The organism is Cytobacillus massiliigabonensis, from assembly GCF_900199725.1.
GTDB lineage: Bacteria > Bacillota > Bacilli > Bacillales > Cytobacillaceae > Cytobacillus > Cytobacillus massiliigabonensis.
On record NZ_LT904900.1, the window covers coordinates 1 to 46,977 of the forward strand.

At 48.6% G+C, this 46,977-nt stretch carries 67 protein-coding genes; 63 read left to right on the top strand and 4 right to left on the bottom strand.

Features of this window, described 5'->3' with window-relative positions; translation table 11 throughout:
- The first annotated feature begins 693 nt into the window (after nt 1-693).
- The 23 genes from C1726_RS00025 to dcm all read left to right on the top strand — a co-directional run bounded on the left by C1726_RS00025 (nt 694) and on the right by dcm (nt 17,981).
- The gene (locus C1726_RS00025) at nt 694-1,434 is read left to right on the top strand and encodes a single-stranded DNA-binding protein (RefSeq protein WP_102271269.1); all 741 of its coding nucleotides are present in this window, start codon (nt 694-696) and stop codon (nt 1,432-1,434) included.
- Between the two features lie 35 nt (nt 1,435-1,469).
- Nucleotides 1,470-1,862, top strand: a complete 393-nt coding sequence (locus tag C1726_RS26910; protein WP_407642003.1) for a group I intron-associated PD-(D/E)XK endonuclease — start codon at nt 1,470-1,472, stop codon at nt 1,860-1,862.
- Nucleotides 1,862-3,301 carry a hypothetical protein gene (locus C1726_RS00035; RefSeq protein WP_102271271.1) on the top strand — a complete coding sequence of 480 codons (1,440 nt, stop codon included), beginning with the start codon at nt 1,862-1,864 and terminating at the stop codon, nt 3,299-3,301. The genes C1726_RS26910 and C1726_RS00035 overlap by 1 nt, the downstream gene beginning before the upstream one ends.
- Nucleotides 3,302-3,480: 179 nt before the next feature.
- Entirely contained in the window at nt 3,481-3,900 is a 420-nt protein-coding gene (locus C1726_RS00040) for a hypothetical protein (RefSeq protein WP_102271272.1), read from the top strand.
- 19 nt (nt 3,901-3,919) lie between these two features.
- Nucleotides 3,920-6,151, top strand: coding sequence for a DNA polymerase (locus tag C1726_RS00045; RefSeq protein ID WP_102271273.1), 2,232 nt, complete (start codon nt 3,920-3,922; stop codon nt 6,149-6,151).
- Nucleotides 6,148-6,918 (top strand): DNA-methyltransferase, encoded by a 771-nt coding sequence (locus C1726_RS00050; RefSeq protein WP_102271274.1) that lies wholly within the window; start codon nt 6,148-6,150, stop codon nt 6,916-6,918. Before C1726_RS00045 ends, C1726_RS00050 begins: the two co-directional genes overlap by 4 nt.
- Nucleotides 6,915-7,112 (top strand): hypothetical protein, encoded by a 198-nt coding sequence (locus C1726_RS00055; RefSeq protein ID WP_102271275.1) that lies wholly within the window; start codon nt 6,915-6,917, stop codon nt 7,110-7,112. Before C1726_RS00050 ends, C1726_RS00055 begins: the two co-directional genes overlap by 4 nt.
- A gap of 3 nt (nt 7,113-7,115) precedes the next feature.
- On the top strand, nt 7,116-7,394 hold the full coding sequence (locus tag C1726_RS00060) for a thioredoxin family protein (protein ID WP_102271276.1): 279 nt from the start codon (nt 7,116-7,118) through the stop codon (nt 7,392-7,394).
- On the top strand, nt 7,394-7,633 hold the full coding sequence (locus C1726_RS00065) for a hypothetical protein (RefSeq protein ID WP_102271277.1): 240 nt from the start codon (nt 7,394-7,396) through the stop codon (nt 7,631-7,633). Before C1726_RS00060 ends, C1726_RS00065 begins: the two co-directional genes overlap by 1 nt.
- On the top strand, nt 7,634-8,263 hold the full coding sequence (locus C1726_RS00070; RefSeq protein WP_102271278.1) for a beta clamp domain-containing protein: 630 nt from the start codon (nt 7,634-7,636) through the stop codon (nt 8,261-8,263).
- Nucleotides 8,264-9,244, top strand: a complete 981-nt coding sequence (locus tag C1726_RS00075; protein ID WP_102271279.1) for a hypothetical protein — start codon at nt 8,264-8,266, stop codon at nt 9,242-9,244. It abuts the gene before it with no gap.
- Complete coding sequence (locus C1726_RS00080) at nt 9,244-9,438, top strand: hypothetical protein (RefSeq protein WP_102271280.1); 195 nt, start codon at nt 9,244-9,246, stop codon at nt 9,436-9,438. Before C1726_RS00075 ends, C1726_RS00080 begins: the two co-directional genes overlap by 1 nt.
- Nucleotides 9,435-9,932 carry a crossover junction endodeoxyribonuclease RuvC gene (locus C1726_RS00085; protein ID WP_235822676.1) on the top strand — a complete coding sequence of 166 codons (498 nt, stop codon included), beginning with the start codon at nt 9,435-9,437 and terminating at the stop codon, nt 9,930-9,932. Before C1726_RS00080 ends, C1726_RS00085 begins: the two co-directional genes overlap by 4 nt.
- Before the next feature lie 2 nt (nt 9,933-9,934).
- A complete protein-coding gene (locus C1726_RS25995) occupies nt 9,935-10,090 on the top strand; it encodes a hypothetical protein (RefSeq protein WP_180968050.1) in 156 nt (51 codons plus the stop codon).
- 187 nt (nt 10,091-10,277) lie between these two features.
- Nucleotides 10,278-12,572: a ribonucleoside-triphosphate reductase, adenosylcobalamin-dependent gene (nrdJ, locus tag C1726_RS00090; RefSeq protein WP_180968051.1), complete on the top strand. Its 2,295-nt coding sequence runs from the start codon at nt 10,278-10,280 to the stop codon at nt 12,570-12,572.
- Between the two features lie 54 nt (nt 12,573-12,626).
- Complete coding sequence (locus C1726_RS00095; RefSeq protein ID WP_102271281.1) at nt 12,627-12,950, top strand: hypothetical protein; 324 nt, start codon at nt 12,627-12,629, stop codon at nt 12,948-12,950.
- A gap of 1 nt (nt 12,951) precedes the next feature.
- A complete protein-coding gene (locus C1726_RS00100; RefSeq protein WP_102271282.1) occupies nt 12,952-13,671 on the top strand; it encodes a PhoH family protein in 720 nt (239 codons plus the stop codon).
- A gap of 110 nt (nt 13,672-13,781) precedes the next feature.
- Nucleotides 13,782-14,393, top strand: a complete 612-nt coding sequence (locus C1726_RS00105; protein WP_102271329.1) for a dUTP diphosphatase — start codon at nt 13,782-13,784, stop codon at nt 14,391-14,393.
- On the top strand, nt 14,393-15,184 hold the full coding sequence (gene thyX / locus C1726_RS00110) for an FAD-dependent thymidylate synthase (protein WP_235822677.1): 792 nt from the start codon (nt 14,393-14,395) through the stop codon (nt 15,182-15,184). Before C1726_RS00105 ends, thyX begins: the two co-directional genes overlap by 1 nt.
- A gap of 48 nt (nt 15,185-15,232) precedes the next feature.
- A complete protein-coding gene (locus C1726_RS00115; protein ID WP_102271283.1) occupies nt 15,233-15,715 on the top strand; it encodes a 3D domain-containing protein in 483 nt (160 codons plus the stop codon).
- On the top strand, nt 15,716-16,414 hold the full coding sequence (locus tag C1726_RS00120) for a hypothetical protein (RefSeq protein ID WP_102271284.1): 699 nt from the start codon (nt 15,716-15,718) through the stop codon (nt 16,412-16,414).
- A complete protein-coding gene (locus tag C1726_RS00125; protein WP_102271285.1) occupies nt 16,414-17,013 on the top strand; it encodes a deoxynucleotide monophosphate kinase family protein in 600 nt (199 codons plus the stop codon). The genes C1726_RS00120 and C1726_RS00125 overlap by 1 nt, the downstream gene beginning before the upstream one ends.
- Nucleotides 17,010-17,981: a DNA (cytosine-5-)-methyltransferase gene (gene dcm, locus C1726_RS00130; protein ID WP_102271286.1), complete on the top strand. Its 972-nt coding sequence runs from the start codon at nt 17,010-17,012 to the stop codon at nt 17,979-17,981. Before C1726_RS00125 ends, dcm begins: the two co-directional genes overlap by 4 nt.
- A gap of 4 nt (nt 17,982-17,985) precedes the next feature.
- On the opposite strand, the gene C1726_RS00135 is transcribed toward dcm, so the two are convergent.
- From C1726_RS00135 to C1726_RS00145, 3 genes are all read right to left on the bottom strand, one after another.
- Nucleotides 17,986-18,348, bottom strand: coding sequence for a hypothetical protein (locus C1726_RS00135; RefSeq protein WP_102271287.1), 363 nt, complete (start codon nt 18,346-18,348; stop codon nt 17,986-17,988).
- Between the two features lie 83 nt (nt 18,349-18,431).
- The gene (locus C1726_RS00140) at nt 18,432-18,683 is read right to left on the bottom strand and encodes a hypothetical protein (protein ID WP_102271288.1); all 252 of its coding nucleotides are present in this window, start codon (nt 18,681-18,683) and stop codon (nt 18,432-18,434) included.
- Nucleotides 18,670-18,870, bottom strand: a complete 201-nt coding sequence (locus tag C1726_RS00145) for a hypothetical protein (protein ID WP_102271289.1) — start codon at nt 18,868-18,870, stop codon at nt 18,670-18,672. Before C1726_RS00145 ends, C1726_RS00140 begins: the two co-directional genes overlap by 14 nt.
- A gap of 90 nt (nt 18,871-18,960) precedes the next feature.
- Between C1726_RS00145 and C1726_RS00150 the strand changes: the two genes are divergently transcribed.
- From C1726_RS00150 to C1726_RS00315, 36 genes are all read left to right on the top strand, one after another.
- Nucleotides 18,961-19,692 (top strand): N-6 DNA methylase, encoded by a 732-nt coding sequence (locus tag C1726_RS00150; RefSeq protein ID WP_102271290.1) that lies wholly within the window; start codon nt 18,961-18,963, stop codon nt 19,690-19,692.
- Nucleotides 19,692-20,096: a sigma factor-like helix-turn-helix DNA-binding protein gene (locus C1726_RS00155; protein WP_102271291.1), complete on the top strand. Its 405-nt coding sequence runs from the start codon at nt 19,692-19,694 to the stop codon at nt 20,094-20,096. Before C1726_RS00150 ends, C1726_RS00155 begins: the two co-directional genes overlap by 1 nt.
- Nucleotides 20,093-20,482: a hypothetical protein gene (locus tag C1726_RS00160; RefSeq protein ID WP_102271292.1), complete on the top strand. Its 390-nt coding sequence runs from the start codon at nt 20,093-20,095 to the stop codon at nt 20,480-20,482. The genes C1726_RS00155 and C1726_RS00160 overlap by 4 nt, the downstream gene beginning before the upstream one ends.
- Nucleotides 20,483-20,681: 199 nt before the next feature.
- A complete protein-coding gene (locus C1726_RS00165; RefSeq protein ID WP_102271293.1) occupies nt 20,682-20,990 on the top strand; it encodes a hypothetical protein in 309 nt (102 codons plus the stop codon).
- Nucleotides 20,987-21,853, top strand: a complete 867-nt coding sequence (locus C1726_RS00170) for a hypothetical protein (protein WP_102271294.1) — start codon at nt 20,987-20,989, stop codon at nt 21,851-21,853. Before C1726_RS00165 ends, C1726_RS00170 begins: the two co-directional genes overlap by 4 nt.
- Nucleotides 21,854-22,380: 527 nt before the next feature.
- A complete protein-coding gene (locus C1726_RS00175; protein WP_102271295.1) occupies nt 22,381-22,761 on the top strand; it encodes a phBC6A51 family helix-turn-helix protein in 381 nt (126 codons plus the stop codon).
- A 646-nt stretch (nt 22,762-23,407) separates the two neighbouring features.
- Nucleotides 23,408-25,096 (top strand): phage terminase large subunit, encoded by a 1,689-nt coding sequence (gene terL, locus C1726_RS00180; RefSeq protein WP_102271296.1) that lies wholly within the window; start codon nt 23,408-23,410, stop codon nt 25,094-25,096.
- A 20-nt stretch (nt 25,097-25,116) separates the two neighbouring features.
- Entirely contained in the window at nt 25,117-26,649 is a 1,533-nt protein-coding gene (locus C1726_RS00185) for a phage portal protein (protein WP_102271297.1), read from the top strand.
- 80 nt (nt 26,650-26,729) lie between these two features.
- Nucleotides 26,730-27,509 carry a phage minor capsid protein gene (locus C1726_RS00190; RefSeq protein ID WP_322090952.1) on the top strand — a complete coding sequence of 260 codons (780 nt, stop codon included), beginning with the start codon at nt 26,730-26,732 and terminating at the stop codon, nt 27,507-27,509.
- Between the two features lie 52 nt (nt 27,510-27,561).
- Entirely contained in the window at nt 27,562-28,173 is a 612-nt protein-coding gene (locus tag C1726_RS00195; RefSeq protein WP_180968052.1) for a hypothetical protein, read from the top strand.
- A gap of 49 nt (nt 28,174-28,222) precedes the next feature.
- Nucleotides 28,223-29,131, top strand: coding sequence for a major capsid protein (locus tag C1726_RS00200; RefSeq protein ID WP_102271299.1), 909 nt, complete (start codon nt 28,223-28,225; stop codon nt 29,129-29,131).
- A 48-nt stretch (nt 29,132-29,179) separates the two neighbouring features.
- Complete coding sequence (locus tag C1726_RS00205; protein WP_102271300.1) at nt 29,180-29,374, top strand: hypothetical protein; 195 nt, start codon at nt 29,180-29,182, stop codon at nt 29,372-29,374.
- Nucleotides 29,375-29,386: 12 nt separating this feature from the next.
- Nucleotides 29,387-29,770, top strand: coding sequence for a hypothetical protein (locus C1726_RS00210; protein WP_102271301.1), 384 nt, complete (start codon nt 29,387-29,389; stop codon nt 29,768-29,770).
- Entirely contained in the window at nt 29,770-30,117 is a 348-nt protein-coding gene (locus C1726_RS00215) for a hypothetical protein (RefSeq protein ID WP_102271302.1), read from the top strand. The genes C1726_RS00210 and C1726_RS00215 overlap by 1 nt, the downstream gene beginning before the upstream one ends.
- Nucleotides 30,118-30,540: a hypothetical protein gene (locus C1726_RS00220; RefSeq protein ID WP_102271303.1), complete on the top strand. Its 423-nt coding sequence runs from the start codon at nt 30,118-30,120 to the stop codon at nt 30,538-30,540. It begins immediately after the preceding gene.
- Nucleotide 30,541: 1 nt separating this feature from the next.
- Nucleotides 30,542-31,024: a hypothetical protein gene (locus C1726_RS00225; protein WP_102271304.1), complete on the top strand. Its 483-nt coding sequence runs from the start codon at nt 30,542-30,544 to the stop codon at nt 31,022-31,024.
- Between the two features lie 14 nt (nt 31,025-31,038).
- The gene (locus C1726_RS00230) at nt 31,039-32,115 is read left to right on the top strand and encodes a phage tail sheath subtilisin-like domain-containing protein (RefSeq protein ID WP_102271305.1); all 1,077 of its coding nucleotides are present in this window, start codon (nt 31,039-31,041) and stop codon (nt 32,113-32,115) included.
- Between the two features lie 16 nt (nt 32,116-32,131).
- The gene (locus C1726_RS00235; RefSeq protein ID WP_102271306.1) at nt 32,132-32,554 is read left to right on the top strand and encodes a phage tail tube protein; all 423 of its coding nucleotides are present in this window, start codon (nt 32,132-32,134) and stop codon (nt 32,552-32,554) included.
- Between the two features lie 59 nt (nt 32,555-32,613).
- Nucleotides 32,614-33,003: a phage tail assembly chaperone gene (locus C1726_RS00240; RefSeq protein WP_180968053.1), complete on the top strand. Its 390-nt coding sequence runs from the start codon at nt 32,614-32,616 to the stop codon at nt 33,001-33,003.
- 157 nt (nt 33,004-33,160) lie between these two features.
- Nucleotides 33,161-35,161: a methyl-accepting chemotaxis protein gene (locus C1726_RS00245; protein WP_102271308.1), complete on the top strand. Its 2,001-nt coding sequence runs from the start codon at nt 33,161-33,163 to the stop codon at nt 35,159-35,161.
- A complete protein-coding gene (locus tag C1726_RS00250) occupies nt 35,161-35,814 on the top strand; it encodes a LysM peptidoglycan-binding domain-containing protein (protein WP_102271309.1) in 654 nt (217 codons plus the stop codon). Before C1726_RS00245 ends, C1726_RS00250 begins: the two co-directional genes overlap by 1 nt.
- Nucleotides 35,811-36,872 carry an XkdQ/YqbQ family protein gene (locus C1726_RS00255; protein WP_102271310.1) on the top strand — a complete coding sequence of 354 codons (1,062 nt, stop codon included), beginning with the start codon at nt 35,811-35,813 and terminating at the stop codon, nt 36,870-36,872. The genes C1726_RS00250 and C1726_RS00255 overlap by 4 nt, the downstream gene beginning before the upstream one ends.
- Nucleotides 36,856-37,311: a DUF2577 domain-containing protein gene (locus tag C1726_RS00260; RefSeq protein WP_180968054.1), complete on the top strand. Its 456-nt coding sequence runs from the start codon at nt 36,856-36,858 to the stop codon at nt 37,309-37,311. Before C1726_RS00255 ends, C1726_RS00260 begins: the two co-directional genes overlap by 17 nt.
- Nucleotides 37,312-37,322: 11 nt before the next feature.
- Nucleotides 37,323-37,739 (top strand): DUF2634 domain-containing protein, encoded by a 417-nt coding sequence (locus C1726_RS00265; protein WP_142385046.1) that lies wholly within the window; start codon nt 37,323-37,325, stop codon nt 37,737-37,739.
- A complete protein-coding gene (locus C1726_RS00270; protein ID WP_102271313.1) occupies nt 37,739-38,785 on the top strand; it encodes a baseplate J/gp47 family protein in 1,047 nt (348 codons plus the stop codon). Before C1726_RS00265 ends, C1726_RS00270 begins: the two co-directional genes overlap by 1 nt.
- On the top strand, nt 38,782-39,444 hold the full coding sequence (locus tag C1726_RS00275; RefSeq protein WP_102271314.1) for a putative phage tail protein: 663 nt from the start codon (nt 38,782-38,784) through the stop codon (nt 39,442-39,444). The genes C1726_RS00270 and C1726_RS00275 overlap by 4 nt, the downstream gene beginning before the upstream one ends.
- Nucleotides 39,444-39,740 (top strand): hypothetical protein, encoded by a 297-nt coding sequence (locus C1726_RS00280; protein ID WP_102271315.1) that lies wholly within the window; start codon nt 39,444-39,446, stop codon nt 39,738-39,740. The genes C1726_RS00275 and C1726_RS00280 overlap by 1 nt, the downstream gene beginning before the upstream one ends.
- A 2-nt stretch (nt 39,741-39,742) precedes the next feature.
- Nucleotides 39,743-40,312 (top strand): hypothetical protein, encoded by a 570-nt coding sequence (locus C1726_RS00285; RefSeq protein ID WP_102271316.1) that lies wholly within the window; start codon nt 39,743-39,745, stop codon nt 40,310-40,312.
- A 2-nt stretch (nt 40,313-40,314) separates the two neighbouring features.
- On the top strand, nt 40,315-41,562 hold the full coding sequence (locus C1726_RS00290) for a hypothetical protein (RefSeq protein WP_102271317.1): 1,248 nt from the start codon (nt 40,315-40,317) through the stop codon (nt 41,560-41,562).
- Nucleotides 41,562-41,741, top strand: coding sequence for a hypothetical protein (locus tag C1726_RS00295; RefSeq protein ID WP_102271318.1), 180 nt, complete (start codon nt 41,562-41,564; stop codon nt 41,739-41,741). The genes C1726_RS00290 and C1726_RS00295 overlap by 1 nt, the downstream gene beginning before the upstream one ends.
- Complete coding sequence (locus tag C1726_RS26000; protein WP_180968055.1) at nt 41,741-41,890, top strand: hypothetical protein; 150 nt, start codon at nt 41,741-41,743, stop codon at nt 41,888-41,890. Before C1726_RS00295 ends, C1726_RS26000 begins: the two co-directional genes overlap by 1 nt.
- A complete protein-coding gene (locus C1726_RS26005; protein ID WP_180968056.1) occupies nt 41,883-42,044 on the top strand; it encodes a hypothetical protein in 162 nt (53 codons plus the stop codon). The genes C1726_RS26000 and C1726_RS26005 overlap by 8 nt, the downstream gene beginning before the upstream one ends.
- Before the next feature lie 5 nt (nt 42,045-42,049).
- Nucleotides 42,050-42,256, top strand: a complete 207-nt coding sequence (locus C1726_RS00300; protein WP_102271319.1) for a BhlA/UviB family holin-like peptide — start codon at nt 42,050-42,052, stop codon at nt 42,254-42,256.
- Complete coding sequence (locus C1726_RS00305; protein WP_180968057.1) at nt 42,257-42,991, top strand: N-acetylmuramoyl-L-alanine amidase; 735 nt, start codon at nt 42,257-42,259, stop codon at nt 42,989-42,991. It begins immediately after the preceding gene.
- A complete protein-coding gene (locus tag C1726_RS00310) occupies nt 42,991-43,209 on the top strand; it encodes a holin (protein WP_102271320.1) in 219 nt (72 codons plus the stop codon). Before C1726_RS00305 ends, C1726_RS00310 begins: the two co-directional genes overlap by 1 nt.
- Nucleotides 43,210-43,321: 112 nt before the next feature.
- Nucleotides 43,322-43,864, top strand: coding sequence for a DUF4352 domain-containing protein (locus C1726_RS00315; RefSeq protein WP_102271321.1), 543 nt, complete (start codon nt 43,322-43,324; stop codon nt 43,862-43,864).
- Nucleotides 43,865-43,922: 58 nt separating this feature from the next.
- Here C1726_RS00315 and C1726_RS00320 read toward each other — a convergent pair whose 3' ends face one another.
- Complete coding sequence (locus C1726_RS00320) at nt 43,923-44,147, bottom strand: helix-turn-helix domain-containing protein (RefSeq protein ID WP_102271322.1); 225 nt, start codon at nt 44,145-44,147, stop codon at nt 43,923-43,925.
- A 238-nt stretch (nt 44,148-44,385) separates the two neighbouring features.
- On the opposite strand from C1726_RS00320, the gene C1726_RS00325 reads away from it, so the two are divergent.
- The 4 genes from C1726_RS00325 to C1726_RS00340 form a co-directional block, all read left to right on the top strand.
- Nucleotides 44,386-45,681, top strand: coding sequence for an FtsK/SpoIIIE domain-containing protein (locus tag C1726_RS00325; RefSeq protein ID WP_102271323.1), 1,296 nt, complete (start codon nt 44,386-44,388; stop codon nt 45,679-45,681).
- Nucleotides 45,608-46,201 carry a replication-relaxation family protein gene (locus tag C1726_RS00330; RefSeq protein ID WP_102271324.1) on the top strand — a complete coding sequence of 198 codons (594 nt, stop codon included), beginning with the start codon at nt 45,608-45,610 and terminating at the stop codon, nt 46,199-46,201. Before C1726_RS00325 ends, C1726_RS00330 begins: the two co-directional genes overlap by 74 nt.
- Entirely contained in the window at nt 46,194-46,658 is a 465-nt protein-coding gene (locus tag C1726_RS00335) for a hypothetical protein (protein WP_102271325.1), read from the top strand. Before C1726_RS00330 ends, C1726_RS00335 begins: the two co-directional genes overlap by 8 nt.
- Nucleotides 46,659-46,710: 52 nt before the next feature.
- On the top strand, nt 46,711-46,977 hold a 267-nt coding region (locus C1726_RS00340), incomplete at its 3' end, for a YolD-like family protein (RefSeq protein ID WP_102271326.1).

Sequence of the window (46,977 nt, forward strand, 5' to 3'; positions counted from 1 at the left end):
CGACGGTGTCCGAAACTACGACGCCAGTCAAACGCAACAACTTCCTATTATAAAGGCGGTGCGGCTCGGATGAACGAACTACTAATCGCATTCTCAGCGCTCGCCTTCGTCCTCTGCGTAATTACCACGTGGAGAGCGGCAGGTGAAACAGAATGAATAAGCAGGCGCAAGTCGTCGATTTAAACGCCATAAAACGCAACAAACGACGCAAGGTAATCGAAGCAATGTACGTAGCTTTTTACGGAAATAGCTGGGCGAAGTAGTCCAGCGCCCGTCGGAGAAAAAAACCTCCGGCGCTCTTCGGAGAACGTGAAGACAGTCGTTAAGTAAAGTTGTCGCTAAAACGCAGCGCAGATACGTAAGCCGCCGTTTTAGTTTCGATTGTAGATATTCGCGTTTTGCGACGGGCGTAAACGGTCGTAGTCTTTGGCGCAACCACACGCGCCACTTGTGCCGACAAGGGACTACGTTCGGACCCGTTACAACGCTCGCCGAGCGGATTGACTGGCAATGGGCTAACGCGAGCTGTTAGGCGGTCATTCTGCGTCGGCTACATCGTCAAACTGTTCGCTATTATTTCCCCGCGACCGAGAAAAGCAGGGCTGTAACGGTGAACTACTGCGCAGAGTTTGGTGGTGTAGCGGGCGCGGGAACAATCCGGCGTTCGAATATTACGCAAAAGGGGACGATTGAATGAGTATTCGCGACATTTTAAAACAGCGTGAGCAACAGCGCGATCAAGCATCGAAAGGGGATTCGGAATTTCCTGACGGCGTGACACGTTACGTCCGCATGGGAAAGCACGGCGAAGTTAATGCCGACGGGCGCACGTTTGTCATTCTCGCGCAGCCGGACGATTGGTACGTTTATTTCGTTCACGAAGACAAAGTGTTCGACGGCAAAACGCATCACAAGTTCCGAAAGCATACGTGCTTACACTCGCCAAAAGCGGCTGACGATGACATTCTCGCATATTTCAAGCCGGGCAAGGCGGAGTGCATTTCGTGCAAAGCGGGCGCCAAGCGAAAAATGTTCTTCATGATTCCGGTGTACGATCCGCAATACAAGACGTTTCGCGTTATCGATGTCGCCGAGTTCCATGCGAACAACTTAATCGCCGACTACGATAAAGCCGAAAAGCCAGCGAAAAAGTTCAACAAGGACTATTCGCTCGTTGGCGACGCGGTGTTCATCAAGCAGTCCGATAAGACTTACGCGTTGGAATCAGCGGAACTGGACGATGCGATAATCGAAGAAGCGAAAACGTTCCTCGGGTTTGACTTCGGCTTTGCTGACCTTGCAAACTTCCGCGAAGAAGCCGACATTATCGAAATTTTACAAGCTGCGGACGAAGGTTCTGTCGATAAGTCCGTACTAGGCGCGCAAGCTGGCGCAGACCAAACGCAACAAGGCGAACAAAACTACGACTTCTAAGTGGAAAGGGGACGGTAATTATCGCACATGAAACGATAACCAAAGGTCGCCATTCCGAATTACTCGCCCAAACAGCGTTACTTGCTAACGGTTGGTCGGTCGCGGAGCCTATCGCTCCCGAGCCGTTCGACCTCGTGGCAAGGGCGCCAGGCACATCGGAGTGGCAACGTATTCAGATTAAAAGCGCACGGGTTCGCGATGACCGCAATGGAGAAGTCGTTTGTTATGCGAGAAAGAACAGCGGAAAGCCTTACGACAAGGGCGATTGCGACTTGTTTATCGCTGTGCTTAACGGCGAAGTATTTATGTTCGACAACCGAGAAATCTCGGAGTATTGGGTCGGTGCTGACTCGATAGATACGAAGTGGACGCGTTTATCGACGGGCATCGAATCACTAAAATTGATCGAAAGCGGGGCGGATAATTAATGGCGAAATTGAGCGGAGTAAAAACGTTGGACATGACAAACGGCGAAGTCACGAAGGTTGAGTATAACGGAGAGGTTTACGCGAAAGTGGGCGGTAAGGCGCAAGTTGGCGATTTGGTTCTAGTTAACGACGCAGGTGATTTAGGGGATTACGACAAAGGTGATTATTTTGAAACGGTTGATGACGGAAGGTTCCGCGCAAACAACAATGGGTGGCGTAATGCTAATGATGCGGTGTTCTCGTATAGATACACAATACTTCGCAAGCAATCCGTGCAATCTGACGGCTTCAAACTTGTGACCGACCGCGAGCCGAAAGCGGGCGACTTCGTAAAGTATACGGAATCTCCGTACAGCTTTATTAAAGTCGGAAAGTACTATGAGATTACCGAAATCGACGGCGGTGACCCGTGCCATTACGACGAGGATGGCGACTCGGTGTTTCCGAGTTATGTCGAAAAATACGAGTTCTACGAAAAGGTCGCGAAGCCTGAAACATTAACGCACAACGGCGCAACCTATACGCTAGTTGACCGCAAAGCACAGCCGGGCGATGTCGTGGTGTTTACTGAAAGCCACAGAGATTACGCGCAAAATGGTAAGCCGTATTTAGTTGACGACCGCAATGAAATCACTGACGAAGAAGGCGACAGGATATCAGTTTATAACGACGGTTTATCGTATAACCGCACGCCAGCCAACGTTAAGGTTTATGAACCGCAGGTCGCGCCGGTTGCGGTGGAGAAGCCGTTATGTGTCGGAGATTATGCGAAGGTTGTTCGTAACGTTTTGGAGTACGAAGAAGGCAACGTAGTCAAAATTATCGGAGATAAAGCGAGTGGTGACGTTAATTCATTCGACTTTAAAGTAGAGTTCGTAAATGTTACCGGAAGAAGTAAATACATTGATCAAACCCACGGATATATCGACAGCAAAGAAATAGTCCGCGCAACCGACGAAGAAGTGGCGAAAGCCAAAGCGGAACTCAACCGTCCAAAAGTCGGTGACTATGTGCGATTGCTTGACGGAAATGGAGTTGCTAGAAAAGGCGACATAGCAAAAATTGTCCGCGATGATGGAAGCGGAGTTCCTTTCGAAATTGAATACCTTAACGGAAAATATGCCGGCTGGAAGATTGCGGATGAAGTCGAAAAGATTTCCGCAGAAGAAGTAGAGCAACATCGCGCCGAACAAGCCGAACTTGCACGCTGGGCCGCAATCGGACGCAAGCCTAACAAGTACAAGAAGGGCGACATTGCAAAACTTATCACAACGGACGGTTCGATTTACTTTGGCGAAATTTCAAGCACGGAGGGGTCGACGGTCAAGTTCAAGCATCTTCACGTTATAAGGTATGGAACAACTACGGAACGCACGAAGAACCTAACGCTAATTACGCCGGTTGAACAACGTTTCGACTTAACGGAGCAATCCGAGTGACCTGCGCAAACTGTACCGGCGACCTTTCGCCCAACAAATCGCACCTTTACGACGACCATGCGGAGCTTACGTTTTGCGACACGCAATGCTGGCGAGAGTGGGCGGTTGGTGCGGGCGAAGAGATGGTGCTGGCGTTTTACGCGAAATTAAATTTAATCGAATAATCGGAGGGATAGCGAATGGCTCAATTAAATTTACTCGGCGCACAACGCGTCAAGGCTTTAACGGAAATTCTCGCGGAAAAGGAAAAGCTTGCAATCGCAAGTATGGCGTTGCCGTCAGTGAAGGAGATAAAAGCGTTGGTTGACGATGAGTTTGGCATCGACGGTAAACGAGCCGAAATCGATAAGCTTGTCGCGAAAGCAAACGAATTGGCGGGAGATTTAAACGACGTTACTGGCGCAAGGGTGAGCGTATCTCTTCGTGAAAACAGTAATTACGGTGACCCAACGGCATATGATACGCGCGTAAAGGAACTAAGGAAGGACCTAATTGACGACAAGATCGCGGCAGTCAAGGCGGAGTTCAAGCGTAAGGAACAATCGTTATGGCTGTGCGAAACACTAGAAGAAGCGAAGGCAATCGTCGGCATAGAGTAACGCGAAAGGGGCGATTGATTTGACGCTGAACATTCAGTTGAATTTGCGTAGTAACGGCGACAGCCAAACCGAAACGACCGAGCGCGTGAAAGCGGCTGGCAACCGCAAGAAGGCAGCGACGGAAACGATCGAGGAAGCTTGGGAGCGAATACTTGCGATGAAGAACAACGACGCAGACCAAGCGAGGTTACGCGAAGTAAAAGCGGCAATTCAGGCGGGGACGATAGGCAGGTCCCCCGCCGATGCTGCCAAGCGATTTAGTAAGGCGGAGGCGCTACGAATGCACAAGGAACTTGCGGAACGGCAACGCGAGGAAACTTTGCGCAAGATGGTCGAGGACACGCCGGACAATTACGAACTCATATTAACGCGAGAACAGTTGATCGATTTATCGGCGCATCTAATGGCGGAAGATATAGTCGCAGTTGATACGGAGACAACGGGCGTTGACGTTTACACCGACGTAATTGTCGGAATGTCGTTCAGCCTTCCAAACGCAGACAGGCACGTTTATATTCCGGTCGACCATACGGATGAAACACCACAATTATCGTTAGAGTACGTTCTGCATACGTTGCAACCATTTTTGCAACACGAATCAATCGGCAAGGTTTTGCATAACGCGATATTCGATATTGCGATGTTCCGGCGCCACGGTTTCGACCTAAAGGGCGTCGTATGGGACACGATGACGGCGATGCACTTGCTTAATGAAAACGAAAATGATCGAGCGTTGGGCGGAGTTGGTTCGTTCAAGTTGAAAGACCTTGCGCCGAAATATCTCGGAGTGGCTTCCGATACTTTCGACACATTGTTCGGCAAGAATGCACAGTTTCGCGAAGTACCGTTGGACTTGGCGCTAGTTTACGCTGCGAAAGATACGCATTTGACGTGGAAGCTTTACGAATTTCAACGCGAACATATGGCGAAAATGCCTACGGTACTCGAATACTATCAAACGGTCGAGGTTCCGTTGTTGTACGTAATTGTCGACTTGGAGGCAAACGGATATATCCTCGACTTAGATTTCGCGAAAGATTATGGCGAGCAACTACGAAAACGGGCGGAGGAATTAAGCGCCGAGTTAATCGCTACTTTAACGCCTTTTCACGACGGCGAAGAACCGTTGAATCTTAACTCTGTTCAGCAAATGAAGCCGGCGATTTCGAAAGCGATCGGCAAGGAACTTCCGAACATGGACGCCAAAAAGACGCTAAAGCCGTTGAAAGGCGATCATGACGTTATCGCGAAATTACTAGAGTACAAGAAGATAACGAAGCTGTCCGGCACGTATATCGACACGCTGCCGTTAAAGCAAAATCCGACAACTAAGCGCTGGCACTCGCGATTTAATCCGATGGGAACCGTGACAGGACGTTTCAGTTCTGGCAAGGAAGAGTCCAACGACAGTCAGTTCAACGTGCAAAACCAGCCACCGGAAGCCCGTCCGATGTTCGTTGCGCCTCCCGGCAAAGTACTCGTCGGTGCTGACTTCAAGGCGCAAGAAATCCGTTGCGTGGCGTACCTTTCGGGCGAACCGGTTTTGATTAACGCTTTTCTCGAAGAGCGCGATCCTTACGCAATGATGGCGTCGAACTTCTACAAGCGACCGTATGAGGACGTATATAAGAACGCGGACGGCTCTGATACGAAGGAACGTAAGCAAATGAAAGTCGTTTGGCTTGCGACACTCTACGGAATGAGCAAGTATTCGCTTGCGGAAATGCTAGGCGTTGACGTCAAAGCAGCCGTGCAGTTCCAGTCGGACTTGTTCGAGTCCATGCCGAAGTTGAACGCGTGGATAGAAGGCAACAAGAAATTCGTCGAGCAACACGGCTTCGTATGGACGGACAAGCAAGCGCGTAAACGACGATTGCCTGACGCCAAACTACGTTTGAAAGGTTGGGGCGACCCGAACTTCGGCAAGAAAAACCGTGCGCTAAGGCAAGCAACGAATGCTCGCGTGCAAGGTAGCTCGTCGATACAATCGAAAGTCACGATGTTGCGAGCGCATGAGTATTGCGCAAATAAGCCAGGCTGGTCGCTTTGGAGTACGGTGCATGACGAGTTAATTTTCGAGGTGCCGGAAGACTTTACGCGAGCCGAGGCGGAAGATATTCGCGATATTATGCTTAACTCATACGCTTGGGGTGACGTGGTAACCAACGGAACGGACATTGAGGTCATGAAACGTTGGGGTAACGGAGTACCTATTGACGAATGGTTTAAATCGAAGGAGGCGACTGAATGACGAAAGAGTTACTAGGTTCGTTAGAGTTGAACCGAATATATCAGCGAGATTGCTTGAGTGACGGAGGTATGGCATTAATACCGGACAAGTCAATCGATATGATACTGTGCGACTTGCCATACGGGACAACTGCTTGTAAGTGGGATACAGTTATTCCATTCGAACCGTTATGGGAGCAATACGAACGAATCATTAAGGACACCGGGGCGATTGTATTGACGGCGAGCCAGCCGTTTTCTTCCGCGCTTGTTATGAGTAACCCGAAGATGTTTAAATACGAATGGATATGGGATAAAAAAATACCTTCTGGCATGTCTTATGCTAGATTCCAACCAATGCGACAACACGAAGTAGTACTTGTATTCGGTAAGGGACGGGTTAACTATAATCCTCAAATGATTAAGCGGGATAAACCTATAAAAAGTGGAGGTCAAAACAGACTTAACTCGGAATCAACGACTTTGGACAAGTATAAAAAGGACGGATTTAAAAAAACTTACGAATATAAAAATCCTACTACATTATTACAGTTCGATAAAGTACGTCGCGGAAGTGTTCACCCAACGCAAAAGCCAGTCGCCCTTTTCGAATACCTACTCCGCACATATACGAACGAAGGCGACATCGTCCTCGACAACTGTATGGGCTCCGGCACAACGGCGGTAGCTTGCGTTCGTACAAATCGTAGATTCATAGGTTTCGAGACTCAACCGGAGTACATCGAAATTGCAAATAAACGTTTAGATAACGAGGAGGAATCGGAATGAACAACGTTAACAACGACCAACAATCGGCATTATTTCGCGCACTACAAGCGGGCAAGCTCCGCGAGCTAGTCTCTTTACGAGGCGGAACGGGCGATAATCGCCGTGAATTATCAGTAAAGGAACGCCAATCACGCAAAGCTAAGAGCAAGGAAGCGAAGGCGAGTCGTCAATTTAATCGTAGGAAAGGGGCGTAAGCCATGACGCTAATCATCCGTAAATTATCGAAGCAAGGTTGCCGACCATGCGCAGCCATCGCAAACTACTTGGCGGAAATCGCACCGCAAATCGCCGAGGAAGGCGCAACAGTTACGGAACACGACGTCATGATCGAGCGTGCCTTGCTCGAAAAGTACGAAATTCAGTCTGTGCCAGTTCTCGTATTCGAGCGCAACGGCGTCGAGATCGCTAGGCTGAACGGCTTAGTCGGACCTGACGAAATACTTGACACGTTGCAGTACGCAAAGGAGGCGCGCTAATGAAGGAATTCACGGTTGGACTGCTTTATCTTATACTCGCGTTTATTGCATCGGTTGCCATTATCGCAATCATCTACGCATTATACGGCGCGATACTCTACTTCGGACTGTTATTGCAAGGCATACAAATCACGTTTATACAGGCGTTCGTGCTGGCGCTTCTAATTAGCGTAGTAGGCATGTTGTTTCGCGGCGGGAATAGCGGAAGCACACGCAAGCAAACGAAAGGGGACGAGTGAATGACAATCGCATATGTAACGTTTATGAAACACGCGCAAAAGGTAACGAAAACTGCTTCGGCAAGTCGACCGGTTTTAAAGGGCGTACATCATGCGCCCGACGGTTCGTTGGTTGTTACGGATTCACATCGGCTATATCTCGCGAAAGGGTTGCACACGAACGAAACTAGCGTAATTACTGACCCGAAAACAGGCGCCGCGATCGACGGCAATTATCCGGACGTGTCGCGATTGATTCCGGACGCAAGCGACGCTAAATATATCGTGCGAATCATGGTTGACGAGGCGGTTAACGCATTTGCAGCGTTGTTAAAAGTAAATCACGCACACAGCAAAAAGACGGACATCATGACGACGGTAACGCCGGCTGGCACGGACGACTTAGCGTTTACCGTTAGCAATAGCCTATTAAACGCGACGTATAAGCCGGTTTGCGTTGTTGATGGAACTGGCGATGCGATGACGTTCAATACGCAGTATTTCGCCGAAGCACTAGCGATGTTCAAGGATGCGGGCGTAACCGAAGTCACGATGCGTTATCACGGCTCGGTTCGACCGTTCACGCTGTCAGCAGGGCGGGATGATGAACTACTCGCGTTACTATTACCGATTAGAAGGGCGGCTGATTAATTGACGAATATAAACATTGAACAAATCGCGCAAGAATTTACGCAACAACTCGATCGGTGGTATTCAATGCCGGAGCAATACGATAACGAACTCGACCGGCAAATCCATCAATGGTATGCAAACCCGCCGACGGTGTGGCCGAAGCGTCCGTATTTCTCGCCGTCAAACTCGAAAGCCTGTCCGCGTGAACTGTACGTAAAAGCCAAGCGCGCGAAAAAGGACACGTTCCCGAAACCGCCGTATCAAGGACGCTGGCAAGAAATCGGAACAGCGATCGGCGACGTTATTCAGCGTGCAGTCCTCGCAATGGAACGTAATTTGTCCGGCTGTCCTTTCCGATTTGAGCGAAACGCAGATGGCACGCCCGTTTTGGAAGATTTCGCAAAGAAGAACCACGAAATTACACACAAAGGAAAACGTTTCTACCTTTACGGAACATGCGACGGCATCATGCAGTACATCAACGCTGATGGCGAAATCATTCGCGTAGGCCTCGAAATTAAATCGAAGCAGTCGACGCCAGCTAAAACGTCCTTGTACTCGTTTAAGGAAGCCGAGGAAGGACATCGAAAGCAGTGCGTAGCCTATTCGATTATGTACAACGTCGATTATTACATTATCCTCTACGTTAACGCAGCGAAAAAGGCGTGGGTCATGAGCGACGCGGACTACGAAGCTACTCCGGACATACGAGCGTTTGGCTTCAAGATTACGGACGCCGACCGTGAGGAATTGCTCGATAGTTTCGCAGAAATCACACGTTGCATTAACGAAAACACGCCACCGGCAATCGACTTGTCGCGATGGACGTTCAATAATTTTAAAACAGCCTGCGCCCAATCGTTAAGCGACGAGGAATTCGAAATACTCAAAGCGCAGGTTCGACGGGCGCAACGGTCAGGCTTGCCACAGTGGCGCAAGGAGCAATATTACGATGCGTTCGAGTTTATCCGCGAGGTGCGCGAAAAGGAGGCGGGATGATGGAAATTAAACGAGATTTATTCGTAGTTGCCAACGTCGATAAAGATGGTAACGTCGTAAGCTATCCGCAAGGTGGCGGAAGTAGTACATTGCCGTCTATCCGAGCGTTTGGTAACCCGAAAAGCGCAAAACGAAGTAGTGCGAGATTAGGCGGAAAAGTATTGCGAATTACTGGATTTGAGGTGGTCGAGTGAGAATCCTAGCGTTCGACACATCGATGACAGCGCCAGGTATCGCACTACTTGAAGCGAAAAAAGGTCGCGCCAAAGTCATCGACGTCAGCCACGTTAAAACAACGACTGACCAAACGCACGGCCTTCGCGCTGAAATAGTCGAAGCGTGGGCGGTCAGCTTCATTCATAAGCACGGCGCAAAGTTTGACGTAATTGTGCGCGAGGATTTCGTAGCCCGCACGAGCAAGCAAGGGCATCCGGTTTATAGCGCATGGGGTGCGTGCGATCGGGCGCTGAACAAATTCGGCTTAAACTTTACTACGCCTGCCATTTCGCAGTCAGCCGTCAAGAAGGCGGTTGTCGGCTTGGGCAAGGCGGAAAAGCACGAAGTCGAAGCGGCCGTGCGTAAATGGACGGGTTATACGGGAGAATTTGCGAAGGACGACGAGTCGGATGCCTGTGCAATCGCACTAGCGTATCTGATTCGCGAAGGACTAATTAAGGGGGCGGAATAATTATGAAAAAATCACGTAGAGAACGTAGAGCAATCGCACGCAAAAATAAAACGACATTCGTGCCGCAATATAACGGAAAATCACCGCAATCATACAAGGAATATTACGGAGTCGGTTACGAGCGATTTAACAATACGTTCGTAACGATCGCGAAATGAGCCGTGCTAGCACCATCGCGCAAACCAACCGAAAGCTGCTCTACGTTCTTGAACGCGAACTTGCCGAACTGGACTACGACATTGAGCGCATAACGGCTCGGAAAACAACGCTACAAGTGCGGCGGGCGGAGGTTGTCGCTGGCATTGACGGACTGCGAAAGGTAATAAACACGAAGGAGCGGATTGAATGACGGAATTATTAACGGATAGTTTTAAAGAGCCACTGCTGCGCGACTCTTTTGTTGCGCAATACCCCGACTTCCCAACACACATGAACGCGTTAGGTAAATTCGTATATTACCGAACGTACTCGCGCTTCTTACCGAATAAAGGACGTCGCGAAACGTGGAAGGAAACGTGTAGACGCGCAACAGAATATAACGTTGGCTTGGCGGTCAAGCACCTCGAAAAGATTGGCTACGCGGTCGATTACGATAAACATCGCGCCGAAGCGGAGGAGTTTTTCGATAGCATGTTCAACCTTCGCCAGTTCCTATCGGGCCGTACGTTGTGGGTTGGCGGTAGTGAAAACGGAGTTGCCGACAAATACCCACTCGCGAATTTTAACTGCTCGTTCTTGAATATCCGCAGTTGGAGCGACCTTGGCGATTTGTTTTACTTGCTACTCGTCGGCACAGGCGTCGGCTTCAAGTGTACGAAGGCTTTCGCGGAAGAACTTGCGCCGATTCGGACTAACTTTACGTTGCATAACGAATCTTACGACCCTGTTGCGAAATCAGAGCGTTTAGAACATACAGAACTTCGCGAAATCAACGAAACTACCATCGAAATTGTGGTCGGCGATTCAAAGGAAGGTTGGGTCGAATCCTTGCGATATTTCTTCGACATTCTGACGGACATTGGTAACGAGGATTATGCGCACATCATTATTAACTACGATTCAGTACGTCCGAATGGTGAGCGCTTGAACACTTTCGGCGGCACAGCGTCAGGTCCCGAACCGTTAATGGAAATGTTCGCGGGAATCGATCGGGTGTTAAAGAACGAAATTGACCCGTCGCTTGCTCCATTAGACCCAGCTTGGGAAACCGAAAGATACGCTGATTATACTGATACGAAATGGAAAACAGTACGTCCGATTCATATCCTCGACATCGGCAATTTGATCGGCAACAACGTAGTGGTCGGGGGCGTACGAAGAACGGCGGAAATATTCCTTTGTGACGCAAATGACTACGAATCTATTTTCGCGAAATACGGAATTAATGGCGTTTGGAAGGAGGCTCAGCATCGCAAAATCATCGAGCAAGTCAAAGCGCTAGGCTTAACGGAAGTGGCGACAATGCTCGAAGGGCTTGCGCTCAATGACCCGAATGCTCGTCCGTTGCATCATCGCAGAATGTCGAATAACTCCGTGGCGTTTACGGAAAAGCCAACTAGCGAACTATTAAACTTGCTATTCGAAATGATGCAGTCGGAAGGAGAGCCAGGCTTTATAAATTTAGAGCAGGCACGAAAAAGACGACCTAATGCGGAGGGGCTGAACCCATGTTCGGAGATTCTGCTCGATAGTTATGGCGTATGTAACTTAACGACGGTCAACCTTGTGCAATTCGTAAAAGAAATTAACGGCGAATACTTCTTGCAGGTCAGCGAACTCCTCGAAGCGCAACGGCATTCTGCTCGAGCGGGATTACGTATGACTCTCGCGGAACTAGAGATACCGCACTGGAATGACGTACAGCAACGCGATAGATTGCTAGGAACATCGCTAACTGGCGTTAAGGACGCATTCGCCATGATCGATTACACGGAGCAGGAAGAAGCCCAGTTACTCGAATTGCTCGGAAGTGTAGCACGAGAAGAAGCGGATAACTATGCGAAGGAACTCCGAGTCAGCAGTCCGTTGCTTGTCACGACAGTCAAGCCGGAAGGCACGATTTCGCAAGTAGCTGGCGGAGTATCGAGCGGTCTTCATTGGTCGCATTCACCGTACTATATTCGCCGAATCCGAATCAACGCTGCCGACCCGTTAGCGAAAGCGGTACAAGACATCGGATGGCCGGTTCATGCGGAAGTTGGAACGCCAGGCGAAACGGAAACTGAACGTCTAGCAAACGCAAGAACGCTAGTTATCGACTTTCCTATTGCTAGTGGAGCAACTAAGACGAAGGACGACGTTTACGCGGCGGAACAATTCGATACGTACTTCCGATTCCAGCGAAATTATACCGAACATAATTCGAGTAACACGATCCACGTCCGACCGAATGAGTGGGCCGAAGTAGAGTCGATAGTTTACGAGAATTGGGACGATTTCGTAGGCGTGTCTTTCCTTGCATATGACGGCGGTTCGTATCAACTTGCGCCATACGAAGCAATTACCAAAGAGCAATACGAGGAACTATCCGCGAAAATGGCGGAGTTCAAGCCGGAAATATTGCAACGATTTGAAACAGGCACCGACAGCGACCTTGACGGAATGGACGGTTGCGAAGGCGGAGTTTGTCCGATCAGATAACGTAGACAGGGCGTGCCAACACGGGCGCCCGCAAATTAAACGGAGGTGTGGCGTGTGGAAATATTAAATACGATACCAGGCAGCGTTGATGCGTTCGGAACATTTGTCGGTGTGATAACGGGGCTTTTAGCGATTGTGTTGCTTTGCGCAGCTATTGCGGCATTTTACGATAGTGAATTCGGAATAGGTCTGTTGGCGTTATTGGTCGTAACGGCTACTGGATTGTTCAGTTACGTGGCTATCAGCGAGTCCATTGTAAAATCACCGACTCAATACGAAGTGAGAATCACGGACTACAACGTCATTTACGAAAAAGGCTACGAAATTATTGAAAAACGAGGCGACATTCACGTCATTCAAAAGAGCGAGGCGAAATAATATGGCGTTTTTCGGAATCTCCGCAAAGAACGACGATCAGAAGCGAGCCATGCAAGCGATAATTAACGATAAGCCATTCACGTTCTTAACCGGTCCGGCGGGCAGTGGTAAAACGCTAGTTGCACAGGCGGTCGGCTTGGAACGCACGACTGAATCGCGAACCTACCGCAAAATGATTTACACTCGCCTGCAAACGCAAGTTGGCATGGACGTTGGCGCGTTGCCTGGCGACCTTAATGAAAAGACTTATCCGTTCATCGCGCCGTTTATGGACAATCTCGAAGTCATGAGCGCCAAGTCCGGCGAAATCAAGCGCTACCTGACCGAAGGCGACGAGGATAAGCGCAAGGTATTCTTCGACTCGATTCAGACCATTCGCGGACGCTCGCTGAATTACACGTACGTTATGTTCGACGAGATTCAAAATGTCGACATTCATACGATTGCTGCGCTCGCCACACGTCCGGGGCTTAACGCGAAATTCGTATTCCTCGGTAACTTTTCGCAAATAGATACGCCGAAGCTACGCAGCACGAAAACGAACGGGCTATATCGCTTATTGAACGGACTTTACGAAAAGGACGCGCACAAATATTTCGATCATATTAATTTGACGGAGACGCAGCGCCATCCAGTCGTAGAGGTTGTCGAGGACATCTTGCGAAATCATGAAATGCCGCCGGAGTTTGCAGAATTGGAAGCGAGGGGGAATGAACGATGATTAAAACGGAAGCTGAATGGCGGTGGGCTAACGAACAAGACGAACGAAAAGAACTCGTAAGAAAAGCGAGCAAGCGTTGTAATGAACGGTATGGGGAGGCGTTGGGAAGAATGGCGAATACACTCAAAGTAAAAATTAAACGGCTACATGCTGACGCAGTAATTCCGCAATATGCCCGTGAAGGCGACGCAGGCTTCGATTTAGTCGCGGTCGAGGACGTAATTATCGAGCCTGGCGAAACAGCGCTAGTCAAGACAGGCCTCGCGTTTGAACTTCCGCATGGCTACGAAATGCAAGTGCGACCACGGTCAGGTGTTACGCTAAAAACGAAGCTTCGAGTGCAACTCGGTACGGTTGATGCGGGGTATCGCGGTGAGGTTGGCGTGATTGTCGATAACACCGCAGTTAAGGGGAGCTCGTTTTCTAACGACTACGTAATTAGATACGAACACCTTGACGGGACAAACAGCAAAGTACCGAAACATACGCGAGAAGATAAGTTTCACGGCGAGTATATCGAATACGACAAGGTGCCAAGAATGACGTACCTAATACGCAAAGGTGACCGAATCGCACAAGCCGTAATCAAGCCGGTCGAGCAAGCGACGTTTATCGAAGTGGACACGTTGAGCGAAACGGACAGGGGCGAAGGTGGCTTCGGAAGTAGTGGCGTAAAGCATCCGGAATACTTCGCGGTGCCAGTCGGAAAGGAGCGGATTTAATGGCGGAAACTAAAATGAACGTAAAATTACTGGCATACACGCAATTAAGCGAGGAATTTTTAGATGAGTTATGTGCAATACAAGCGCGCGAAAATTGCGGATTTGTTTCAGACGGTCAAGCGGTCGCTCTGTCCGCAATTCGCACGTGTTATTCTCCGAACAAGCCTAGCGAAATCGTCGCGCTTGAAGGCGCCAAGTATTTCGGCAGTCGCGCCAGCGACGGCGAACAAGGCACGGAAGCCGACCGCCTGTTCCGCATGATTGTTCGGTCAGGCCACACGTCGACCCTCGAGCATCTTTCGTTCACTTTCGCAATAGAAGGCGTTAGCCGTGCGTTACTGGCGCAAGTCACGTGCCATCGTGTCGGATTTTCATTCAGCGTTCAGTCGCAACGTTACGTCCGGTTCGGCTCGGGCGATCGGTCGGGCGGATTTGACTTCGTTAGACCGGAATCAATTGATGATGACAAGAACGTCAAAATCAGCGCAGATGGCGAAAAGGGTAAATGGATAACGCCAATTGGCATCTTTTACGAAGCGATGGACAAGGCGCAAGAATCGTATGATTTATTGCGAAAAGCTGGCGTACCCGCCGAAGATGCCCGTGCTGTCCTTCCGCAAGCAGCCGCAACTAATCTCGTAATGACAGCGAATTTGCGTAGTTTGCTAGAGTTCTACGCGAAACGCAAGGAGGGCAAGGGCGCGCAAGCTGAAATCGCACAACTAGCGGAGAAATTAAAGAACGCAGTTATCGCGGTTGAGCCGTGGACGTCGCAATTCTTCGCAGAATAACGTCGAAAGGGTGATTCTATCGGTATTCTCACGAACGCAATCATAACGATGCACTTATTAACCGGCACGCCATCGGCAGTCTACGCAGAACTTACGCCTGAAACGCAAAAATGGCGTCAGCGTGCGGAGTGGCTGGACGGCGAGTTATCGGAGCAACGCGAAATTAAACAACGCCTACGCGACGAAATTGAGCGCTTAAACGCGACGGCATGGCAACCGTTCGAAATTACGGCATACACGGCGGACTGCGCCGAAGGTTGCACGGGCGTCACAGCGACAGGCATTGACGTACGCAACACGACACATTACGAAGGCAAACGCGTGATAGCCGCCGACCCGAGCGTTTTGCCGATGTGGTCAACGGTGGAGTTGCGCTTTGCCGACGGACGGGTCGAACGAGCCATCGCGATTGACAAAGGCGGCGCAATTAAGGGGCGTAAGCTCGACTATTTAATTGGCAGTCACGGCGAAGCAATACGGTTCGGTCGGCAGCAGGTAGACGTAAAAATTATCGAAAGAGGGGCGAAGTAGATGAAGGCACAACCGAAGGTCCACGTAATTAAAGACGAAAGTTTGGGCGGGATTGAACGTGAGTATGTCGGAGAGTACGAAGAATTAAAGATGGTTGGTGAAAGACATTTGCGTAAGGTGTTCGGACTGGCACCGACTGAAATCGTACACATTGACGGTGCAAGGTATCGGATGGTCGAGCGTAAAGCGGAAGTAGGCGAAAGAGTTATCGCGATAGAAGAAGATGGTTACGAGATCGGCGACTTATTGACTGTAAAAAAAGCTGATAGATGGGGTGATGGCGATGGTATTAGCATTTCCGAACATACTCATGCGATGTATCATTCTGAATATCGCGTACTTGAGCCGGTAGTTGACGAACTAATTGGCGTCGACACAACGCAAGCCAGCCCGCAAGTCCTCGACCTACTCGCAAACTTAGCCCGCCGAGTCACGTCGCTTGAGCAACAGCTAAAAGACACGCAAGCCAACGTCGAGCGACAGGCGGAAGATCTCGCTTCAACTGGAAAGTGCGTGGATGACGGCGTAAAGCGGCTAGATGCGCTAGAGTCAGACTCGCAAGAGCAGGCGGAATTAATCGAAATGTGTATCGACGACATTGTGACGTTGGACGAGCGTACAAACGAATCTTCCGCAATTCACGCGTTGCAAACTACGATTCAAGTATTATGCGAAACTATTGCGAAGGAGGTACGCTAATGAACCACACGCTAGAAGTTTCGCGCAAAGTAACCGTCACCAAAATCGCCCTGACCGGCAAGCTACGTTCGGGCAAAGACACCGTCGCGCACCATCTGTTTATACGCAACAGCTTCCACAATGTCGCGTTTGGCGACGCGCTCAAGCGAGTTGCACACGATACTTTTCCGTGGGTGAGCGAGTTCTCGAAGCCTCGCGCGCTGTATCAGCAAGTCGGTCAGTTAATGCGTGAAATTGAGCCGGACGTTTGGATTCGCCATGTCGAACGGAAAGTCGATGCGATTATTAACGTCAACAAGGACATGTGCGATCACGTCGGCGTAGTGATTACCGATTTACGGCAGCCGAACGAGTACGAATGGGCGCGCGCCAACGGATTCACAATCATTCGCGTCACAGCGCCGGAAGCTGACCGGCTGGCACGAGCACAACGAGCGGGCGACGACTTTACCGCGGAGGACTTAGCGCACAATACCGAGCAGCATGTCGATGGGTTCGCGGTCGATTTCGAGGTCAGCAACGACGGGACGGTTGAGGACTTAAAGGCGAAAGTCGATGCGATCATGGACGAGATTAACGCGAAAGGGGTGGTAAATTGATTAAACACTTTAGTTTCTTTACTGGTATCGGCGCGTTTGAGAAAGCGATGACTAACGTTAAACTTCCGTATGAGGTCGTAGGTTATTCCGATTATGAAGATTTCAAGTCGAGAGCGTTTTCATTAATACACGGCGTAGATGAGTCGTTAAATTACGGAGACATTACGAAGATCGACGCGAAAACTTTACCTGACTTTGACTTGATGACGTGGGGATTCCCGTGTACCGACATAAGTATTGCGAAAGAAGATCGAAAAGGACTCGAAGGTGAAGAGTCAGGCCTGTACTATGACGGTATAGAAATATTACGAACCAAACGGCCGAAATATTCGATAATTGAAAACGTCAGCGATCTCGTTAAACTAGGGCTGGATATTGTACTTCGCGATTTGGAGGACGCTGGTTATATCAATTATTGGCGGGTGTTGAATTGCGATGACTATGGAATACCGCAGGACCGTAAGAGGGTGTTCGTAGTATCTATTCGCAAGGACGTCGATAGCGGAACTTTTAAGTTTCCCGAACATACTCCTTCTACGATAGCATGGTACGAATTTATTGACCCGTTAGACACGCGGCCACTTACCCCGAGACAAACGCGAGTCATTGACGAGTGTAAGCGCGGTGTATTGCAGCGGAAAATTGAAGGTGAAGTAAACTTCGACTGTGCGGTGGTTTGGGATAGAACTAGCGGATTGAGATTTCGAAGTAAACGTACATTTCCAACGATAACAGCGAGGTTCGGAACGGGAGGCGGCAACTTCCCGATGTTAGCGTACAAAGGGCATATTGGCGGAATTTCACCGCGAAGTTGTTTTAAACTCATGGGATTCACCGATGAAGATTTCGACAAAGTTGACGGAAAGTTCGCGCAAGGAAAGTTATACGTCATGGCAGGCGATAGCATCCCAGTTAACGTTCTCGAAGGGATTTTCGAGAATTTAAAAGAGCAGTTCGCGGTAAAATAGGCAATTACCGCACAAGCTCGAAAGCATTCCAAAACACAGCGCCTTCATCGACGCGGCCTACATGTTCAAATCTTGCAGGCAAGTCGTCGGCACTCAACGCAAGCTTATCCGCAACCATCTTGCCGGCTTTCACGCCGAGGTAGCCGCGTTTGTCAGGGCGCACAGTCGTAGCGTTCGGCACTTTCGCAAGGTCCTGTTTTACGAGGCCCACTCGCTTGTTCTCTACGTCAACACTGACGACAACGGGCGTAAATTGCGTCATAGCTAGTTCGCGGAGTGCCGTCGCCGACACGCGCAATCGGTAAAACTTATCAATCGTAAGGGCTGCGTCGCCACGAGACGACAATTTCAACGGTTCAAAAGCCACAGGTAACACGTCCAATCACGTTATAGTTAACGATAGTATAGCTTTTTGATTGGCGCTAGTCAAACGCAAAAAGGCGAGTTTCGTCAAAAACGAACTCGCGCGTATAGTCCGGCAAACAGTGGCCAGCCGTCAGTTGATTCAGTCAAACATTCGGCAAGCGTTAGCGCAACATAATGCTCGGCGCCATCAACTGCGTTTAGTACTTCGATTGATTTTGCGTCAGTTAGCGTCAAATAGCGCACGCCCGACTGCAATAATACTACGCCATCATCGACAATCAGTGTGCCGACCGTGTAGCCGTCAAGGCGGTCGATAAGGTCGTTATAGCGTCCCACGGCGCAGCACCTCCGAAAGTTGCCGAGTGTACTTGTTAAAACTTTCGAGTATAAACTCGGGGCTGTAGTCGCGGTCATGCAGAAGGGCGACGTGGTCTGCGTACAGCACTTTCGCGCAATTAATCGCATCGTACTCGCTTTGCCCGCGCTCGATAGCGGCATCGTAAACTTGCTTAAATGGATTCATTAAAGCACCTCCGAAATATTGTAATTATTCACAGTTTAACGCGAATACAGACGCAAGTCAAACGAAAATTAAACGAAAGAGGGCGATGAATTGAACAGAACGAAGCAAATCAACGAGTTACTTGATATAAACGATAGTTATCAGGCGCCGACGAGATTAATGGAGATTTTATACGACAGAGAACGTAGAGAATCGCTTTTTAAGAAGTTTCTCGAGTTGTTCGACTACGACGTTACTTATGACTGGTTTCACGAATACTTCCAGGAGGAACATGCAGACCGAAAGGTAAAGAAGCAGGACTTTACACCTCGTAGTGTCAATGAGTTAATTACGCAATTAGTCGGGGCAGACGATTATGACGGTAGTCACTACGAGCCTTGCGCCGGAACTGGCGGAATGACTATTACCGCATGGAACCGCGACCGTTATAAGCACTCGCCGTTTGATTACCGTCCTTCATGGTACGTCTACACTTGCGAGGAACTCAGCGACCGTGCGATACCGTTTTTACTGTTTAATATGTTAATCCGAGGCATGAACGCAGTTATTATCCACTGCGACGTACTGACCCGCAAATCATACGGAGCGTTTTTCGTTCAGAACGACACGGACAATCACCTCGGATTCTCGTCACTAAACGTAATGCCATATTCGGACGAAGTAGCGCAGCATTTATCGGTTGAATGGGTCGAGGAACGCTATACGCCGTTAGTCGAGTCGCCTGAAGTAATGCCGGAACATATTACGAATCCCGTGCCACGCGGAGAAGTTAGCGATTTTACGAAGTTATTTTACGCACTGTGCGGAGTGGAGGCGGACTAATGGGCGCAGTTAAAACGGACGTAAACGCAAAAGAACGCACGCTCGAATCGAAGTACCTCGCGTTAGACAATCCGGCGGGTGTGCGCATGTTGCTAGGCGATTATCACGCGCTGACCGAACGTCAATATGCCGGCGATTATGACGCGGTTGTGATACTTGTCGACCTGGCAACGGCGATCGAACGGGCGGGGCTAACAGGCCGTCAGGCCGAGGCCCTGGACTGCGTATTTATCGAGGATTTAACACAAGTAGAAACGGCTAACCGATTAGGGTGCAGTAAACAAACGGTTAACCGGTTAACCTCGGTTGCTATTGCGAAAATTGCGCGTGTTTATGAAAAGTGGGCGAGATATGGCGAAGGATATTCACTAGGCGGAGACAATTACGGGGAGGAAATCGTATGACATCAAACGAACTTAACGCAAGAATAGACGAACTATGGGCGAAAACAAAGGCGGGCGAGTTACCGCGCGAAGAAAGGTTCGCCGCAATCGAGCGACTTACTGACGAGTATATCACCGCAACAGGTAAACGACCGGAGCCAGCTCAACTCGACCGGTTGGCGACGCTCTGTTTATACGAGGAAGTGACGGACCCGAACGAACACAAAATGCTCCACGAGCCGGAGCCGGTACTTAGCGACCGTCAATATGACCGAAGGAAAAAGCGTGAATGGTGGCGAGAAGAAATCGAAGTAGGCGCGGCACACGTCACCGGAAAGCGTGCGACGATGTTTAAAGACGAAAACGACACGCTGCAATGCGCGAAAACGACGTACTATTTACGTTAATTTATCTTACTTTCGATTACTTTCGCGGTATATAAAGTGGGAAAGGGCACTTTAGAATCACGCTCGTCAGCGTAAAGTTGGCGGGCTTTTTGGCGTTTCGCTGCCGATATAAACGCGAGATTTAAAAGAATAGAACCGGCGACGCCTAGACAAAGCGGGGCGGACCAGCGTCGGTCAATATATTATTGGAGGCGATTAAATGGCGGAGAAAAACAACTCGCGCGAATTATCAATCAAATTGGACGTAGACGTATCCGAAGCACTCACGGGCTTAAAAGCTGTCCAACGCGAGGCAAAGAAAGCGACGCAAGCATTACGGGAGTTGGAGGCGGCGCAGCAAAAGTTTAATCAACCGATTACTGTAGCGCCTTTGACAGTTGACAGTCCTTTCGTAGCTCCGTTAACAGTCACGGACGTGCCGAATCACGTTAAAGGCTACGGAGAATCCAAGACTTATGTGAGTACGGATAATAAGACGCGATCTTGGTTTGGCGGTGACTGCCGATGAATAATACGGGTGGAACAACGAATGAGCATCACTACTTTAGCGGTGTTTTTTCTTATGTCGACGAGAACGGCGAGCAACGCGTTTCAGCACCCGCGAATACTCATCGAGTAGTGAGTCATGCGCAATCGGAAGCATACAAAGCCGAGTTAGAGCGCGAAGAGTGGCAGAAAGGTCGACAGCCGAGTTTTACCGCGTCTAACATGCTGAATCTACATGAGGTCTACGAAGTCCTTACGACGGCACAATGCGGTTACTTAATGTTACTGCAATGCTACGTAGATTTCGACGGCGGAACGCTCGTTAATACGAACAAGACACCGATGACCAAACGCGACATGATGGACGTATTGCAGCTCGCAAAGAAGCCGAGTACATTCTACGATTTCCTTGACGCTTGTATAACGAATAGTATTATCGTGGAAACAAGCGGCACGTTTGCGGTCAATCCACGATATCACTTCCGCGGGGCATTCAACGATCAGTACATCGTCAAGTCGTATACAGCGAAAATCAAACGCGTGTATCGCGAAGTAAAGGCGGCAGACATCGGCTTGATTTACCGAATGCTGCCTTTCATTCACTACGAGACAAACGCGTTGTGTGCGAACCCATTCGAAGCTAATCCGGCGTTAATCAAGTGGTTTACGCGTAAGGCATTGGCGGAAGCAACTGGCGTTAGTCCTGGCGAAATCTCGCGTAGGCTGCCGAAAATGACGTTCGACGGCGAGTACGTGATTGCGCAAGTGACGGTCGGAGGCAAGCGAATGTATATGTTCAATCCGTGGGTATTTTACCGGAAGAATAGCGCGCCTGACACGACACTACAGGCGGTATTTAACGTGAAGCCGAAGGGCGGTCGTTAAGATGCCGAGAAAGCCTATCGAGATTACAGTCGTCAATGAAATCGAAGGTAAACCGTGCGGACGTTGCAAGGACTGGCGTCCACTCGCTGAGTTCAACAAGGACCGGACGCGACTTACCGGATTATCTATACGTTGTAAGTTGTGTGAATCGGAGGTTCGTAGGGAGTATAGAAGAGATAACCGCAAAAAGGAACTCGAGAGACATCGACGTTATTACCATCGTCACAAGAATGTGTGCGCTCATTCGGAATAATCGGCAATAATTGTGCGCTTATTCGGACAAGTAAAAACGGGGTTGGCGCTTAGAGCCACGTGAGGTACAGCGCTTTTGAGTGCGTAATTATATCTTAGTCTTTGTCAAAGACGAGAACATCGCGCCTGCGTTCGTTCCTCACTTGGCGCTGCCCTTTATTATTTAAATACATTATCGCGAAAAGTAATTAATAGTAGCAGACGGTCGAGCGTTAGCGAGGCCGGCCTGCAACGGTTTTAATCTTTTATCTAAACGGAAAGGAGTGCGTTAATATATGGCGTTAAAGAAGTTAGACGAACGGCACTATCGCGTTATTGAACTACTACTAGAAGGCGTAAAGACTAATCGTCAGATAGCCGAAGAAGTTGGCGTTCATTATAATACGATAACCAACTGGCAGAAGGACGAGTTATTTCAGCGAGAGTTCAAGCGGACACTACAGACGCACACACAGCCGAAGCTTCGACTGCTTATCGACTCAATGATCGCTAATGCTATTACGGAAGGTAACGCCGCTATGGCGAAGCTCGTACTGCAGATGAACGATATGTTAACGGACAAGGTCGAAGTTAAGCAGACGGGAGACAGCGACAATGTTAATCGCGAGGAGTTACGCGCTAGGCTTGAAAGCCTGCGGTCACAAACGGACAAGTAGACGGCTATATTAATAAGAAAGAATGCGGAATAGACGGTGAAATGACGGTGTGAATCGCTGTGAAGTTACGGTGGCTTTCGCCAATTACATCGGCTGCGAGGTCCTGACGAAAGACCTCTCGGAAATTTTCAGTCGCATGCATAAGCGCTGCATAAACCCGCATGTAGTTTCGCAAACCCTATGCAATAACCGAGGGAAATAACCGCAGGCCCAGCGCTAGTAACCGCGTCAGATCAACGATGTATAAAATCGTGCATAATCGCAGAAAACAGGCGGTAGGCAAACGTTGATGTAGCGCGGTTCACAGCCGAGGGTAACTTCCGATAGTTACTATTATGTAAACTAGGAATGTATACGATATACATGCGTATTCATGTCGAAATATGTTCGAATTAATAAATATTCAGGTAGGGGCGGCATACCCCCTCCCCTATCCGTTTTTTAGGAAATAAGCGCATCTTAAATTCGCGCAACAAAAATAACGTTTGGCTTTAGTTGACTAAAGCGATAGCCTACCGAATGCCTAACGGTGGGCTTTTCGTAATGTAAAGGAGGTCGACGCACTATCGCATGGGTAAACGGTAAGTGGCTGGACCGTAAGTCACGCCAGCAATTAATCGATGAACTAACGGAAGCGGTCGACTTGATGGGCGCAACTCTAGCGTCGCTCGACGACGACGAACTAGCGGAACTTGACGGCTACATGACGGAACTGGAACGCCTTCAACGCGTACATCGTGCGGAAGTCGACCTCATGTACTTCGCGTGGGAGTATTTTAGCGACGTTGCCAACGAAGGAAATAACGGTAACTGGGACGGATTCGACCTCGCAACGCCTGAAGATGCTGCGGACTTCCATAAGAACATTTGCGGCATTATCGACGACGTATCAAACGTTAGAAAGAACGGTAAGGTCGCAGTAGCGGCGCCAAGATCGCATGGAAAGAGTACGTATCTGTCGCGTGCAACTCCACTTCGCGAAGTTATTTTTCGCAAGCGCAAATACATCATGGTTCTTTCGGAGACGCCGACGGTTGCTACGGCTAACATTGATTGGATTGGCGGGCAACTCAAAACTAACGCAAAACTACGCGCAGACTTCGGGCCTTTACTGAATCCGAAAGGGAACGACAAGGATAACTCGACGGAATTTATCGCATACGAGGAAACCAATGGAATCAAACGCGACTTAACTCTCGTGCAAGTAGCGTCGACAGGCGGTGCGATCCGTGGACGTAACTGGAACGGTGTGCGACCGGATTTAATTATCTGCGACGACCTTGAGGACGCAAGACCAGGCGGAAATGCTGCGACAAAAGAGCAACGCGAAAAGCTAAAGGAATGGTTCGCGAGTTCGGTACTACCGTTAGGCGACCCGAAAGGAAAGCGAACAGCCTTCATTTACATGGGGACCATCGTCCATAACGAGTCACTGTTGAACGACGTTATAAAAAATAACTCGGAGTTCGAATCGACGCTTTACTCGGCGATTATCGAGGAACCCGAACGTATGGACTTATGGGAACAATGCCGCGCAATCTTTAACGACGATCAACTCGAAAAGAAAGAGCGGCGGCAGAAAGCGATTGAGTTTTACGAAGCGAATCGCGACAAGATGGACCTGGGCGCCGAAGTTCTTTGGAAAGAAGCGCAGCCCATACTCCGGCTGTATTTATGGAAATGGACCTACGGCTCGAAGGCGTTCAATACCGAGTATCAAAACAAGCCACGCGACGAAGAAAATCAAATCTTCATTGTCGAGGATTTACGTAAGTATGACGAATCTGACCTACTTGACGCTAACGGTTACGAACTGCCTCTCGAATATTACGCTTACTGGGACTGGGCGCTAGGGAAATCGAATCGTTCCGACTATAACGCTATTGTAACTATCGCAAGAGATAGAAGGACGGGCGTTATTTATACAATCGATACTTGGGCGAAAAAATGTCCGTCCCACGAAGCGCTAAAGATGGCCGTAGAAATAATCAAGGATTACGGGCATAAAACTTTCGCAGTTGAGACGATTGGCGCGGGTCACGAGTTTTATCAGCAGTTGCGCGAATTACTGGCGAAGGAACGTATTTACGGAACGAAGGTTAAGCCAATCGCGCATCATAAAGCGAATAAAGAAGAACGTATCGAGTCGCTAGAGCCGTTGTGTGAAAGCGGCTTTTTGCGGTTCAAGCGTAGCCAACGCTTATTGTTCGATCAACTAGAGCAATTTCCTCACGGAACACATGACGACTTGCCCGACGCACTCGCCGGAGCGGTCGACCTAGCCGGAGGAACACGACGCAGGCGAACATTCTACACGAAGCCGAGCGGACTATAAACGAAAGGAGGGCGTAAGTATTGAATTTATTTCAGATAGGCGAGTTTTACCCGCACCCACTACACAAAGAGCGTATCGACCGTTACCGAGCAAACAAGCGACTGTTTAAAGGCGACCATTACGGCGTGCTTGAACGAAAGGCGGCGCATCTGTCCGGACGACAGGCGAACCTTCTTTACATTACCGCAAATATCGCGGGCATTATCTGTAAGAAATCAGCAGACTTCCTTTTCGGCGAAACGCCCGTTTATAGCGCCGGTACGTCGAGTAATGCGCCGGAACAAGCTGTAATCGAACGTTTTGTTGACGAAAATGAGCTGAACATAACAAATTATGAATCGGCGCTAGGTAACTCATATCGCGGTGATTCATTTTACAAGATTCGCTGGGGGCAACGATACGCAGGATTATTACCTGTTGAATCCGACCCGTTTCGAATATTAATCGAAGCCCAAAACGCGGAATATGTCTTTCCGGAAACATCGCCAATGGATGGCAACACGATTATGGCGTATCACATCGCATACCCACAAGTGGTTGTAACGGAGAATCAGCAGAAGTTTTCACTAAATCCTCTCGAGTGGTTTCAAGCGGACAAATTCGGCAGTAACGAGGAATGGATTCTTAACGTCGAGTCGCACTATCCCGGCGTTATTAAGTACTCGAAGTACCGCATGAATCCGATAAGTTACGAGGCTTTTACAAACGAGGTTTCACAGTGGAAGATTTACGCGGAAATAACAGACGAGCGTCGCGAGGTATTAACAGGCGTGCCGTTTCCGTTAGTTGTACACGTCCCAAATTACGCAACTGACGATCATTGGGAAGGTATCGACGATTTAACGGAACATACCGCGATATTCGACGAAATTAACAACCGGCTTAGTAAAATCGCGGAAATTCTCGATAAGCACAGCGACCCAGCAATGGCGGTTCCGGCGGGGACGTTAGGTGAGGATGAAAACGGACAGCCGATATTCCACGCAGGTCGCGACAAGATTTTCGAAGTCATGGACAAAAGCGAAGTCATTCCGCAATACATTACGTGGAACGGACAGCTTGATGCTGCGTTTAAGGAACTCGAAAAGCTAGTCGATTTGCTCCTAATGAACGCGGAAATTCCTGCTGTTGCGCTAGGTAAAGATAACAGCGGAACGTCCGGCGCGTCCGGCTTGTCGGTAAAATGGCGCATGAACTCGTTACTAGCGAAGATTAATAGAAAGCGGCAATATTACGACAAAGGTTTGAAACGCGTTCTACTGATTGCGCAATTATTAGAACACGCGCAAAGTGACGAAAAACTAGACTACAAGGTTACGACGCCGATTATCCGATTCAAGGACGGCTTGCCTGACGATGATTTGGAGCAATCTACTATCGCGCAGATTCAAACGGGCGGCAAGGCAACCATTTCGCAACTGTCCGCAATTATGAATCTCCACGGCTATACCGAAGAACAAGCGCGTATTGAACTCGAACGTATTCGCGAGGAAGAGAAGGCGGAAGGGTTCGTTGAGTCGACCGTATTTAACGATGAAGGTGGCGATGCTTAATGCTGTTTCCTCCGGAGCCAAGTTACGACTATGACGTTAGAAAACTCGTAAAGTATTACGAAACTGCGGTTGAAGATATTTTGCGAGAGTTACACCGAATTGATTTAACGAATTTCCAACGAGCAAACGCAATAGCAACGCTAAAGTCAGTTGGGGAGATTCTAGCGGACCTTAACGGAAATGCAACCGAATGGGCGGGCGAAGCAATTACTAAAGCGGCGACAGATGGTATCGCCCGCACACTGATTACGTTAGGAGTCGCTGAAAACGCTCAACAGGCGCAGTCATTTCTACTATTCAATCGAATCAATCGAGAACTTGTCAAAGCGGCGACTGCAGATACGCAAGCCGATTTACTTGCAGTTACGCAGAATGTTGATCGAAAAGTACGAGCGGCTGTCAGGTTTGCTACGGCAGCAGCATTACGCAACAATTTACCAAAGGGTGTAAATGCGACAGCCTCAATACGTCAAGCCATTACGGCTGATTTACGTAAGAAACTAGGCGAATCAGTAGAAGTAGGCATTATTGACGCAGCAGGTAACAAGTGGAAACCGATAACGTATGTCGATATGATCGCCCGAACAAAGATGATGGAGGCGCACAAAGAGGCGACGGTTAATGAAGCGTTGTCGCGCGAAGTAATGTACGCGGTTATTAGCGCTCATGGAGCGAAGGACATGTGCCGGCTATACGAAGGGAAAGTCGTAAAACTAGACCCGAGTGCACCTGGCGATTATCCGTATTTATACAACTTACCAAGACGCGACATATTTCATCCGAATTGTAAGCATGTATTATCGCCAATCCGACGGCTCGATAGTTTGCCGGACGACTTGCTAGAACTAAATGGAATTTAACTAAACCAACTCCAAATCGTGTCGCACACGTTAAACGCGAAGGAGGAACGTTATGAAAACGAAACAATCGAAATTTTTATTGCCATTAAACATTCAATTATTCGCGGAAGAAGGTAGCGCTAACTCGTCCGACGGGACGTTAAACACGGGAGAACAGCAACCAAACACCGCCGGCGAAGTCTCGAAACAGCAATCGGACCATATGATTCCGAAAAGCCGTTTTGACGAGGTTAACCAACGATTTAAGGACGTCCAAGCACAGTTAGACCAAATACTCGCAGAAAAAGCAGCTGCGGAAAAGCAAGCGCAAGAAGAACAAGGCAAGTTCCAAGAACTATACGAAACTACTTCGAAAGAATTTACGCAAGTTAAGACGCAATACGAAAGCGTAGAAACACGCGCGAAAGAGTTAGAAGGCGTGATTAATAACTTAATTGAAACAAAGCTATCAACTATTCCGGAAGATTACCACGATCTGATTCCGAGCAATTTAACGCCGGAACAAAAACTCGATTGGATTAACAAAGCGGAAACGAAAGGTTTGTTCGGCAAGAAACAACAGCAGTCTATCGGAGAGGCTTCAAATCCAGCACACGCGCAGGCGTTCGACTTAAACGCGCTATCACCAGTTCAATTAATGAAAGCAGGCTATGGTTCAAAATAACCAAGCCTTTTTATTTTACAAAAACATTCAATTTAGGGGGAATTAACTCATGGCATTAACACTAACAGAAGCGGCTAAGTTGTCGCAAAATACGTTACAACGTGGCGTAATTGAAACATTCGCAAGGACTTCTTCTTTCCTAGAACTTTTACCGCAAATGGATATTAGCGGGAACGCATACGCATACAACCAAGAAGGAGCGTTGCCAGGTATCGGATTCCGTGATGTAAACGAAGGTTACACAGCGTCAGAGGGCGTAATCAATCCGCAATCAGAACGACTGTACATCGCAGGGGGCGACGTTGACGTTGACCGTTTTATCGTTCAAACACGTTCAAACGTAAACGATGTTCGCGCAATTCATACCGAAATGAAAGCGAAAGCTCTAGCGCTTGCTATCACGAACCAATACTTTAATGGTGATCAAGCAGTTAACGCGAAAGGATTCGACGGTTTGAAAAAGCGTCTAAGCGGAAAGCAAGTCATCGAAGCGGGCGCTGACGGTGCACAATTAACGATTACCATGCTTGACGAACTAATTGATGCTGTAGAAGGCGAGCCAGATGCCTTATTCGTATCGAAGGCTATGCGCCGTGAAATTAAGCGTGTAATTCAAAACCACAACGGTTACAGCGAAGGTCAATACGACGCGTTTGGTCGTCCGGTAATGTCTTACGGTGGAATCCAAATCCGTACGATCGAGGACGATAACACAGGCGCAGCAATCCTTGGATTTAACGAAACACAAGGAACTGCGGCTAATGCTGGCTCAATCTACGCGGTTAAGTTCGGACCGGAGCAATATGTGTCAGGTCTACAAAATGGCGGCGTAAGCGTGCGTGACCTTGGCGAACTAAACGAAAAACCAGTATTCCGTACTCGGATCGAATGGTACGCAGGTATGGCGGTATTCCATCCGAAAGCTGCGGCTCGTTTAAAGGGCGTACTAAAGGCGTAATTAACGGCGGGCTTCGGCTCGCCTTTATTCTAAAACGGAGGGGATAGCGTGAAATATAAAATTCTAACTCCAAACGAGCAATATAACGGAGTTACCGAAGGAGTCGCGTTCGCAAATGGCGTAGGCCATACGGACAGTGAATCGATCAAAAATGTACTTGTAAATGACTATGGCTATTCATGCGAGGTTGCGAAGCCAAAAACACAAACGGAGGCAAAGCCGAAAAAGGCCTCCGGAAAGTAGGAGGTGGCGCTAATGGCGCTTAGTATTTCGGACGCTGACGTTTATATTTCGGAAAATGTAATTGATACGGAAGATTGGACGGACTCGGACGTTGAGCGAAAGCAGCGGTTACTAAATGTCGCCAATCGGACGCTTGTAAAACGGTTTAAGCAATATACGATTCCCGACAACGCCGTCTACGAATTTTCGGCGTACTTGGCTGCGGCATTTAACGATACGTACAAGTTGCAACAATACGGCGTCAAGCAATTCTCAATCAAAGGTATCGCGTTCACATTCGACGGCTCGCTTGCGAAAGACCTAAACGCACTAATCCCGCAATCAGTATTCGACCTAGTAGGCGAGGCAAATGGCGTAGTTCTTTCAAGGCAGCGGGTCGGAAGGAGTGTACGCTAATGGCGATACTACCGTTAAAACAAACCGTCACTATTAAGCGAAAAGGTGAAACCGACCGTTGGGGCAACGTAGTCACGCCCGACATTGAATTTACGCTGAAATGCCGTGTGGATGACGGCGCAAAGCTAACTCGACGAACTTCGCAACAGCCAGGCGCAGTCCAAACGCTGTCGGAAGAAGTCGTTAGCTCGGCGCAAATCCTTTTCGATAAGTTCGCGGACATACATTTGACCGACGAAATTTTATATACGGACGAGTCCGGCAGCACTCGCGTTTACCTGCCAATTAACGTAAATCGTGTTCGAGGGCTGAACGGTAAAGCGGTGCTGACGGAGGTGCTTGTATAGATGGCGGGCAATTTTAAAATTGACTTCGACTTGACGCGGTTAGTTCGAGCGATTGAGCGAACGCCTGACGCTGCGGCTCGCGGTGCGACTATCGGCATGCGTGACGTAAAGGACGATTGGATGCGGGAGTCTCGCGACGTGGCTCCGTTAGACACCGGAAACCTACGTCGGCAAATTAGCGGAAAAGTAGAAGGTGCGGGACTTAATACCGTCGTAGAGATTGAAGCCAATGCGATGACTAGCCGTAACTTCAATTACGCGTACTACATTCACGAAGGCGGTATGGCGGCGGACGGCAAATCATTAAGGCATCCAGGCACGGTCGAAAAGTTTCTCGACGAGCCGGCGGAGCAAAACGAAGCACGTTGGAAAGCGATGGTCGAGCGCGAAATAGAAGAACATTTACGGCGAGAGGGGTGGTAGTTTGGCGTCAGTTATTAACGAAATCGAATCGCTTGCGGAATTTATCGAGCCATTATTCGCAGGCGCATCCGTGCATTATCAGCAAATTCCGGTCGAGCCGAAGGTTAACTCGTTGATTTTGCGATATTTATCAAGTAACAACGCAACTGAAACGAATTACCACTACCGTATTGATCGCGAATATCAAATTGTATACTTCGCGCAAAACGAGTTTGCTTGCCTGCAAAAGTTCGAACAGCTTGAACGAAAATTGAACGATGTTTTAGTAATACCGTTAAAAAACTCCGACCGTTATTTGCGATTGGAGTTTTTTTCATTCTCGCAGCCGTTTAAGACGGAGAGCGGGACGGTAACTGCGATACTTGGAATCCTGCGGGTTAGCCTACGTGAGCCACGTACGCAGAATCCGTACAACAAGATAGGCCAAGTGCATGCCGAAATTCGTTCGGAAATTGGCGTCACAGTAACAAAAACAAATTGTTAACAGGAGTGATATACATGGCGAATGGAGGTCAGTGGGACCCAACCAGTCTCCCGATTCGACCGGGATTATACATTAATTTTGTCGAAGCGGCACTCGCACAAATTACGGGCGGTGCGCGAGGTGTCGTAGCAATTCCGTTGTTTGAATACGGAACAGCGCCGGCAGGAAAATTTACGACAATTGAAACGGAAAAGCAAGCGACCGACTTGCTAGGCACGTCGCACAATGACGCGGTTCTACGCGCGCTGGCGGGAGGCGCCAAAGAGGTGCTAGTCTACACAGTTCCCGAAATATCGGCCGGTTATACTGCGGAACAGCAATTCATTGATTTGCGAGACGCTTTCGAAGCACGTCCTTTTAATATCTTCGTCTACCCTGGCGAAATTAGTCCGACGGAACAAGACGCAACGTTAGCGTGGTGTCAACGCAACCGCGAAGAGGGCAAGCACTTCATGGTTGTATTTGGTGGAACGGCTGTGGAAGATCAAGACCCTACGGTCGGCAACGCGCGCTCAATCCGATTAGCGGACCTTTACGCTGTCAACTTGATTACCGGCGTTGTTTTAGCGGACGGTAGCGAATTGACATCGGCAGAGTATTCGACGTATATCGCGGGTCTAATCGCAGGCACGCCGATTAACAAGTCGATTACCTACACAGACCTTCCGGTCGCTGACGTGACTAAGCGTCTACGTAACAGCGAAATTAACGCGGCATTAACTAGCGGGTCACTCGTCCTTGTGCATGACGGACGGAAAGTTAAAGTCGAGCAGGGTATCGTAACGGAGTCGAACGCAAGCAAGCGCGGTAAGATTCGTATTATTCGCGCGAGACAGGCGATTTCGACCGACGTGCCAGCGACGGCTTGCGATAACTATGTCGGAAAGATTGACAACAACGAGGATGGTCAAATGGCGTTAATTAACGCGATCAAAGCGTATCTTGAGCAACTTGAGATAAACAACGTATTAATTGCGCCGATTGTAACGCTCGACCCACAGCGACCAAGCGTAGGGGATAGCGTATTCTTGGCGATTAGCTACGTAGAAGTCGATTCAATGGAACGTATCTTCTTAACAATTAATGTGTAAGGATGGTGAATAACGCATGTTAGACGCAAGTAAAGTACTCAACGGCTCGTTTGGTAAAATGTTTCATGATGGCGAGTGGCTCACTAACGTAACTCAAGCGGAGGCAACAATCGACATCGGAAAAGAGGAAGTTAAACGCGCTGGTACGAGATGGGTCGGACATAAGACGGTAAGTTTAACAGGCAGCGGCTCAATGACAGGCTATAAAATTACCAACGCGCTGGCCAAACGAATCGCGCAAATAATGGATGATGACCAAGGTGTATTTGTAACGGAATTAACGATGAAACTAGACGACCCCGAAAACCATGAAGGTAAAACGTGGATTCGGCTAAAGGGTGTGCAATTCGACAGCATCCCTCTACTAAAATACGAGGTGGGTAGTATTGTAGAGGACGAACTGCCGTTCACGATTAGTGGCGCAGAATATCTCGACTAAAAAGCGGGCGGGTGTATGCCCGCCTTATTAAATTACGAAAGTATGAAAGGATGACGCAAATGAGCGTATTAGACGCGTTTTTAAAAGCTGACACTAACCTCGAAAATGACGTTTATATTAAACGATTAGATACACATATCCGTATTAAAGCAATTGGCGACGAAAAGTTCGACGAGTTGAAGGAGCAAGCTACGCATTTTACCGGAACAGGGAAAAACCGTGAATCGGTATTCAAAGAAGATGAATTTACGAACCTATTACTCATTGAATCATGCGTCAATATTGACTTTGGCGATTCGAAGCTAATGGAAAAGCACGGCGTGAAAAGTGCCGAAGCTTGTTTACGTAAAGCCCTTTTAACCGGCGAAATCCTTCGATTACAGTCCGCAATCCTATCGCTAAACGGATTTGATGATGACTCGGAATTGTTTGACGAAGCAAAAAACTAATTAAGGCGGGAGGCGAAGCGTGGTACTTACATCGCGCTTATCAAATACACCATATCCCGCCTGACGAAATATATGCAAAGCCGAAAAGAACGCGTTTTCTCATGTACGCGTCGGATGATTTATTTGCGGAAGAAATGAAGAAAGGAGGAAAAGCGTAATGGCGATTAATTTACAAGCAGTTCTACGGCTTGATGGAAGCCAGTTTGCGAACCAACTGCGCCAAGTTCAGCGTCAGGTCCAAATGGCAAACCGCGTAATGCAGGCGGCAAGTACGGTTAATACGCAGTTAAGCCAATCGATGCGTACGACTAGCGCTTCGGCGCGAACATTCACGACGACTCAAGCGCAACTTAGAAACGCGATTCTACGAAATCGAACGGCTACGGGACAATTGGCGACCGCCCAAGCGGGGCTACAACAACAAACACAGTCCGTCGCATCTAGCGTAACACAAGCTGCGAACTCTGCTCGTACTTTTACCGTTAGTCAAGCGCAGTTACGCAACGCAATCCAACGTAACCAATCGTCAACTGCGCAATTAAGTTCGACACAATCGCAATTAAACCAAAATACACACGCAGCGAGTAACGCCACACAACATCTTTCGCAAAACGTGTCACGGACGTCGTCGTCTTTTAATTCGATTGGTCGAACGATTGGCGGAGCGATTCGGGGCATTGGCAGTATGACAACGGCAGTCGTAGGGCTAGCGGGCGCATATGCCGGATTACGTGGCGCAGAAAAGGTGTTCAGTTCGACGATTGGCGAAGCGGCGAAATACGAACAGTCAAAGATCACGATTAGCGCAATGCTGAACGATGAAAAACTCGGCAAGGACTACATGAAGTTAGTCGATAGTTTCGCGATAGACTCGCCGATTATGGACTCGCAGCGGATGCTCGCTAACTCGAAATCCTTTCTAACGCAATCGAAGGACATGAAACAACTCGAAAAAATGTGGTCGTTAGCTGAACGTATGGCTGCGATTGACCCGTATCAAGGGGTCGAAGGTGCGGTATTCGCGTTGCGTGAAATGTTCTCCGGCGACGCAATTTCGATGGTTCGACGATTCGAAATGCCTAAGAAAGTCATGAACGAAATCAAGAAGATGGACTTAGCGGACCAATTAGTCGCGTTAGATAAGTATTTCAACAAAATCGGTATGACGCAAAGGCTTATCGATGACATGGGCGGAACAACTCTCGGAGTATGGGCGCAAATCAAAGAGCAGACAAACGTTATCCTGCGAACCATGGGTCAGCCTGCGCTAATGAAAATTAAGGAGTTCCTTAACGGCGTTAAAAGTGGGATGGCGTCAGTCAAAGAGGTCATAGCGAATCGGAACTTCTTCACGCCGGAGGAATTTAAGAAAAACCTCGATCGCGCGATGATGTTCGAACGTTTCAAGGAGACTGGAGCGAAAATTCTCGAAAATGTTGCGAGCGGCTTTATTAGTGCCACGAAGACTATTGGCGGATGGATTGAATCGATTCAGAAAAACGGTGATTTCCAAAAGCAGACGACACTATTCGGAAAGGTAAAATGGGTAATCGGCGACGTGTACGACAACTTTGTCGAGTGGCTTGACGGTGGCGGACGTGACAAAATCGCAAAGACGGTCAGCGATATGATTCAAATATTAACCGCGAGCGTTGAAGCGTCAGCGGAAAGCATTATAACTATCGGTACTCGAATCGGTAGCGGTATTTTTGAAGGGATTGCGTCGGGGTTAAAGAGTCAGCTGGACGAGTCGTGGATTGCGCAATTAATATCGGACCCGGTAGGCTTCGTTATTAAAAAAGCGACCTTCGGTAAAGTCGACCCGTACAAAGACCATCAAGCAGTACTTGATAAACTTGCGAAAAGTGACGCGGAACGAAAAGGACGAAGTCAGCCTAAAATTCGTACCACCGGAAATATACCGAAGAGAAACGGCGGACTTGACCGCGTACCATACAACGGCGCCTTGTACTCGTTACACAAAGACGAAATGGTACTTCCGCGTGGAGAAGCAGCAGCTTATCGAGAAGGTGGACGAAGTGGCGGCGGGGTGACAATCACGGGCAATACGTTTAATGTTCGCGAAGAATCTGACATCGACAAGATTGCGGAAGCGCTTTACATGAAAATTAACGGAGCAGTGGAGGCGGGTGCGTAATGGCGGTAGAGTTTTGGTTATCGTATAACAACGGCGCAGAAAAGTTACGACTGCCTGTCAACCCTGCAACGTTGAACGTAAAATCACCGTTCGAGAATACGGACATCAGCATTACTCATTTCGGCGAGTATACGGTAATTGGCGAGCGCGGCGCGGCGGAGTTTTCATTCGAATCGTTCTTTCCGAAGCACTATAACGAAACTTATTGCGAATATGCCAGTTTCCCAATGCCTTCGGAGTGTATACGGACAATTGAGAACTGGCGCGACAAACGGAAGCCGTTGCGATTTATCGTGACCGGTTCAAACGTAAACTATGCCGTCACTATTCGAGACTTTAGTTACGAAGTTCAGCGGGCAGGCAGTCCTGGCGACATTTATTATTCGCTGTCGCTAAAAGAATATCGATTTTTAGACACGGGCGCAACTCCGAAAGATGTGACGGCGAAACCGAAGGCTGCAGGCAAACAGCGACCACCGGTCATAAATAAAGGCGCAACTAAGCAGGCGCAAAGTTACACGGTTAAGTCCGGCGATTCACTGTCGAAAGTGTTTGGCAAGGACTGGCCGAAGATTTATGAAGCAAATCGGGCGGTTATCGGCAATAATCCGAATTTAATCTATCCGGGGCAAAAGTTGGTGATTCCGTCATGACACAAAAGTTACGCGTTATTTATTATCACAACAACATGGTTCGCGACCTTGCAGGACTTGTTAAAGACGTCGAAGTGAGTGGCGATACGGCGCAAGCTTTTCGCAGTTGTTCTATTTCGCTGAACAACACGCGCGACGGACGTAAGTACTCGATACTTTTCAAAAATGGCGGCGAGATTCGCGTCCATTACGGTAGTGTCGAAATCTTTCGCGGAATCCTATTCGGAACGTCAATCGACTCAACCGGCGCGCAGTCATTAATGGCGCATGATCCTAACGTTTACTTAACGAAGAATAGCGATACCGTGCGATTTACCGGCAAGACGGCTACGCAAATTCTATCGACCCTTTGCGGAAAGTACGGCATCCAAACGGGCGCGCTCGCCAACACACGCCATGTGATTCCGCGATTTATCGTGCGTGGAAAGACGTTGTATGACATCGTAGTTACCGCGCTAACTGAAACGCAAAAGGCGACAGGTAAACGCTATCGTTTTCGCAATATGGCTGGCAAGTTAGAACTTGTCGAGGTGACAGCGCAAACGAAACGGCTCGTCCTCGAAAACAAGCGCAACATAATCGACGCGTCATTTTCGGAATCGATTGACGAAGTGAAGACTCGCGTCAAATTGACGGGCGGCGACGAAAATAAGCCGGTCACATTCGAGGTTAGTTCGCCAAGTACGTCAAAGTACGGAATCATGCAACATTACGAGCATAAAAGCGACGTCAAGTCAGCGAAAGAATTAAAGCCGTTAGCCGACGCTTTGCTCGCCGAATTATCGAAACCGAAGCAAGAATTTAGCGTAACAGCTATCGGAGATATAGACGTAGTAAGCGCCACTTCCGTAGTAGCGGACGAAGCTATGACCGGCATCAAGGGCGTTTTTTATGTTGCGTCCGATTCGCATAGATTCGATGCATCCGGCTTGCATACTATGACGCTCCAATTAACGCGTGAACTTGAATTAACGCAAATTGAATATGAGCCACCGGTTGAACCAAAGCCGAAAAAGAAGAAGAAAAAGGAGGCGGAAAAGGATGACGAAGAGAGTTGACCACGAAGGAAGCGTGTACTCGAAGTTCGGGCAATTAATACGCGATGTCGGCTATTCCAAACCGGTAAACATCGAAATAGCAACGGTCGTCGAGGCGCCTCCTAATCTTCGATTAAAACTCGATGCGGACGGGCTAGAACTTGAAAAGGACGATTTAGTAGTCGCCGAACACTTGACGCGCCATGACCGTATTATTTCGATTAATTACGAGTATCCCAAAACGTGGAATATAGTCAGTGACATCGGCGACATGCAGAAAGATGCGGGGTCCTCGCGTAATAACATCAGCCATGCAGACTCCGTACCATACGAAAAGTTCTTAATGCAGAACGCAAAGCTAACGTTTGAGGATGTTTTAAAGCCGGGGGATCGTGTGATTGTCGCATGCTTAGACGAGGACATGATTTACGTCGTACTCGATAGGGCGGTGTGGTACTAGTGGCGGACTTAATGCCGAACAATCAACCGGAACTACTTGACGCATACTTAGACGCGGAAGCAAACGCCCAGCCCGAACCTTCGCTGACTTATCGTATTAATTTCGGTAACAGCCGACTAGGCGGCGGAATGGTCGACGAACTCGACGCAATAAAACAGTACGTAGTCAAAGCGATACTCACCTGTCGCGAGCATTTTCACATTTACTCGGACGATTACGGATGCGAGCTAGAGACGCTTATTGGTAGCGACGTGACCGAGGCTTTTATCCAATCGGAATTACCGCGAATGGTTCGCGAGGCAATTATATTTGACGATCGAATAATTGACGTAACAAACGTATCGGCGGAACGCGAGGGCGACGCCGTTTTTATTGTGGCTACCGTTGAGTCTATTTACGGAGAAGTCACGCAGGAGGTGACGATTTAATGGCGTATGAAACTCGAACAGCGTCCGCAATATTGGACGAAATGAAAGTGGTCGTACGTGACGACGTTGATAAACGCGAAGGGTCAGTCGTTCACGATATGCTAGCACCACCGGCGGAACAAATCGAAATGCTAGACTTCGAACTTGCAGCGATATACCTGAACGGTTTTGCAGACACGGCGGACTTGCCGTATTTAATACGAAGGGCTGCAGAAATGGGCGTCGATTGGAAAGACGCAGTTAAGGCGCAAGGGGTCGTTACAATCACGGGTACAGACGGTTTACTCGTGCCGGCAGGCTTTCGCGTTTATACGGACGCGGGCGTTTATTTTCAAACGATAGCAGACGCGACACTAAGCGGTGGCACAGCGACAGTTGCCGTCGAAGCGGTCGAAGGAGGTATCGCTGGCAATATTGGTCCTGCGGAAATTACGCAATATGAAAACACAGTCGCGGGCGTAACTGACGTTACTAATGCCGAAGTGTTCACTGGCGGAATTGACGCCGAGACGAAAGAATCGTTACTTGCGCGTTATTTACTAAAAGTTCGCAAGCCGATAACGTCGGGCAACGTTTATCACTACGAAAAGTGGGCGACAGATGTCGACGGCGTGGCAACTGCGAAAGTGTTTCCGTTACATGCGGGAGCCGGCACGGTCAAAGTCGTTGTGGTCGCGGCAAACGGTCGAGCGCCAACGCCGGACATTATCGCAAATGTGGCGGAACACATCGAGGCGGAGCGACCAATCGGCGCAACAGTGACCGTCGTGCCTGTCGTAGAAGTTGCGATTAATATTAGTGCAAAACTAACGCTTGCCGGAGACTTATTGCCAGTCGATGTGCTAGACGCGATTAAGACGTCAGTCGGCGCTTATTTGCTGACGGCGGCACAGTCGGGCATTGTCCGATATGCGCGCGTTGGCGAGGCGTTGCTTGAAGTTAACGGCGTACTAGATTACGAGTTACTAACGATTAACGACGCAACAGCAAACGTGCCTATTGCGGAAGATGCTGTCGCAGTAGTTGGCGAGGTGGTATTAACATGACGCGAGTTAAACGTGATTTAACGGATGCCCTGCCTCGGTACTACGACGACTCGCCCGAAGTCGAAGCGATTATGTCGGCAAACGCCGAGCAGGTCGATAAAACGCGGATAAAGGCACGGGCAACGACCGATCAGTTTTACGTCGGCACGGCAACAAACGGACTTGACGATTGGGAGCGCGTGCTTGACTTGCCGCCACGTCCGAACTCGTCGCTAGAGTTTCGCCGAAACCGCATTCTCGCGCGACTTAACGGAACAGCGCCGGCGACAGTCGCTTATTTGACAGACGTGGTAAACGCTTATGTAGCGGACAAATCAGCGCGAATAATCGAGTACAACGGCGAGTATCGATTCGAAGCGGAAATCCCATTGAGTGAAAATATTTCGTTTAACACATCGGAAATTCAAGAAGCTGTAAACGAGGTTAAGCCGGCGCATTTAGCATTCGATTTAGTCGGCTCTATTCGCGAAGGCATCGTGTTAACCGAATCAGCGTACACGTTTGAAGTGCCTTATCGCATATGCGACACGTTCCGAACGGACGATGCGCAAGGAATCGCTGACCGAGTCGAGGCTAAGTTAGGCGTGCAAGAGTACAATTTCGCGGTGAATTACCCGATATGCGGTGAATTTTATGCAAGCGAAACGGAGGCGATTTAATGGCAGTTACGGATTTATACGTAGACGAAACGCTTAATTACATGCGGACTTTGGCGAAAAAAGCGCAAGTGACGATTGACGGCGTTGAGCGCGAATACGAAATCTTTAAAACGCTAGTCGAGGGGCGAACGGTTAAACACTTCGTTTACTTAACGAATGAAACAGGCACGATTACAAACGCGAAATTGCAGGACGGACAAGGGCGCGATTTACAGCATCGAACGTACAACGTGCGAAAAGGTCCAGACGGCTTCGTGGTTGTGTTCGTTATTACTATCAGTATAAAGGAGGCGTAAGGATGACGACAAATCCGTACATCAAAACGGAGTGGTTCGACCATATTGTTGACGTTACGAACGGTCAAATCATACAGGACGGCACGCGGTTTAACGCAAGTCGCGCGAACAATATCGAAGAAGGCATATACGAAGCGTACAACTGGCTAGTCGAGCATGAAAATCGATTACTGCGCATGCAAGTGTTGCTCGAACTTGACGGACGGGCGCCGGGGAACAGCGGAGCATTTTCAGACACACTCGACGGCTCGACGAATAAATTGACGAAGCAAATCGCGATTGCGGATATTACGCAGGCAGTTTCGGCGGGGGCTACGGTGCTGACTGTCGATAACTCGATGGGGTTCGTACCATTTACGGAAGTGTCCGTCTACGACTCTACTAATCGCGAAGATGTACTCGTAACTGCGATAGATGAATCGAGTAAAACGGTGACGGTACAAGCGTTGACAAATGCGTATGTAAAGGGCGCGAAGATTGCGCGTTCAAATTCGAAAGTGGACGAGATTAACAAACGAATGCTGATCGGCGAATGGGGAACATTCAACGTGTCAGTTAGCGAGGTGATTTAGTAATGGCGTGGGAATCTGTAATTTCAATGTCAACGGGCACGCTGTACCCCTATAACTATGATTGGGAAAACTACAATTACAAATTGAAAAATACAAACCCCATCACAAATAGTTCTTCCCAGATACATTATATTACTGATGCAGTTTTGGGGAGTAGTAAGTTATTAACATTTATTAAAGGATTAGAGGAATACGCGCTTAATGGATTTCCTAGTGACGCTGTAAAGCCATTCACTATTTTTGCGGATACACCTTATATTGTTTTGCTTAGAGAACCAAAAAACGCAGCGCCAACCCTAACGTTAAACACGTCTGACAATCGTACGCTCTACGAAAACGACACGTTCCTAATTGACGGACAAGCAACTGACGCGGACAATGGAAACATCGTCAACGTAAAGTACTCGATTAACGGCGGCACGGCACGCGCGATTGCTACAGCGATTTCCAACGGCTCTGCACCAATTCCGTACAGCAAATCGCTGACGTTCAAAGGCGGAAAACTGTACGACGGCGAATCGCTAATCACCGAAGCACTCGGCGAAGGTACAGCGCACACGCTGAAAGTTTGGGCGGAGGATGACAAAGGCGGTAAATCGGCGGAACAAGTTCGCTCGTTTTACGTTGTGCCAAACCGACCGGCAACCTTAACGATTAACCCTGTCGAACAAAAAAGCGGACTCATTAACAACGATAGCATTACGATGACAGGCAGCGTAAATGACCCGGAATCTCAAAACGTAATCGTCAAGTACAAGATTGGCGGCGGTGAATTTATCGAGATTTATAACGGTCCGAGCGGTGCTTTTTCGTTTGACCTAAAACTTGCGGACTTAGCGGCGGGCGCGAATCAAATAACGCTTCAAGCGATCGATTCGTACAACTTCATTACGTCGAAAGCGCTGACGGTAACTAAGGCCGCCAACAATACGGCGTTGCTCGATTCAAATGTTCGCTACTCCGTTGTCCCTCCGAAAGGCACGGCGCAAGGCATTATCGTATGGGTTCAACGCGAAGTTGGCGACTTAACGGTTTCCGCAAACGTCTCCATGCGAATGAACGGCGAACAAGAATCGTTCCAAGCGATGACCCTTTCGAACACGGCGCCAGTTGCGGACGGCATCGTCGAGGACGAGTTTACGTTCGACGCAGGCTCGGCGAAGGAGCAAATCGTCATCGAATTGAACTTACATCGCGCAGACCCAACGTCAACAGCGGCGGTCAAACTTATTTCGGGGGTGCTTAACTAATGAGCGTATTATTGCGTAGAAAACGGCTGCCGGACGGTTCGTTCGGCGAGCTGGAAAAAGTATTCGAAGGCGAAACGGAGGCCGAAAAGCTTGCGCAACTCAAAGACGACTTAGATAACGCGATTATCGAATTGTCGATGTTAATTGCGATGCAACAAGGCGAAAGGAGTGGCGTTTAATGTTTACGGATAAATCAGCGGTAGTTAAAGCGTGGGTACGCAAAATCAACGAAGGGGCGGTGACATACGACGATGTGCCGGCTCTTTTTAATTTGCGCGACATTGTTGGCGATGTTTTGGACGTTAAGGAGGATGAGGCGAATGTTTAACGAAAACAGCGTAGTTGTAAAGGTGTGGTTTACGGCGGTACTCGCAGGCACTTACAAATATTCGGACGTGCCGAATTTGTCAAACTTGCGCGAGGAAGTCGGCAAAAAGTTAACGCAGATTGGTTACGACATTACCGAGCCGGCGGGGGTGTGATCGCGATGGACTTATCGAATCCGGACGTAATTAAATACCTTCTAACACAGGGGCCTTACGCAGTATTATTCGTCGGGCTCCTTATTTACGTAATGAAAACGAACAAGGAACGGGAGTCGCGATTACATGACTTACTCGACAAGTTTAGCGAAAAGTACGACGTGGTAATCGAAGAACTTCGCGGCATCAAATCGAAGCTAGGAGGCGATTAAATGACGCTGAAAATTATGCTAGATGCGGGGCACGGACCAAACACGCCAGGCAAGCGGTCGCCCGACGGCAGCCTGCGCGAGTTTCATTTTAACAGCCGTGTCGCCGACGTCATGCGAGCGGAGTTGGAAAAATACGAAGGGGTGACGGTCTATTTCGCGCATGAACAATTACGAGACGTGCCGTTAAAGGAACGGACGGACAGGGCGAACAAACTCGGCGTCGATGTATACGTAAGCCTTCACGCAAACGCAGGCGGTGGCACGGGCATTGAAACGTTCGTGCATCCGAAGAGTAGCGCTAAGTCTCGCGAAGTCGCGAAAGCTATTCAAGCTGCGCTAATTAAAGCGACGGGCATGGTCGACCGTGGCGTTAAGACTGCGGATTTTCACGTCTTGCGCGAAACGGACATGCCGGCGGTACTTATCGAGCATGGCTTTATGGACAACGCGGCAGACTTGCCGAAATTAAAGGACGACGCGTTTCGAGTGCTTTGTGCGAAGACAAACGTTAAGGCACTCACGCAAGTTTACGGACTAAAACGAAAAGGGGCGGAGCTAGTGGAGAACAACGACGTGGCGGGTCATTGGGCGGAGCAATCGATTAAAAAGGCGATTGCGAACGGAGTAATGTCGGGCTATCCTGACGGCACATTCGGCGTAAATAACCCGATGACACGAGCGCAATTTGTAGCGGTGCTTGACAAATTAGGACTACTCGACAGGGGGACGAAATAATGGCGAAACAATCGAAGCAAACGAAGTGGAAGAATTACGGGCTGTGGGTAGCGGTGGCTGCGTTGCTCGGCATGTTGTTACAGGACGCAGGCGTGGCGTTGTCGCCCGAAAAGTATCAAAGCTATGTTGACGCGGTGCTAACGATTCTTATTCTCGCGGGCATCGTCAGCAATCCGGCGGTTGGCAAGTGGTTCAAGGACGGCAAGAAGGACGAATAAAAACGAAATAAAACGCAGTAATAGCGAATCCTATCGTTTATTACTGCGTATACATATATAGGGAATACATGCTATAATTAGGAAATATTACATATGGGATGGTGGCTTTTAAATGAGGGTAAATGTTGGAATTATCACGGTTATACTTCTATTATTAAGCGCATGCTCCACTCAGGATATAGAAACCTCGTCGAAACTGGCAGAGGTTGAGAATGAGAAGGTAGAAAAATCGGAAGAAGAAAACGACATTATCTATAAAGTCGGGTGGAGTGACGATAAGTCAGGCGTCATAACAACCATCGACCATGTTGTTATTGAAGAGCAAGAAGATACGTTAAACGGTGAGACATTTAATGCGCTATTCGTTCATTTTAAAATTCAAAACACAGCTGATGAGCCGTTAACTACCTATCCCAATCAAGGAAAGTTAGTTATAGGAGAAACGCAAATTAGTGCGGACATGTTAGGAAGCGACGACATAGGAGGCGAGCTCCTTAATGAGGTAACCAAAGAGGGGTATATTGCATTTGCGTTGCCGGAAAATATAAAAGCTGACGCATTAGGTGAAATCCGACTAGTATGGTCGCATTACGCCGACCTACTTAACGATAATAAATACGACGTAACCTTAAAACTAAGTAAACTAACGCCCTAACCTTCGTGGTTGGGGCGTTTTTTTGTGTTAGATATATTTTATTTAATTATTTATAATTTTACATTCCGAAATAATCGTCCGGAGGCACGTCATGCCCCAGCGCCTTGATCGCGCGTTTTACCTTCTGAACGGTTTCAAACTTCGGTCTGTAGTCGAAATCATTACATAAGCGGCTGATTGTCGCACGCCCTAGCTTCGCTTTTTCCTCGATCTCTATTTGCGCTATTCCCTTCCGATCAATCCAACGGCCAAACTTCGTCCTACGTTTACCTAGTCCAAACATTCGCGTCACTCCTAGCGTTTTTAGGAGTAGTCTCGTCCAAAAAGTCCGTTTTTAAACATCGTGCAAAAAACAGACATAACGGACAATCAGCGCACCATACCTTTTACTATTCCGAATAAAATTCCTGCCTAGAATTGCGAAAGGAATAGCGGAAACTCTTACGCATCAATAGTCGTAAGCTTGTCCGTTTCCTTCCTTTTCGCTGGGACTATTCTATGAATAAAAGGTGGTGTTGCTTATGTTGTTCGAAGTGCTTTCGTCGGTTGTGGTCGGTGGGCTTGTCGGCGCGTCCTACTTACACCAACTCGGACTAGGCGGTAATGACACGCGAAACATTATCCGAATTGCGGCAAACGCAGGACTTGTCGCAAAAGACGGTACGCAGATACGTCCTTTTCGCCGGACAAATAAAGGTGCTTTCGTTGAATACGTGTTTCAGCTTCCGCAAGGTCTATCGTCGCAACAATTCCGTGATAAATTAGACCGATTCCAGGACGGACTAAACGCAAAACGACGTGTACTCGATGTTTCGATGGCGGACTTGCGAGTGATTAACTGGCGAAGTCGTGACGTTGTTTCGCAACTCCGGGAACTAGCGTCGAGAAAGAAAACGGAACATAAGGAGGTTGAAATCGAGTTTGACGGCATGTTGAAATTTCGCGTTTATAAGGAGCCATTAACGGAGTTCTTCGAAATAGACGAATCGCTTTTCGCATCATTAAAAGGATGGCAAGTTCCCGCGGGCATGAGTCGGCAAGGGTTGTTAAAGCATGACTTCGATAAAATCGCGCACAGTTTAATTGGAGGTTCGACCGACTTCGGAAAGTCCAACGTTTTAAAACTATGGATTACGACGCTCATTCACCGCAAGCCTAACGATGTTAAATTTACGCTAATCGACCTAAAGGGCGGGCTGTCATTTTCACGCTTTCGCAAAGCTAAACAGGTCGAAATTGTTGCGAAGAATGCGGAAGAAGCGCTCGAAGCATTGCAAGCCGTTCAAGAACGCATGAATAAAACGATGGACTATCTCGAAGCAAACGGATTCGAGGACGTAAAGGAGGCCGGCATAAAAGAACGCTATTTCACGTTTATTGACGAAGCCGCCGACATCGCAGACGATTCAAATTGCGTTGATATAATAATCGACATCGCAAGACGCGGAAGGGCAGCGGGCGAGCGTTTGGTTTACGCGACACAATATCCTACGGCTGAAACGATCGACTCGCAAATTAAACGAAATTGTATCGGACGTCTATGCTTCGTTCTTGATACTGGGATTGCGAGTAAGGTCGTTATCGACCAAGAAGGTGCAGAGAAGTTGCCGTTAGTTCAAGGGCGGGCAATTTATAAGAAGGTAAAATGTACGGAAATTCAAACGCCTTATATTAGTAATAAAACGATTGATCGCATTATCGGGCCACACATTACGTTCAAGTCACGCAAGGAGGATGATACGAATGCAAGCAACGGTAGCAAAAGAGCAGCGCCAGGAAAACATTCTCTTGTCGTTGAAGAAATTGGGCTTTCTTAGTAGGTCGCAAATTCAGCGATTACACAGACTCGGAGGCGACCGAAACGCTAACCGAATATTAAGCGATATGAGCGATTATCTGAATACGGTTAGGCTAGGCGAAAACATCTACTACTTGAACGCTACTGGACGTGAGCGCGTCGGAGCATCGAAAGTATTAAAAAAGACGCATCAAATAACGCATCATCTAATGCGAAATAGTCTTTATTTGGCGCACGGTTGCCCGTCGACATGGAAAAGCGAAGTTAAATTAGCTGTCAAGAATGAAGTAACAGTGATTGCAGACGCCATATTCACGATGGCAGGTCGTTATTATATTTGCGAAGTTGATAACGCGCAGAAAATGAACGAAAACAGGGCGAAACTAGCAAAGTATCGCAGGCTATTCGAATTGGGCGTATTTGAAAGGTCACCGAAGTTTATTTGGATTACGACGACGGAGTACCGCCGGAAGCAGTTAGCGAAAATATGTGAAGGTTTTGACGCGAGAATTTATACGAGAGGTGATTTCGATGTTTAAGCGTAAAGTTGAAACGATGTCCGTTAAGGAGTTTTTGAGCCGGAGTGATTTAACATCAGTGCAGAATTGCACTAAAGTTAGCGAGCACGTACTCGCATTTGATAAGCGCAAAGGGTACTTCGGAGTACCGGTTAAACCAATCGTCAAAGCCTGCGTAACTGCTGGCGTCATTGTCCTGTCGCTATCATTTGGCGATGTATCGCTCGCTGCAGCCGGTGCGGTCAACGGAGCAGTCACCGCGAAAGTAGTCGGAGCGTTCGCGCCACTTGTCGAGTTGGTCAAGGCGTTGAGTTATCCGATTTCGCTCGTTATGATGCTTGGCGGCGGGTTATTCGTGATGGTCGGTAATGCGGACCGTGGCTTCGGAATGATTCAAAAAGCCGGGCTGGGCTACGTGTTGGTGCAAATGCTTCCGTTGTTGATGGACTTACTAGTCGAGATTGCGAAGTCGTTGTAAAAGAACGTTTGTTCGCGTATAATATACGTAAAACTAATCGGAGGTACTGCGAATGTTAAAAGAACGCGGCATGAAGAAGTGGCAGGGCTTTATACTACCGGAGCAAGTCGAAGCGATGGCGTGGCTTGCCGACGAAATGGCGAAAGTTGATAAGCCGGTTGTCGACGAATACCAGCGTATCGATTTCGACTCGCGCGTCGATTTCGCCATGGAGTTCAACTTGCCGGTGGAATTTACGGTGTGGACTGCGGGAAGATTTTCGAAAGTAAACGGGTGGGTGAAGTACGTTGATATGATTGCGCAACAGTTTCGCGTAAAA

Coding starts and splice junctions, on each gene's coding strand:
- C1726_RS00025 (WP_102271269.1), top strand. CDS start 694: ATGAGTATTCGCGACATTTTAAAACAGCGTGAGCAACAGCGCGATCAA.
- C1726_RS00035 (WP_102271271.1), top strand. CDS start 1,862: ATGGCGAAATTGAGCGGAGTAAAAACGTTGGACATGACAAACGGCGAA.
- C1726_RS00040 (WP_102271272.1), top strand. CDS start 3,481: ATGGCTCAATTAAATTTACTCGGCGCACAACGCGTCAAGGCTTTAACG.
- C1726_RS00050 (WP_102271274.1), top strand. CDS start 6,148: ATGACGAAAGAGTTACTAGGTTCGTTAGAGTTGAACCGAATATATCAG.
- C1726_RS00055 (WP_102271275.1), top strand. CDS start 6,915: ATGAACAACGTTAACAACGACCAACAATCGGCATTATTTCGCGCACTA.
- C1726_RS00060 (WP_102271276.1), top strand. CDS start 7,116: ATGACGCTAATCATCCGTAAATTATCGAAGCAAGGTTGCCGACCATGC.
- C1726_RS00065 (WP_102271277.1), top strand. CDS start 7,394: ATGAAGGAATTCACGGTTGGACTGCTTTATCTTATACTCGCGTTTATT.
- C1726_RS00070 (WP_102271278.1), top strand. CDS start 7,634: ATGACAATCGCATATGTAACGTTTATGAAACACGCGCAAAAGGTAACG.
- C1726_RS00080 (WP_102271280.1), top strand. CDS start 9,244: ATGGAAATTAAACGAGATTTATTCGTAGTTGCCAACGTCGATAAAGAT.
- C1726_RS25995 (WP_180968050.1), top strand. CDS start 9,935: ATGAAAAAATCACGTAGAGAACGTAGAGCAATCGCACGCAAAAATAAA.
- nrdJ (WP_180968051.1), top strand. CDS start 10,278: ATGACGGAATTATTAACGGATAGTTTTAAAGAGCCACTGCTGCGCGAC.
- C1726_RS00100 (WP_102271282.1), top strand. CDS start 12,952: ATGGCGTTTTTCGGAATCTCCGCAAAGAACGACGATCAGAAGCGAGCC.
- C1726_RS00105 (WP_102271329.1), top strand. CDS start 13,782: ATGGCGAATACACTCAAAGTAAAAATTAAACGGCTACATGCTGACGCA.
- thyX (WP_235822677.1), top strand. CDS start 14,393: ATGGCGGAAACTAAAATGAACGTAAAATTACTGGCATACACGCAATTA.
- C1726_RS00115 (WP_102271283.1), top strand. CDS start 15,233: ATGCACTTATTAACCGGCACGCCATCGGCAGTCTACGCAGAACTTACG.
- C1726_RS00120 (WP_102271284.1), top strand. CDS start 15,716: ATGAAGGCACAACCGAAGGTCCACGTAATTAAAGACGAAAGTTTGGGC.
- C1726_RS00125 (WP_102271285.1), top strand. CDS start 16,414: ATGAACCACACGCTAGAAGTTTCGCGCAAAGTAACCGTCACCAAAATC.
- C1726_RS00145 (WP_102271289.1), bottom strand. CDS start 18,870: ATGAATCCATTTAAGCAAGTTTACGATGCCGCTATCGAGCGCGGGCAA.
- C1726_RS00155 (WP_102271291.1), top strand. CDS start 19,692: ATGGGCGCAGTTAAAACGGACGTAAACGCAAAAGAACGCACGCTCGAA.
- C1726_RS00160 (WP_102271292.1), top strand. CDS start 20,093: ATGACATCAAACGAACTTAACGCAAGAATAGACGAACTATGGGCGAAA.
- C1726_RS00165 (WP_102271293.1), top strand. CDS start 20,682: ATGGCGGAGAAAAACAACTCGCGCGAATTATCAATCAAATTGGACGTA.
- C1726_RS00170 (WP_102271294.1), top strand. CDS start 20,987: ATGAATAATACGGGTGGAACAACGAATGAGCATCACTACTTTAGCGGT.
- C1726_RS00175 (WP_102271295.1), top strand. CDS start 22,381: ATGGCGTTAAAGAAGTTAGACGAACGGCACTATCGCGTTATTGAACTA.
- terL (WP_102271296.1), top strand. CDS start 23,408: ATGGGCGCAACTCTAGCGTCGCTCGACGACGACGAACTAGCGGAACTT.
- C1726_RS00195 (WP_180968052.1), top strand. CDS start 27,562: ATGAAAACGAAACAATCGAAATTTTTATTGCCATTAAACATTCAATTA.
- C1726_RS00200 (WP_102271299.1), top strand. CDS start 28,223: ATGGCATTAACACTAACAGAAGCGGCTAAGTTGTCGCAAAATACGTTA.
- C1726_RS00210 (WP_102271301.1), top strand. CDS start 29,387: ATGGCGCTTAGTATTTCGGACGCTGACGTTTATATTTCGGAAAATGTA.
- C1726_RS00215 (WP_102271302.1), top strand. CDS start 29,770: ATGGCGATACTACCGTTAAAACAAACCGTCACTATTAAGCGAAAAGGT.
- C1726_RS00220 (WP_102271303.1), top strand. CDS start 30,118: ATGGCGGGCAATTTTAAAATTGACTTCGACTTGACGCGGTTAGTTCGA.
- C1726_RS00230 (WP_102271305.1), top strand. CDS start 31,039: ATGGCGAATGGAGGTCAGTGGGACCCAACCAGTCTCCCGATTCGACCG.
- C1726_RS00235 (WP_102271306.1), top strand. CDS start 32,132: ATGTTAGACGCAAGTAAAGTACTCAACGGCTCGTTTGGTAAAATGTTT.
- C1726_RS00240 (WP_180968053.1), top strand. CDS start 32,614: ATGAGCGTATTAGACGCGTTTTTAAAAGCTGACACTAACCTCGAAAAT.
- C1726_RS00245 (WP_102271308.1), top strand. CDS start 33,161: ATGGCGATTAATTTACAAGCAGTTCTACGGCTTGATGGAAGCCAGTTT.
- C1726_RS00250 (WP_102271309.1), top strand. CDS start 35,161: ATGGCGGTAGAGTTTTGGTTATCGTATAACAACGGCGCAGAAAAGTTA.
- C1726_RS00255 (WP_102271310.1), top strand. CDS start 35,811: ATGACACAAAAGTTACGCGTTATTTATTATCACAACAACATGGTTCGC.
- C1726_RS00260 (WP_180968054.1), top strand. CDS start 36,856: ATGACGAAGAGAGTTGACCACGAAGGAAGCGTGTACTCGAAGTTCGGG.
- C1726_RS00265 (WP_142385046.1), top strand. CDS start 37,323: ATGCCGAACAATCAACCGGAACTACTTGACGCATACTTAGACGCGGAA.
- C1726_RS00270 (WP_102271313.1), top strand. CDS start 37,739: ATGGCGTATGAAACTCGAACAGCGTCCGCAATATTGGACGAAATGAAA.
- C1726_RS00275 (WP_102271314.1), top strand. CDS start 38,782: ATGACGCGAGTTAAACGTGATTTAACGGATGCCCTGCCTCGGTACTAC.
- C1726_RS00280 (WP_102271315.1), top strand. CDS start 39,444: ATGGCAGTTACGGATTTATACGTAGACGAAACGCTTAATTACATGCGG.
- C1726_RS00285 (WP_102271316.1), top strand. CDS start 39,743: ATGACGACAAATCCGTACATCAAAACGGAGTGGTTCGACCATATTGTT.
- C1726_RS00290 (WP_102271317.1), top strand. CDS start 40,315: ATGGCGTGGGAATCTGTAATTTCAATGTCAACGGGCACGCTGTACCCC.
- C1726_RS00295 (WP_102271318.1), top strand. CDS start 41,562: ATGAGCGTATTATTGCGTAGAAAACGGCTGCCGGACGGTTCGTTCGGC.
- C1726_RS26000 (WP_180968055.1), top strand. CDS start 41,741: ATGTTTACGGATAAATCAGCGGTAGTTAAAGCGTGGGTACGCAAAATC.
- C1726_RS26005 (WP_180968056.1), top strand. CDS start 41,883: ATGTTTAACGAAAACAGCGTAGTTGTAAAGGTGTGGTTTACGGCGGTA.
- C1726_RS00300 (WP_102271319.1), top strand. CDS start 42,050: ATGGACTTATCGAATCCGGACGTAATTAAATACCTTCTAACACAGGGG.
- C1726_RS00305 (WP_180968057.1), top strand. CDS start 42,257: ATGACGCTGAAAATTATGCTAGATGCGGGGCACGGACCAAACACGCCA.
- C1726_RS00310 (WP_102271320.1), top strand. CDS start 42,991: ATGGCGAAACAATCGAAGCAAACGAAGTGGAAGAATTACGGGCTGTGG.
- C1726_RS00315 (WP_102271321.1), top strand. CDS start 43,322: ATGAGGGTAAATGTTGGAATTATCACGGTTATACTTCTATTATTAAGC.
- C1726_RS00320 (WP_102271322.1), bottom strand. CDS start 44,147: ATGTTTGGACTAGGTAAACGTAGGACGAAGTTTGGCCGTTGGATTGAT.
- C1726_RS00325 (WP_102271323.1), top strand. CDS start 44,386: ATGTTGTTCGAAGTGCTTTCGTCGGTTGTGGTCGGTGGGCTTGTCGGC.
- C1726_RS00330 (WP_102271324.1), top strand. CDS start 45,608: ATGCAAGCAACGGTAGCAAAAGAGCAGCGCCAGGAAAACATTCTCTTG.
- C1726_RS00335 (WP_102271325.1), top strand. CDS start 46,194: ATGTTTAAGCGTAAAGTTGAAACGATGTCCGTTAAGGAGTTTTTGAGC.